The sequence below is a fragment of the Rhizobium acaciae genome (genome assembly GCF_025941625.1).
GTDB classification, from domain to species: Bacteria; Pseudomonadota; Alphaproteobacteria; order Rhizobiales; family Rhizobiaceae; genus Rhizobium; species Rhizobium acaciae.
The window spans coordinates 57,672-114,849 of sequence record NZ_JAPCZO010000010.1 but is presented as its reverse complement, the minus strand read 5'-3'; the positions used below and the strand labels follow the sequence as shown (position 1 = coordinate 114,849).

Genomic DNA, 57,178 nt, shown 5'->3' with positions numbered 1-57,178 from the left:
TCGTCGAGATCGTAGAAGCCGCCCTTTGGGTTGACCGAATTGTGCTGGAAGAAATCGAAGAGACCGTTCGCCTGGGTCAGCAGCCAGCCGCGGTGATAGGCGCGGGTCGTCCAGTTTCCAAGCACGGCGTTGCCGGTTGCGGGTGCCATGATGCTCCTCCGATTTCGTGCACAAAGCGTTGTAAACGCCTATATAGGCGTCGTGCGAGTCTGTCATCCGGCGAGATTTGCAAAGCACGAAATCGACAGGCATATATTGACATAAAGATATCTTTATGTGATTTGGAAGTCTGGTCTTACGACGTCAAGGAGCCCTCCCGTGTTTGACAATCTCTTTGGTCCGGAAACGGGCAAGCGTGACGGCAGTGAAGTTTTCGCAGCTTTGAAACAAGCCGCGAGCGAACGCATCCTTGTTCTGGACGGCGCCATGGGCACGCAGATCCAGGGGCTCGGCTATGATGAAGACCAGTTCCGCGGGACGCGCTTCATCGGCTGCGCCTGTCACCAGAAGGGCAATAACGACCTTCTGATCCTGACCCAGCCGGACGCAATCGAAGAGATCCATTACAGATACGCCAAGGCCGGCGCCGACATTCTCGAGACCAACACCTTCTCGTCGACCCGCATCGCGCAGGCCGATTACGAGATGGAAGGTGCGGTCTACGACCTCAACAAGGAAGGCGCCGAAATCGTGCGCCGGGCGGCGCAGCGCGCCGAGCGCGAGGATGGCCGCCGCCGCTTCGTCGCCGGCGCCATCGGGCCGACCAACCGCACCGCCTCGATCTCGCCCGACGTCAACAATCCCGGCTTCCGCGCCGTGACCTTCGACGATCTGCGCACCGCCTACGGCGAGCAGATCGACGGGCTGATCGACGGTGGCGCCGACATCATCCTCATCGAGACGATCTTCGACACACTGAACGCCAAGGCTGCGATCTTCGCCTGCGAGGAGCGCTTCGAGGCCAAGGGCGTGCGCCTGCCGGTGATGATCTCGGGCACGATCACCGATCTTTCCGGCCGCACGCTGTCCGGCCAGACGCCGTCGGCCTTCTGGAACTCGGTGCGCCATGCCAATCCCTTCACGATCGGGCTCAACTGTGCGCTCGGCGCCAATGCGATGCGCCCGCATCTGCAGGAGCTTTCGGGTGTTGCCGACACCTTCATCTGCGCCTATCCGAATGCCGGCCTGCCGAACGAGTTCGGCCAGTATGACGAAACGCCGGAGCTGATGGCGGCGCAGATCGACGGCTTTGCTCGCGAGGGCCTCGTCAACATCGTCGGCGGCTGCTGCGGCTCGACGCCGGAGCATATCAAGGCGATCGCCGAGACCGTTGCCAAATACAAGCCGCGGCCGATTCCCGAGCATCGCCCCTTCATGTCGCTGTCGGGCCTCGAACCCTTCGAACTGACCAAGGACATTCCCTTCGTCAACGTCGGCGAGCGCACCAACGTCACCGGCTCGGCCCGCTTCCGCAAACTGATCACCAATGCCGATTTCACCGCAGCGCTCGATGTCGCCCGCGACCAGGTCGAGAACGGCGCGCAGGTGATCGACATCAACATGGACGAAGGCCTGATCGATTCCGAAAAGGCGATGGTCGAGTTCCTCAACCTGATCGCCGCTGAGCCTGACATCGCCCGTGTGCCTGTCATGATCGACTCGTCGAAGTTCTCGATCATCGAATCCGGCCTGAAGCGCGTCCAGGGCAAGCCGATCGTCAACTCGATCTCGCTGAAGGAAGGCGAAGAGAATTTCCTCGCCCAGGCGCGGCTGCTGCACAATTACGGTGCGGCCGTCGTCGTCATGGCCTTCGACGAGACGGGGCAGGCGGACAGCTATGAGCGCAAGGTGGAAATCTGCACGCGCGCCTACAAGCTGCTGACCGAGAAGATCGGCTACCCGCCCGAGGACATCATTTTCGACCCGAACATCTTCGCGGTCGCGACCGGCATCGAAGAGCACAATAATTACGGCGTCGATTTCATCGAGGCGACGCGGACGATCCGCGAGCGCATGCCGCTGGTGCATATTTCGGGCGGCGTCTCCAACCTGTCCTTCTCGTTCCGCGGCAACGAGCCGGTGCGCGAGGCAATGCATGCCGTGTTCCTCTACCACGCCATCCAGGCGGGCATGGACATGGGCATCGTCAATGCCGGCCAGCTTGCCGTCTACGACAATATCGATCCCGAGCTGCGCGAGGCCTGCGAGGACGTGGTGCTGAACCGTCGCCCTGATGGTACCGAGCGGCTGCTCGAAGTGGCAGAGAAATTCCGTGGCGGCGCCGCACGCGAAGGCCGCGTCCAGGATCTTTCCTGGCGCGAATGGAGAGTCGAGAAGCGTCTCGAGCATGCGCTGGTCAATGGCATCACCGAATATATCGAGGCCGATACCGAGGAGGCGCGCCTGCAGGCGGCCCGGCCGCTGCACGTCATCGAAGGGCCGCTGATGGCCGGCATGAACGTCGTCGGCGATCTGTTCGGCTCGGGCAAGATGTTCCTGCCGCAGGTGGTCAAGTCGGCGCGCGTGATGAAGCAGGCGGTCGCCGTGCTGCTGCCCTACATGGAAGAGGAAAAGCGCCTCAATGGCGGCGAGGAACGCCGGTCGGCCGGCAAGATCCTGATGGCGACGGTCAAGGGCGACGTGCACGATATCGGCAAGAACATCGTCGGCGTCGTGCTTGCCTGCAACAATTACGAGATCGTCGACCTCGGCGTCATGGTGCCGGCGACGAAGATCCTCGAAACGGCGATTGCCGAAAAGGTCGATGTCATTGGCCTTTCCGGCCTGATCACGCCGTCGCTCGATGAGATGGTGCATGTCGCGGCCGAAATGGAGCGGCAGGGCTTCGAGATCCCGCTGCTGATCGGTGGGGCAACGACCAGCCGCGTGCATACGGCCGTGAAGATCCATCCCGGCTACAACAAGGGGCAGACGATCTACGTGACCGATGCGAGCCGCGCCGTCGGCGTCGTCTCGGCTCTGCTGTCACCGGAGAGCCGCCAGGGCTATGTCGACGACATTCGCGCCGAATATGCCAAGGTGGCGGCTGCCCATGCGCGCAGCGAGGCCGAGAAGGTGCGCCTGCCGTTGCCCCGGGCTCGCGAGAATGCCCACAAGATCGACTGGTCTGCCCATCAGCCCGTGAAGCCGCAATTCTTCGGCACACGGGTGTTCGAGGATTACGATCTGGCCGAGCTTGCCAAATATATCGACTGGACGCCGTTCTTCCAGACCTGGGAGCTGCGCGGCCGGTACCCCGCCATTCTGGACGACGAGAAGCAGGGAGAGGCGGCGCGTGCGCTCTGGGCCGATGCGCAGGCGATGCTGAAGAAGATCATCGACGAGAAGTGGTTCCGCCCGCGCGCCGTCATCGGCTTCTGGCCGGCCGGTGCCGTCGGCGACGATATCCGGCTGTTTACGGACGAGAGCCGGAAGCACGAGCTTGAGACCTTCTATACGCTGCGCCAGCAGCTTTCGAAGCGGGACGGGCGGCCGAACGTGGCGCTCTCCGATTTCGTGGCGCCGGTTTCGAGCGGTGTCGAGGACTATGTCGGCGGCTTCGTGGTGACGGCGGGTATCGAGGAAATCGCCATCGCCGAACGTTTCGAACGGGCGAACGACGATTATTCTTCGATCCTCGTCAAGGCGCTGGCCGACCGCTTCGCCGAAGCTTTTGCCGAGCGCATGCACGAGCAGGTTCGACGCGAATACTGGGGCTATGCCAAGGACGAGACGCTCAGCAAAGAGGACCTCATCACCGAAGCCTATGCCGGCATTCGCCCGGCGCCCGGTTATCCCGCCCAGCCCGACCACACCGAAAAGGCAACACTCTTCAAGCTGCTCGATGCTGAAAAAGCGGCCGGTGTGAAGCTGACGGAAAGCTATGCGATGTGGCCCGGCTCCTCGGTCTCCGGCCTCTATATCGGCCATCCCGACTCCTATTATTTCGGTGTCGCCAAGGTGGAGCGCGATCAGGTGGAAGACTATGCGGCCCGCAAGGGCATGCAGGTTTCCGAAGTCGAGCGCTGGCTCGGACCGGTGCTGAACTACGTGCCGCGCAAGACGAACGAGCAGATCGAAGACGCGGCCTGATTGCCGAGTCTTCACGGTCGCTTAGGGCGGCGTCCTCAGAGATTGATTCAATAAATGAAAAGCCGGAAGGGATTCACCTTCCGGCTTTATGATTTTGATGCGGCTCCAATAATTACCCGCATTCAGGCTGGTTGAATTTGATAGCGGAATTGACGATGAGGCGGTATACTTAGTCAAGTTAGCTAATGAGGGCGACGATGCAAGTTACCATCCATGCCGCAAAGACCAATCTGTCGAAATTGATCGACGCCGCCCTTTCCGGTGAGGAAGTGGTGATCGCCAAGGGGCGCAAGCCTGTCGTGAAGATCATTCCGATTGTGCAGTCTTCCTTCAAGATCGGGCTGCTCAAGGGGCAAGTTGTTGGAAATGGACCCGACTTTTTTGAGCCCATAGATCAGGGCGAACTTGCGGCTTGGGAAGGGGGCGAGTGAACTCGCTCTTGCTCGACACCCATGCCTGGGCATGGTCGCTGACCGGCGACGAGCGGCTCTCGGCCAAGGCGATCGCTCTGATCGAAAAGGCGGAGACGATTTTCGTCAGCCCAATATCCCTATTCGAAATCGGGCAGAAGGTTCGTCTCGGCAAATGGCCGGAGATGGAGCCTTTCATCGGCCGGCTGCCGGAACTGCTGCACGAGCAGGGTGGCATTGCCGCTGCATTGACACCGGAAATCTGTCTGACCGCAGCCATGATGGACTGGACACATCGCGATCCGTTCGACCGGTTTCTTGCTGCGACCGCCATGCAGAATGGGATACCGCTTATCTCCGCCGATGCGATCTTCGATGATCTTGTCGGAAATCAGCTTTGGATCGCCCGCTTCTGGTAGGGCTTACGTCACCGCGATCGTCAGCTCCGCGACAAAGTCATAGGCGTCGCCGCGATAGAGCGAGCGGGTGAATTCCACGGCGCGGCCGGAGCCCAGATAGGAGATACGCTCGATCGACAGGCCGGCCGCACCCGCGGAGACGCCAAGAAGCTGGGCGTCGGCTTCCTTCATATTGGTTGCCGAGATGCGCTGCACAGCGCGCACGGGTCGGACCTGAAGGCGTTCGAGCTCGGCATAGAGCGAATTGGTGACGGCTGAGGGATCGGGCAGGAATTCGCCGGAGACGCTGGCATTCTCGATCGCCAGCGGCTGGTCGTCGGCAATGCGCAGGCGGGAAAGGCGCGAAACCTTAACGTCGGTACCGAGGCCAAGGATCATCATCTCGTCGGGCGAGGGGGTGTGGACGCCTTTGTGCAGCCATTCGGAGCGGGAAGACATGCCGCGGCGCGCCATGTCCTCGGTGAAGGAAGTGAGCTGCGACAGGCGCTGCTCGACCTTGGAGACCGGCTTGGCGACGAAGGTGCCGGAACCGTGACGACGCACCAACAGGCCGTCGGCGACGAGTTCATCGATCGCCTTGCGCACAGTGACGCGGCTGACGGCGGCGAATTCGGCGATGTCGCGTTCCGGCGGCAGCGCATCGCCGTGCCCGAGCGTGCCGGTGCGCACGGCTCCTTCGAGCGTGCGGCGCAGCTTGACGTAGAGCGGACCTGTGCCGGCTGCCTGCAGGCGCTCCAGGGAAAGGAGGGTGGCGAGGTCGTCGGTCATGCCGCACCTCTCTGCCTGTTGTTGAGCAGCTTGACCGCAAGTTCCACCGCGCCCTGCAGGGCATCGCCCTTCGGTCTGGCAAGCAGGGACTTGTAGCGCTCGGAAAGCCACGGCTCATAAGCCTCGGCAAGACCGCCGAGCAGGCAGATCGACGGGCATTCGGGCCAGAGCAGTGCTTCGAGACTTTCGCCGATCGCCGTTGCCGCATCCGTGACGATGCCGACCGCCACGGCATCGCCCTTAGCCGCATGTTCGAAGACGGTGGGGGCGTAACGGGCAAAATCCTTCGGTCTTGCCGAATGGGCGAATTCGACGATGCGCTCGGGATCGTTGCCGTATTCGGTCATGACCGCGTCGGTGATCGGCGATGCCGGGCGCACCCCATCATGGGCAAGCAGCGATCGTTCCAGGAGGTCGCGGCCGAGGCGGGCACCGCTTGCCTGGTCGCCGACGACGAAACCCCAGCCGCCAATGCCGTTCAGCCGGCCGTCCTTGCGGGCATTATAGACCGAGCCGGTGCCGAAGGCGCCGACGATGCCGTCGGCATCGCCGAGCGCACCCTGCAGGGCGATCAGCGCATCGGTGACGACGCGGCCTTCGGCAAAGGGCAGGGCCTTTTCGATTCGCCTGCCGTAATCGCCGACATTGGCGCCGGCGACACCGACGACGGCTGCGACGGAGGAAAGGGTTTCAGCGGCAAGCCCGGCATCACCTAGCGCCTGCCGGGCGGATTCGACAATGTTGAGAAGAGAGTTTTCCAGATCCGACAGGATGTTGGCAGGGCCCGATTTGCCGCGGCCGATAACATTGCCGTTCCTGTCCGCGACCGCGGCCCGGCAGCTCGTTCCGCCGCCGTCTATGCCGATTGCAAGCTCCGTCATCGGGCCTCCGAATATGCCGTTCCCTATGTTTTTTAGTACAATACCAAAAAAATACCATTTACCAAGTGGGAATGACGTGGAAAATCAATCTTTTTATCTTATTGATTTTGCTTGATTAAATTTTTTAATGAGTTTTATCCGGCCGAAAAGTTAATTTCGGCTGGACAATTGGTATTTTTTTGGCATTAATTTGGCAAAAGGGAACAGCACTTCGAAGCCCACGAAAACCGGCAGTTAAGGCAAGCCGGAGCCGCTACGAAGGTGATCGAGATGACGACCCGCCGGCCTATCGGGCTTGTGGCGAGGTTCAGGAATCCATCGGCTTTCCCCATCATTTCGCCGCCCTCGGTGTCACCACCGGGAAGGCGCGCAGTCCGGCCGCAGGCGATCCGCCTTCGTGTCCGTCGAGCTTTCGGGGCCGGCATTGCTGGCGGTCCTCCAAGGGGCGTTGGGTGTTGCCTCAGACACACCAATTGCTTGTTTCAGATCGAAAACAGCGCCTCGCGGCGCTTAAAACAGGAGAGGGAAATGAAAAACACTGCTCTGAAAAGCCTGCTGCTTGCCTCCAGTCTGCTGACTTCAGCGGGTCTCGTCCACGCCGCCGACGTCACGCTGACGGTCGAAAGCTGGCGTAACGACGACCTGCAAATCTGGCAGGAAAAGATCATCCCGGCTTTCGAAGCCAAGAACCCGGGCATCAAGATCGTCTTCTCGCCGACCGCGCCGACCGAATACAACGCCTCGCTGAATGCCAAGCTCGATGCCGGCTCCGCAGGCGATATCATCACCTGCCGTCCGTTCGACGCTTCGCTCGAACTCTTCAACAAGAAGCAGCTCGTCGACATCACCAGCCTGCCTGGTATGGAGAACTTCTCGCCGGTCGCCAAGGCCGCCTGGAGCACCGACGACGGCAAGTCGACCTTCTGCGTGCCGATGGCTTCTGTCATCCACGGCTTCATCTACAACAAGGATGCCTTCGACAAGCTCGGCATCTCTGTGCCGAAGACCCAGGATGAGTTCTACGCAGCGCTCGACAAGATCAAGGCCGACGGCACCTACATTCCGCTCGCCATGGGCACGAAGGACCTCTGGGAAGCCGCTACCATGGGCTACCAGAATATCGGCCCGAACTACTGGAAGGGTGAGGATGGCCGCGCCGCCCTGATCGCCGGCAAGCAGAAGCTGACGGATGCCGACTGGGTCAAGCCCTATGAAGAGCTTGCCAAGTGGAAGCCCTATCTCGGCGACGGCTTCGAAGCCCAGACCTACTCCGACAGCCAGAACCTGTTCACGCTCGGCCGTGCAGCGATCTATCCGGCCGGTTCGTGGGAAATCGCGCTGTTCAACAGCCAGGCCCAGTTCAAGATGGGCGCCTTCCCGCCGCCGGTTCCGAAGGCAGGCGACACGGGCTACATCTCCGACCATCCGGATATCGGCGTCGCGCTGAACGCGAAGAGCACGCATGCCGAGGAAGCCAAGAAGTTCCTCAGCTGGGTCGCTTCGCCGGAGTTCGCCGATATCTACGCCAACTCGTTGCCGGGCTTCTTCAGCCTGAACTCCACCCCGGTCAAGATGTCCGATCCGCTCGCTCAGGAATTCGTTTCCTGGCGCGGCCCGTACAAGTCGACTGTGCGCTCGACCTACCAGATCCTGTCACGTGGCACGCCGAACCTCGAAAACGAGACCTGGGTCGAATCGGCCAACGTGATCAACGGCACGGATACGCCTGCGGTCGCCGCCAAGAAGCTGCAGGACGGCCTCGACAGCTGGTACAAGCCGGCCAAGTGATGTGATCAGGGGCGGCGCTTGCAGCCCCTCATCCGGCTTGCCGGCCACCTTCTCCCCGCGCGCGGGGAGAAGGAGACTCGCAGCGACCTCCCAGCCCGATATCGCATCTCAGCAGGGCGTGTTCCCTCTCTTCCCAGTTGGCAGAGAGTTGGGGTGAGGCGCAACGTTTTCCACCTGTGCTGCCCTTGCAGCCAGTCGACAAGAACAGGCAAAAGCCATGAGCGAAACCGACAACACGGTCGATATCGTCCCGATCAGGCGCCCGGTGCGCTGGCACATCTTCGTCTTCATGCTGCCGGCCCTGATCGTCTATTCCGCCGTAATGGTGCTGCCGCTCATTGAAACGCTTCGGTTGTCGCTCTACAATACGGTCGACGGACAGCCGGTCTTCGTCGGACTGGCGAATTTCAAGGTGCTGTTCGGCGATGCGCGCTGGGCGCGCGATTTCTGGAATGCGCTGGTCAACAACCTGATCTTCTTTGCCATCCACATGTGCGTGCAGAACCCGATCGGCGTGGCGCTTGCCGCCCTGCTTTCGGTGCCGAAGCTGCGCGGCGTCGCCTTCTACCGCACGGCGATGTTCCTGCCGACGCTGCTGTCCTTCGTCATCGTCGGCTTCATCTGGAAGCTCATCCTTTCGCCGATCTGGGGCGTGGCGCCCTGGATGCTCGATCTCATCGGCTTGAAATTCCTGTTCGCGCCCTGGCTCGGCAAGTCCGGTTCGGCGCTGATTGCGGTATCGCTGATCTCGAACTGGCAATATATCGGCATTCCGATGATGCTGATCTATGCCGCACTGCTCAGCATCCCCGAAGAGGTGATCGAGGCGGCAGAATGCGACGGCATTACCGGTTGGGCCCAGTTCTGGAAAATCAAGCTGCCGCTCATTCTGCCGGCGATCGGCATCATCTCGATCCTGACCTTCGTCGGCAATTTCAACGCCTTCGACCTGATCTATACCGTGCAGGGGGCGCTCGCCGGGCCTGACATGTCGACCGACATTCTCGGCACGCTGCTTTACCGCACCTTCTTCGGTTTCCAGCTTCAGCTCGGCGATCGCTCGATGGGCGCGACGATCGCCACGGTGATGTTCCTCATCATCCTCGCCGGCGTCTCGCTTTATCTCTTCGTCATCCAGCGGCGCATGCGTCGCTACCAATTCTGAGGAGCGCGCATGTCCAAGGCACGCACATCTCCCATCCGCACCGGCCTCGTGCATCTGGCGCTGAGCGCCTATACGCTGGTCGCGCTGTTTCCGGTGTTTTTGACCATCGTCAACTCGTTCAAGGATCGCGCCTCGATCTTCCGCGAGCCGCTGATGATCCCGACGCCGTCGACCTTCAGCCTCGTCGGCTATCTGACGGTGCTCGGGCAGGGCGATTTCGCCACCTATTTCCAGAACAGCTTCATCGTCACGATCGTTTCGATCCTGCTGGTGCTGCTCTTCGGCGCCATGGCGGCCTTCGCGCTCTCGGAGTATCGCTTCCGCGGCAATATGCTGCTTGGTCTCTACATGGCGATCGGTATCATGATCCCGATCCGTCTCGGCACGGTGGCGATCCTGCAGGGCATGGTGGCAGCCGGCCTCGTCAATACGCTGACGGCGTTGATCCTCGTCTATACCGCGCAGGGCATACCGCTGGCGATCTTCATCCTGTCGGAATTCATGCGGACGGTTTCGGACGATCTGAAGAATGCCGGGCGCATCGACGGGCTTTCCGAATATGCGATCTTCTTCCGCCTGGTGCTGCCGCTGGTGCGCCCGGCCATGGCGACGGTCGCGGTCTTCACCATGATCCCGATCTGGAACGATCTCTGGTTCCCGCTGATCCTGGCGCCCTCCGAGGCCACCAAGACGGTGACGCTCGGCTCGCAGATCTTCATCGGCCAGTTCGTCACCAACTGGAATGCGGTGCTGGCGGCCCTGTCGCTGGCGATCCTGCCGATCCTCGTCCTCTACGTCATCTTCTCGCGGCAGCTGATCCGCGGCATCACGTCAGGAGCCGTCAAGTGAACGAAAAACCGATCCGCGTGCTCGTTGCCGGCCTCGGCAATATGGGCCGCAGCCATGCGCTCGCCTATCACAATAATCCCGGCTTCGAGATCGTCGGTCTCGTCAACCGCTCGACGCCGGAGCTGGCGGCCGAGCTGCAGGGCTATACGATCCACCCCGACTTCACGACGGCGCTTGCCGAGCTGAAGCCGGACCTCTGCTCGATCAACACCTATTCCGACAGCCATGCCGATTATGCGGTCGCCGCCTTTGAGGCCGGCTGCGATGTCTTCGTGGAAAAGCCGCTGGCGACAACGGTCGCAGACGCCGAGCGCGTCGTCGCGGCAGCTGGGAAGGCGGGGCGCAAGCTGGTGATCGGCTATATCCTTCGCCATCATCCTTCCTGGATGAAGCTGATCGAAGAGGCGCGCAAGCTCGGCCCGCCTTATGTCTTCCGCATGAACCTTAACCAGCAGTCCAGCGGTCCGACCTGGGCGACGCACAAGTCGCTGATGCGCACGACCTCGCCGATCGTCGATTGCGGCGTGCATTATGTCGACGTCATGTGCCAGATCACCGACGCGAGAGCCGTCGAGGTGCGCGGCATGGGGCTGCGCATGTCCGACGAGATCGCTGCCGACATGTATAATTACGGTCACCTGCAGGTGCTGTTCGAGGACGGTTCCGTCGGCTGGTACGAGGCCGGCTGGGGACCGATGATCTCGGAAACTGCCTTCTTCGTGAAGGACGTGATGTCGCCGAAGGGTGCGGTGTCGATCGTCATGGATCCGAACGCCAAGTCCGACGATATCGACACGCACACCAAGACCTCGGTGATCCGTCTGCACACGGCCGAGACCGGCCCGGACGGCAAGTTTATCCGGCCCGACCAGGACATGACGATGGAAGGAGAGCCCGGTCATCAGGCGCTCTGCGACCTGGAACAGGCCTTCATGCTGAGGGCGATCCGCGAGGATCTGGACCTCGACCGCCATATGGCGGATGCGGTGGCATCGCTGCGCATCTGCCTTGCCGCCGACGAGAGCGTGCGCACCGGCCAGCCGGTCAGATTATAAGGAAAGACCCGTGGGATCGCTTCAACTCAAATCCATCCGCAAGACCTATGGCACGCATGAGGTGCTGAAAGGCATCGATCTCGAGGTCAAGGACGGCGAATTCGTCATCTTCGTCGGACCGTCGGGCTGCGGGAAATCGACGCTGCTGCGCAGCATTGCGGGCCTCGAAGACGTCACGTCAGGCGCCGTCGTCATCAATGGCCGCGATGAGACGTTGACGCCGCCGGCCAAGCGCGGCATCGCCATGGTGTTTCAGTCCTACGCGCTCTATCCGCATCTGACGGTCAAGGACAATATGGGGCTCGGCCTCAAGCAGGCCGGCACCGCCAAGGACGAGATCGACAAGCGTGTCGGCAAGGCATCCGGCATGCTTTCACTGGAACCCTATCTGGCGCGGCGGCCGGCCGAGCTCTCCGGCGGCCAGCGCCAGCGCGTCGCCATCGGCCGCGCCATCGTGCGCGAACCGGAACTCTTCCTGTTCGATGAGCCGCTGTCGAACCTCGATGCGGCGCTGCGCGTCCAGACCCGCCTCGAAATCGCCCGGCTGCACCGCAGCCTGAAGGCGACGATGATCTATGTCACCCACGACCAGGTCGAGGCGATGACGCTCGCCGACAAGATCGTGGTGCTGAATGCCGGCGCGATCGAGCAGATCGGTTCTCCGATGGAACTCTACAAACGACCGGCCAATGTCTTCGTTGCCGGCTTCATCGGCTCGCCGCAGATGAATTTCATCGCGGCCGAGAAGGTCGGCGACCACAGCGCCAAGACGATCGGCGTGCGTCCCGAACATTTGACGTTGTCGCGCGAGCAGGGCACTTGGGCTGCGAAGGTCGTGCATGTCGAGCATCTCGGCGCCGACACGATCATCTATCTGGAATCCGACCAGTGCGGCCTGCTGACGGCACGTCTCTTCGGCGAGCATCAGTACGAGCCGGACGAGATCGTCTATGCAACGCCGGACCAGGCGCACGTGCATCGTTTCGATGTCGACGACCAGGCGATCCGCTAAGCGCATGACTGAACGAAAAAGTCCCGCCAGCCAGCTGGCGGGGTTTCTCATTTCCCGTCGTGCGCGGTTCGATCAGCCGAGCAGGGGCCGCATGAAGCCGCGTTCATAGCTGACGATACTGCGGTTATGTTTGTCGAGTTCGAAAGCCGCCTGACATTCCGGATCGCTTGCCATGCGTGTGCGATAGTCCTCGTAGGCGGCAAGGCTCGGGAAGGAAAACAGCGCAACGGCAATATTGTTGGCGCCTTCGGATGGTAGGAAATAACCGTGATGGGTGCCGCCCATCCTGTTGACGATCGGAATCCAGAGCCTGGCATACTCTTCGAATTCGGCAAGCTTGTACGGATCGATCACATAGCGCAGGTGGCAGGTAATCATTGAAATATCCCATTTCTTAAAGTGCCAGGCGGAGGCTACTCCGGCTCATTTGGTTTGTTCAACTTCTGGCGCCGACCTCGAGGAGTTCAAGTGCCTTGTGGTGATGGCTGCATCACGATTGCTGACGGGTCGGACGAGCAGAAATGAAAAAGGCGCCGTTTCGCGGCGCCTTTTGCCTCAGCAGTATTGGCGAAATCAGTCGCGGATGATCAGCAGGTCGGCTGCCATGAAGCGCAGGGTTACTGTTTCGCCGGCCTGCGGCGGGGTGATGCCCGGGCTGTTGAACATGTCGAAGGAGATGACGTTACCTCCGACATTCATGCGGGTGCGGATGACCGACCCCAGGAAGTGGGCCGAAACGACCTGGCCGGTCAGCGCCGTGTCGCTCTTGACGCTGTCGGAGAGCGAGCCTGCTTCCGGACGCAGCGCCAGCGAGATGGTTTCGCCAGTCTTGTGAGCGGCGACCGACTGCTTCAGCGTGATGCCCTGATCGCCGATCTGGATGCGGTTGCTGTCGGGATCGACGACCGTGGCTTCGATCAGGTTCAGCGTGCCGACGAAGGAGGCGACGAAGCGCGTCGCAGGCGTGTTGTAGATCTCGAAGGGCGAACCGATCTGGTCGGCCTTGCCGGCATTCATGACGACGATGCGGTCGGAGATCGACAGGGCTTCTTCCTGATCATGGGTGACGAACACCGTGGTGATGCCGAGCTGCTGCTGGATCTGGCGGATTTCCTCGCGCAGCGACACGCGGATCTTGGCGTCGAGCGCGGAGAGCGGCTCGTCGAGCAACAGCACCTGCGGCTTGACGGCAAGCGCGCGGGCAAGGGCGACACGCTGCTGTTGGCCGCCCGATAGTTGATAGGGGAAGCGGTCGGCCAGGTGATCGAGCTTGATCAGGCCGAGCATTTCCTTGACGCGGGCGTCGATCTCAGGTTTCGGCGCGCCGGCGACCTTGAGGCCGAAGGCGACATTGTCGTGCACGGTCATGTTGGGGAACAATGCATAAGCCTGGAAGACCATGCCGATATTGCGCTGGTTCGGCTTCAGCGAGCTCTGATCCTTGCCATTGATGGTCAGCGTGCCGCCGGTCGGCGTTTCGAAGCCGGCGATCATGCGCAGGACGGTCGTCTTGCCGCACCCTGACGGGCCGAGAAAGGAGATGAACTCACCCTTTTCGATCGTCATGTTGAAGTTCTTGACGACCTGCACCGGGCCGAAGGATTTCTGAATGTTGGTCAGTGTGAGAAAGGACATGAACCAGATACCTTAAGCCTTTGCCGGACGGGCTTTGCCGACGCGGGAAACGAGGTTGAGCAGGCCCATGCTGAGCCAGGTGATCGAGAAGGCGATGACGGCGAGCGCCGAAGGCTCATAGGCCTTGTTGGCGCCGACGAGCTGCAGGTAGGGACCGAAGGCCGGACGGTTGAGCAGTGCGGCGAAGGTGAATTCACCCATGACGATCGCGAGCGTGATGAAGGCACCTGAGAGCACGCCGCTCATGACGTTGGGGAAAATGCACTTGAACATGATGGTCGTCCAACTGGCGCCGAGACTTTCGGCTGCCTCCGTCAGGGTGCGGACGTCGATGGCGCGCATGGCGGTATCGACGGCGCGGTACATGTAGGGCAGCGACAGGGTGATATAGGAGAAGACCAGTAGGATGTTGGTGCCAGTCGTTGAGCCCGTCAGCGGCAGGTAGGACGACGAATTGTACATCCTGAGGTAGCCGAAGACGATGACGATTGCGGGAATCACAAGCGGTAGCAGCGTGATGAATTCGACGACGGGGCGCATCTGCGGCAGGCGCAGCCGCACCCAATAGGCCGTTGGCACGACAAGCAGCATGCCGAAGACGATGGTGAGTAACGCCATCAGCATGGAATAGCCGAAGGTCTCGCGGAACTGAGCGTCCGAAAAGACCGATTGATAGGCGTCGAGGCTGTATTCGCCGCGGCGCATGCGCAGCGAAAACTCGATTGTGCCGATCAGCGGGATGATAAAGTAGGACGCGCCGAGAATGATGGCGATCCAGGCTCCGAGACGTTGAGCTTTCATTTCTGCCACCGTTCGGCGCGCATGCGCAGCAGGAGGTAAAGGACGTTGGAGACGCCGGTTATCACGATCATGCCGAGCGCGATGGCGTAACCGAGGTTGGCATTGTGCAGAACGTCGCCGCGGATCTGCGCATAAAGCAGGATCGGCACGATGTTCAACGAGCTGCCGGTCAGCGCAAAGGCTGTGGCGATGGCGCCGAAGGCATTGGCGAAGAGCAGCAGCGTCGTACCGAGCAGGCTCGGCCAGAGGATCGGCAGCGCGACCATCGTCCAGTATTGGCGGTTGGTGGCGCCGAGAATCTGCGATGCTTCGCGCCATTCCTTCTTCATGCCGTCGAGGGCCGGCGTCAGGATCAGTACCATCAGCGGAATCTGGAAATACATATAGGTGATGGTGAGGCCGAAGAAGGACAGCAGGTTGAAACCGGTGCCGTAGAGATTGAAGCCGAACCATTCGCGCAGGAAGATCGTCACAAGGCCGGTGCGGCCGAGCGTTGCGAGAAAGGCGAAGGCGAGCGGCACGCCGGCGAAATTCGAGGCGACGCCGGAGAAGGTCAGTAGTGTCGAGCGCACGGAGGCGGGCAGGCCGCCGAGCACGACGGCCCAGGCAAGGAAAAAGCCGATCAACGCGCCGCCGAGGGCGGAGGCGACCGAGACGCGGATACTGATCCAGTAAGCGCTCATGATCGATGGCGTAAAAAGATCGCCGATATTCTTCAGCGTGAAATCGCCCTCGGGCGTCAGGAACGCGCCCACAACGAGATAAAGCGTGGGGATGATCAGGAATAACAGGGAGAAAATAATGAAGGGTGAGATGCCCAGCCAGTCGATCACGCGGTCTTTGTTGATCAAGGGGGCACTGCTCGCCATCGGCGTTGAAACGGTGCTCATGGAAAAGCTCATCCTGGGGCGTCGGAGTGAGAAAACCTCCCCGCCTTGCGGCGGGGAGGCCGGATCAAAGTTTACTGAACGTTGGCGCCGACGACGGAATCCCAGTTCTTGGTGATGGTTTCCTTGCCGGCGGCCTGCTCTTCCAGCGTCGGGAAGACAGCCTTTTCATAGGCTGCTGCCGGCGGCAGCTTGTCGAGCAGTTCCTTCGGGATCTTGTTGTTCTTGGCAAGATCGTTGAAGCGGATCGGGTGGCAATAGCCCTTCAGCCAGCCGAGCTGACCTTCGTCGGAATAGAGGTATTCCATCCAGAGCTTGGCAGCGTTCGGGTGCGGAGCGAAGGCTGAGATAGCCTGGACGTAGACCCCGGCAACGACGCCGGTCTTCGGAACGACGACCTCGAAGGGAGGATTGCCCTTCAGGCCTTCGCCCCACGAGAGAGCGTTGTAGTCCCAGGCGATGACGATTGGCGTGGAGCCCTGCGCGAAGGGAGCAGCCTTGCCGACGACCGGCACGAAATTGCCGCTCTTGTTCAGCTCGGCGAAGAACTTCAGGCCTTCTTCGCCTGCCTTGGCCGCGTCGCCGCCGGATGCGGAAAGACCAGCGGCATAGACGCCCTGGACAGCCTGGTTGGCGCTGCGCGGATCGCCTGCGAGGGCGACGCTGTTTGCATAGTCGCTCTTCTTCAGGTCGGCCCAGTCAGTCGGCGATTCCTTGACGAGATCCTTGTTCACCAGGAGCGCGAGAACGCCATAATAGTCGCCATACCAGTAGCCTTCAGCATCCTTGGCGCTGTCAGGAATGGAATCCCAGGTGGAGACCTTATAAGGCTGGATCAGGCCGTCTTTCTTGGCGGACGGGCCGAAAGAGAGGCCGACGTCGATGACGTCGGGAGCCTGCGGGCCGGTGTTGCCCTTATTGGCCTTGATGGCTTCGATTTCGTCGCCCGAACTTGCATCCGGGTTCAGTTCGTTGACCTCGAGGCCGTACTTGGCCTTGAAGCCGGCAATGACGTCGCCATAGCCGCACCAGCTGTGCGGCAGAGCGATCGTCGTCAGGCTGCCTTCCTTTTTGGCGGCGGCGATAAGTTCAGCGCTCGGCTCGGCGGCGGCAATCGCGGTCGAAGCCACGATCATCGCAGTAGAAAGCGACAGAAGTCGAGAAATGTTAGAGATCACTGTTGTTCTCCTTCGGGTTTTCAGTGTCTGGCGATGCTGTTAATGAGATTACATGAAGCTTGTGTGACAGTTCGATGACGTTAATTCTGCTGTGAATAGCGGGGGTTGCGACAAATGTTTTATTTGCGACAACACCGTCTGTTTCCGCGAAAAATCCGCCATTGTTTTTCTTCTGTTTTAGTCTTGTCCTCCTAACCCGGTTTACGGAAAAGCTTGGTCTGCTCGAACAGGCCTTCCAGTGTCTTCATGCGCTCCTTCGTCTCATCCCAGGTCGAATTCTGAACGGCCTCGATCAGCGCTTCGACGATGAAAAGGGTGACGACGGAGGAATCCCAGGCCGACGGCGCCTCGATCCGAACGCGGAAGGCATGCCTGGCGAGCTTGGCGGCCGGCGAGCCCCACTGGTCGGTGAAGACGATGATTTCGGCGCCGCGTTTCCGAGCGGCAGTCGCAAGGCTCACCATCTCCTGCTCATAGCGGCGGATGTCGAAGATGATCAGGATGTCGCCGGCATTCATGTTGAGGACATATTGCGGCCAGCTGCTGGAATTCGACGATAGCAGCGTCGTTGCCGGCCGGATCACCTGCATATGGGTGAAGAAATATTCGGCAAGCGCGCCGGTGATGCGGCCGCCGACGAAATAAAGGCCGCGCTTGCGGTCGGAGAGCGACGCGGCGACGCTGTCGAACGTCGCGGTGTCGAGATCGGTCAGCGTCTGGCGCAGATTGCCCATGATGGCATCGGCGAAACGGTTGAGAATATGGGTGCCTGGTGCGTTCTGCGCCCAGCGATCGTGCTTGGCGATCGGGTTCGAGATCGTCGCCTCGACTTCCTGATGCAGATGCGCCTGAAAGTCCGGATAGCCCTTGAAGCCAAGCTTCTGCACCATGCGCACGACGGTCGGAGTCGAGACGCCGGCATTCTCGGCAATCGTGGTGATGCTGCCGAGGCCGGAAACCGGATAATTGTCGAGTAGGCTTTCGGCCAACTGCTTCTCGGCACGCGTCAACACCCCCAAATGCGAGTGTATGACGTCCGAAACCGTCTTCGACGCAACTGTCACGTAACTATGCTCCCCGGGATGGTCTGGCGCCACTTTCCCACTCAAAGTTAACAACGCTGTCATAATCCATGTCAACCACTGTCATGAAAAGAAATTTTCAGTGGATGCTTGACACCGGTTGAAACCTGAAGAATTCTTTTCTTCATCAAGATTTTGTTAAGGGATAAGGAGTGGCGCCTTTGGTGCTGGCCCGGCCGAAAATCCTCAGTGAAGCGGACGGTGACTGCGTCGGGATCGAACGTATCCACGGCCGGAGCCCGGTGCTTCTGGTCTGCGAGCACGCTTCGAATGCGCTTCCAGCCCTTTTCGGCGATCTCGGCCTGCCCAGCGAAGCGCTCTCCAGTCACATCGCCTGGGACCCGGGCGCGCTTGCGGTCGCCCGCAACATATCGGAAGCGCTCGACGCGACGCTCGTTTACCAGCGGTTCTCCCGGCTGATCTACGACTGCAATCGGCCGCCCGGTTCACCCGGCGCCATGCCGGAGACCAGTGAAATCTACGACATTCCCGGCAATAAGGATTTGAGCCCCGAAGAACGGCTTGCGCGCACCGACGCACTCTACGTGCCTTTCCACGACGCCATTCGCGGGCTGATCCGCGATCGCCGGGCGAGGGGGCAAGACTGCATCATCGTGACGATGCACAGCTTTACGCCGGTCTATCACGGCCGCGAACGCGCCGTCGAACTCGGTATATTGCACGATGAGGACAGCCGGTTCGCCGACCGGATGCTGGAGGCAGCGGCCGCGGCGCCGCTTTACAGAACGGAACGCAACGAACCTTACGGGCCTGAGGACGGCGTGACCCACACGTTGATCCTGCACGGGCTTTCGAACGGCTTGCGCAATGTGATGATCGAGGTCCGCAACGACCTCATCACAGACGATATCGGCCAAGGGGTCATGGCCGATTATTTGAAAGGGCTGCTCCAGCAAATTCTGGAGGGCTGAATAAAAAGAAGACCCGAGGGAGCAGTTTAGCTGCGAACGTCCGCACGGCGCAAATGTCGCGGGCAATTGGCACTGAATCGGCCCGCAATTCCGCGGCCGATCGTGAACAGGGGGAAGTCATGTCGGACTATACCGAACTGGACAAGAAGCAGGATGTGCACATCCTGCATTCCATGGGCTATGCCCAGGAACTCGAACGGCGAATGAGCTCGTTCTCGAACTTCGCCGTTTCATTCTCCATCATCTGCATCCTTTCCGGCGGCATCAATTCGCTGGCGCAGGCAACCTCCGGTGCCGGCGGAGCTGCTATCGGCATCGGCTGGCCGGTCGGCTGCTTCATCTCGCTGGTCTTCGCCGTCGCCATGGCGCAGATCAGTTCCGCCTATCCGACGGCGGGCGGCCTCTATCACTGGGGCTCGATCCTCGGCAACCGCTTCACCGGCTGGCTGACCGCCTGGTTCAACTTGCTTGGTCTCGTCACCGTTCTCGGCGCCATTAATGTCGGCACCTATTATTTCTTCATGGGGTCCTTCGGCACGGGCTACCTCGGTCTGGCGGACACCATCACGGTGCGGATCGTCTTCCTCGTCATCATCACCGGCGCGCAGGCGCTCGTGAACCATATGGGCATCGGGCTGACCGCAAAGCTGACGGACTTCTCGGGTTACCTGATTTTCGCAACCGCCATCGCGCTTGCGGCGGTGTGCCTGTTGTCGGCCCCATCTTATGAATTCAGCCGGCTCTTCGCCTTCGCCAACTATTCCGGCGAAGCGGGCGGCAATGTCTGGCCGACGACGTCGGGCAGCTGGGTTTTCCTGCTCGGCCTGCTGCTGCCGATATATACCATCACCGGCTACGACGCTTCGGCCCATACGTCGGAAGAAACCGTCAAGGCGGCGCACTCCGTTCCGCGCGGCATGGTTTCCTCCGTGCTCTGGTCGGCACTCTTCGGCTACATCATGCTGTGCTCCTTCGTGCTCATGCTGCCAAACATGGACGATGCTGCAAAGCAGGGTTGGAACGTGTTCTTCTGGGCGATGGACACACAGGTCAACGCGACCGTGAAGGACATCCTCTACCTCGCGATCCTCGTCAGCCAGTGGCTGTGCGGCCTTGCGACCGTCACCTCGGTTTCCCGCATGATCTTCGCTTTCTCGCGTGACGGTGGCCTTCCGGCCTCCAAGGCGCTTTCGAAGGTCAGCCCGCAATACCGTACTCCAGTGGCCGCGATCTGGGCGGGTTCCATTCTGTCGGTGCTGTTCGTTTGGTTCACTTCACTCGACTTCATGAAAATCGGCGACACGCCGGTTTACACGATCGTCGTCTCGTGCACGGTCATCTTCCTGTTCTTCTCCTTTGCGATACCGATCACGCTCGGCCTCTTCGCCTGGGGTACGTCCAAGTGGGACAAGATGGGTCCGTGGAACCTCGGCGAAGGCCTCTTCAAGCTCTTTGCCGTGCTCTCGATCATCGCGATGGTCCTGATCTTCGTTCTCGGAATCCAACCGCCGAACGGTGCTGCGCTTTACGTTACAGTCGGCTTCCTCCTGCTGACGGCGATCGTCTGGTTCGGCTTCGAGAGCCGGCGCTTCAAGGGGCCGCCGATCGGCGCCGAAGTGGCGAAGCGCCAGGCCGAAATCGCTGCGGCCGAAGCAGCTGTTGGCGAAAGCGCCGAAAACTAAGCATCGAGGCTTCCCTCTCAAATGGCGGGGCCGCATCCTGCGGCCCCATCACCGGTTCAACGAAAAGGCATCAGGCCGCAAAGTCCGGCCGAGCGCATGCGATTTCGTTGCCCCGATTTTCTCAATTCAATTCAGGCGGATCAATCATGAGCAGCTACACAATCGACGATCTCAGGAAGGATGTTGCCGAAGGGCGCATCGACACGGTTCTGGCCTGCCAGGTGGATATGCAGGGCCGGCTGATGGGCAAGCGGTTCCAGGCAGAATATTTCGTCGAGAGCGCCTGGAAGGAAACGCATAGCTGCAACTACCTGATCGCCACCGACATGGAGATGGAGACCGTTTCCGGCTACAAGGCGACGAGCTGGGAGAAGGGTTACGGCGACTATACGATGAAGCCGGATCTTGCGACGCTGCGTCGCATTCCCTGGCTCGAAGGCACGGCGCTGGTGCTGTGCGACATGCTCGACCACCATACGCATGAAGAGGTCGCCCATTCTCCACGCGCGATCCTGAAGAAGCAGGTGAAGCGCCTGGAAGACATGGGTATGAAGGCCTACATGGCCTCCGAGCTCGAATTCTTCCTATTCGACCAGACCTACGAGTCGGCGCAGGCCTCGGGCTACCGCAACCTGAAGCTCGCCAGCGCCTATAATGAGGACTACCACATCTTCCAGACCACCAAGGAGGAAGAGGTGATGCGGGCGATCCGCACCGGGCTGCAGGGCGCCGGCATCCCGGTCGAGAACTCCAAGGGCGAGGCTTCGGCCGGCCAGGAGGAGATCAACGTGCGCTACGCCGATGCGCTCGCCATGGCCGACCGGCACGCGATTATCAAGAACGGCTGCAAGGAGATCGCCTGGTCGAAGGGCAAGGCCATCACATTCCTCGCCAAGTGGAATTACAATGCCGCGGGCAGTTCCTCGCATATCCACCAGTCGCTCTGGAGCCTGGAGGAAAAGCCGCTGTTCTTCGACCATACCGGCAAATACGGCATGTCGCCGCTGATGCACAACTACGTCGCCGGGCTTCTCGCCCATGCGAGCGAGATCACCTATTTCCTGGCGCCTTATATCAATTCCTACAAACGCTTCATGGCCGGCACATTTGCACCGACCAAGGCGATCTGGAGCAAGGACAACCGCACCGCCGGCTACCGGCTCTGCGGCGAGGAGACCAAGGGGATCCGCATCGAGTGCCGCGTCGGCGGTTCCGATCTCAACCCCTATCTCGCCTTCGCCGCGCTGCTCGCCGCCGGCATTGACGGCATCGAAAACAAGCTCGAACTCGAAGCGCCCTTCGTCGGCGACGCCTATGGCGGCAAGGGCGTTCGCGAGATACCGCGCACGCTGCGCGCGGCGACGGCGGCGATGACGGAATCGGCGATGCTGCGCAAGGCCTTCGGCGACGAAGTGATCGACCACTATACGCGCGCCGGCGAATGGGAGCAGGAAGAATACGACCGCCGCATCACCGATTGGGAAGTGGCGCGTGGTTTCGAAAGAGCTTAATAGGCATTTGCGGGCGGCTTGCCCGTCACCCTAGCCCTCTCCCCGTTTGAACGGGAAAGGGGACGTGCCCCGCGCGGGGTTTGCGGTCGAAGAAAACGGTGCTGCATATTCCCTTCTCCCCGCAAGCGGGGAGAAGTGCAGGCAGGCGGATGAGGGGCCACGGCCTCACTCAAATTTTGAAGAATACGAGGACAGGAACAGATCATGGCAATGATCCAATGCATTTCACCGGTTGACGGTTCGGTCTATGCCGAGCGCGCAGCCCTTTCTCTCGATGCGGCCAAGGATGTCGTGGCGCGTGCCCGCAAGGCGCAGAAGGGCTGGGCGAGGCGGCCGCTCGAAGAGCGTGTGCAACTGGTGCTGAAGGGTGCCGCGCGGCTGAACGAGATGTCCGATGTCGTCGTACCGGAGCTTGCCTGGCAGATGGGCCGGCCGGTCAAGTATGGCGGCGAATACAAGGGTTTCAACGAGCGCTCCAACTATGTGGCCTCGATCGCGGCGGATGCGCTGGCGCCTGTTATCGTCGAGGAGAGCGAGCGTTTCGAGCGCCGCATCGAGCGCGAGGCCCATGGCGTCGTCTTCGTCATCGCACCGTGGAACTATCCCTATATGACGGCGATCAATACGATTGCGCCGGCGCTGATGGCCGGCAATACCGTGGTGCTGAAACACGCCTCGCAGACGCTGCTGGTCGGTGAGCGGCTGGTGCAGGCCTTTATCGAGGCCGGCGTTCCCGAAGACGTGTTCCAGAACGTCTTCCTCGATCATGAAACGACGTCGGCGCTGATTGCCGCCGGCAGCTTCAATTTCGTCAACTTCACCGGATCGGTCGAAGGCGGTCGGTCGATGGAGCGGGCGGCTGCCGGCACCTTCACCGGCCTCGGCCTCGAACTTGGCGGCAAGGATCCGGGTTATGTCATGGAGGACGCCGATCTCGAGGCGGCCGTCGACACGCTGATGGATGGCGCGACCTATAATTCCGGCCAGTGCTGCTGCGGCATCGAGCGCATCTATGTGCATGAATCGCTCTATGACGCCTTCGTCGAGAAATCGGTTGCCTGGGTATCGAACTACAAGCTCGGCAATCCGCTCGATCCGGAAACTTCGCTCGGGCCGATGGCGCATAAGCGCTTCGCCAAGGTGGTGCGCGAGCAGATCGCCGATGCGGTTTCCAAAGGGGCCAAAGCGCTTGTCGATCCCAAGCTTTTCCCCCAGGATGACGGCGGCGCCTATCTCGCGCCGCAGGTCCTCGTCGATGTCGACCACTCGATGGCCTTCATGCGCGAAGAGACTTTCGGTCCGGCGGTCGGTATCATGAAGGTGAAGAGCGACGAGGAGGCGCTCGCTTTGATGAACGACAGCCAGTACGGGCTGACGGCCTCGCTCTGGACCAGGGATGCCGAGCGGGCAGGGCGGCTCGGCCGCGAGATCGAAACCGGCACCGTATTCATGAACCGCGCAGACTATCTCGACCCGGCGCTTTGCTGGACCGGCGTCAAGGAGACCGGCCGTGGTGGCTCGCTGTCGATCATCGGCTTCCACAATCTGACGCGCCCGAAATCCTTCCATCTGAAGAAAGTCACAGCATGAGCAGCAATATCACCGCAAACTGGAGCTATCCGACATCGGTCAAGCTCGGCCGGGGCCGCATCGCGGAACTGGCCGACGCCTGCAAGAGCCTCGGCATCAAGAAGCCGCTGCTCGTCACCGACCGCGGCCTTGCCTCGATGGCAATCACCAAGACTGCGCTCGATATCCTCGAAGATGCCGGTCTCGGCCGGGCGATCTTTGCCGATGTCGATCCGAACCCGAACGAGAAGAACCTCGAAGCCGGCGTCAGGGCTTTCAAGGACGGCGGCCATGACGGCGTCGTCGCCTTCGGCGGCGGCTCCGGCCTCGATCTCGGCAAGTGCGTCGCCTTCATGGCCGGCCAGACGCGTCCGGTCTGGGACTTCGAAGATATCGGCGACTGGTGGACGCGTGCGAGCCTCGAGGGCATCGCCCCGATCGTCGCGGTGCCGACGACGGCAGGCACCGGTTCGGAAGTCGGGCGTGCCAGTGTCATCACCAATTCCGAAACGCATGTGAAGAAGATCATTTTCCATCCGAAGTTCCTGCCCGGTGTCGTCATTTCAGACCCGGAACTGACGGTCGGCATGCCGAAGATCATCACGGCCGGCACAGGCATGGATGCCTTCGCCCATTGCCTGGAGGCCTATTCCTCTCCGTTCTATCACCCGATGTCAGCCGGCATCGCGCTCGAAGGCATGCGGCTCGTCAAGGAATTTCTGCCGCGCGCCTATAGGGAAGGCACGGATCTGGAAGCTCGCGCCAACATGATGGCCGCCGCCGCCATGGGGGCGGTCGCCTTCCAGAAGGGGCTCGGCGCGATTCACGCGCTGTCGCACCCGATCGGCGCCGTCTACAACACCCATCACGGCATGACCAACGCGGTGGTGATGCCGGCGGTGCTGCGCTTTAACCGCAAGGCGATCGAGGAGAAGATCGGCCGCGCCGCCGCCTATCTCGGCATTTCGGGCGGTTTCGACGGGTTCTACGATTATGTGCTGAAGCTCCGCTCCGAACTCGGAGTGCCGGAGACGCTGTCGGCAATGGGAATCGCGGCTGACCGCATCGACGAATTGTCGGCCATGGCGATCGAAGATCCGAGCGCGGGCGGCAACCCGGTTGCAATGACGCTCGAAAATACCAAGGCCCTTTTCAGGGATTGCTTCTGACAACATAAGAGCGGACCTTTCTGACTGGCCTGGAGAACCTCGGTTTTCCGGGCTTTTTTCGTTGTCGCGACATCCCTAGTTTTAGGGATGTGAAAAATACCGGCTGCAATTTCGCCGCGCGTGTTTCCAATTTGTTAACCATGATTAGAAAGGATGGATTAACCGCACGATGCTCCGACGGTGCGTAAGAGAGCGATATCGGCTCGCACCATTTCCTTCCGAGGACCGAACATGCCTGTCATCACATTCGCAAATACCAAGGGCGGCGCCGGCAAGACGACCGCTGTTCTCTTGCTCGCGACCGAGCTTGCCCGCAAAGGTTATCGCGTCACCATTCTCGACGCCGACCCGCAGCACTGGATTTCTCGCTGGCACGAAATATCAGGCCATGTGCCCAATGTTTCGGTGATCGATTTCGTGACGACTGCGTCGCTGCCGCTGCATATCAGCGAGAACAAGCACAATACCGACTATTTCATCGTCGACCTGCCGGGTGCGCGCAATCCGCTGCTCGCCACCGCCGTCGGGCTTTCCGACCATGTGCTGATCCCGATCCAGGGCTGTGCGATGGATGCACGCGGCGGCGCGCAGGTGCTCGAACTGCTGCAGTATCTGGATGAGAAGGCGGGCATCAAGATCGGACATTCGGTGGTGCTCACCCGCGTCAACTCGATGGTGACGACGCGGGCGCTGCAAGTCGTCAAGTCGCTGCTCAGCGAGCGGCATGTGCCGGTGCTCGATACCGCTATCATCGAACGCTCCGCCTTCCGCGACATCTTCGACTGTGGCGGCACGTTGCACACGATCGATCCGACACGCGTCAGCAATCTCGACAAGGCCCGGGAAAACGCTGCCTGTTTTGCCGAAGAAATAATTCGCAAGCTGCCGGCGAGGCTGACGGCATCCGCCCGCGTGACGAGCCCGATGGACCGCTCCGCCGCCTGAATATATCCCCACCTGAAACGACAAGGCCGCCGGAGCGTTCCGGCGGCCTTGTCGTTGTTATCGTGAGAATGATTTCAGTCGACGAATTCGACCGTCACTCCCGGCTTGACCATCTTGGCAAGCTCGGTGGCATCCCAGTTGGTCAGCCGGATACAACCGTGGCTCTGAGTGCGGCCGATCTTCGAGGGCTCGGGCGTGCCATGGATGCCGTAGGTCGGCTTGGAGAGAGCCATCCACACGGTGCCGACGGGACCGTTGGGGCCGGGCGGGATGTTGAGAATCTTGTCATTGGCGCCCTGCTGGAAATTGATCTTCGGATTGTAGGTGTAGCCGGGATTGAGGGCGACGCGCTCGACGTTGACCGTGCCTGACGGAGAGGGGGTATCGGTGGAGCCGATCGACGCCGGATAGGCAGCGAGGAGATTGCCGGCGCCGTCATAAGCGAAGACCTGCTTACGGCCCTTGTCGGCGATGATGCGGGCGACCGCGCCGCTCTTCGGCTCGCCCGGATTGACGACCTTGATGACGGTGCCGGGAACGGTGAAGTCGGCGCCGGGGTTCATCTCCTTGAGGAAAGCCTCATCCATGTGGAAACGCTCGGCCAGCATCTCGGTGGTCGAGGTGTAAGCCAGCGACGGCAGCAGCGCCTTATGCGAATAGTCTTCCGGAATCTCGGCGACGAAGGGGCCGGCCGCATCGGCAGGCGTGATTGTATAGCTGACGACGGGCAGCCCGCCGGTCATGCGCAGCTCTTCCAGAATGGCGTCTGTGTTGTTCGGGTCGAGCTTCGAGCCGGTCATCTGATCGTAGGCTAAGATCGCCTTGGTGACGTTCGAACCCATATGGCCGTCGATGACGCCGGGGGAGGCGCCGGCGCGGTCGAGGAAGACCTGCAAAGCGACGATCTCCGGCTTCGATTTGTTGTTCAGCGTGATGACAGGTTCATCGGGTGCGGCCTTCGGCTGATCGGCGGGCGGGATCTGCTGGTCGGGATCGATCGAGGCATAATCGTCGCCGGGCTGCGGATTGCCGATGCTGTTATCCTCGGGATAGAGCTGGTCACCGAGCGGCCGGCGCTCGATCGCGGCATCTCGCGGTATGCCGCCGGTGACAGCGCCGCGCTCGGAATAACGCGTATCGCCATAGGGATTGTTGTCGGAATAATAGGGGTCGTTGCCGTACTGGTCGTTATAGACCTCGCGCGGGCCGGGCCGCGGCGGATAGTAGCCGCGGGCGCGCATCTCGGTGGCGACGACGTTGCCATAGTCGTCGATCAAGACGCGATTGCCGCTACGGTCGCGGGCGTAGATATAGCCGGCTGGAACATAGTCGAGGATTTCACCGCTCGGCGTCACAAGCACGATATCGCTCTGGCGGCGATCGCGGAACTGCTGCGCGCTTGCCTGCGGCGCTGTAGCCGCAAGAGCAGCCAGGACGGCCGCGAGACAAAATGCCGACTTCAAAAAGCGATCCACGTATCATACCTCGATCAGTGACTGGCAGACACACACCTGCGAATTTTGACGCTAGTGTGGAATTTATGAAAGCGTGCTGAACAAAATATGAAAATCACTAAGATTTCCTTTTACTCATAAACGTTTGCGTCCTTGTGTCAGTTCCGCAAAATTCACGGTTGCTGCAAAAACGCAAGATACGGGCGACGCCGATTGACGAATGGCGGCCCGAAACCTAACGCTAGCGCATCATGTTTTCCGAAAATCGATTCCGTTTTTCGCAAAGCATGGTGCGTCGATTCAAAGTGTTAGAGCGTCCTTTGTACGTCCGAAAGGACGCTCGGCGCTCTAAGGGGCCGCCGACAATTCCCCAAGGAGACCGTGATGATCGAATTTGCCGCCGCAAGCGGGCCGCGCCTGATGCTGGACGAAACATCGGTGCTGGATATCGGCGGATGCATCGTCGAAGGCGCCGACATCGCGCCGAAACGCGCCATTCCCGACGACGGAGATCCGCGAATCGATCACTCGCTCGAAGGCTTCCTGTTCACCTGCGGGCCGGACCATATCCGCCACCGCCAACCGATTCCCGGCCGGGACGACGGCAAGGTCTATCCGCTGCACGGATCGGCCTCCGGTCATGCGGCGAAGGTGCTGTGGACGAAGTTCGAGAACGGCAATGCCGAATGCCGGGCCGATATCGACATCACCACCGTCGAGGGACTGCCGCAGCGCATCGAGCGGGTGTGGCGGATCGATGGGGCAACCGGCGAAGTGCGGCTCGAGGACCGGGTCGTCAATACGAGCGATCGGACGGTGCCGACCTTCCTGATGTACCACATGAACACCGGCGGCAAATGGCTGGACGAGGGCACGCGGCTCGAAGGCCGGATGCTGGAAAAGGGCGGTTTCCCCTGGACGTTCGGCGAGGAGCCCGGCGGCATCTTCTGCGTCGCGGCGCCGGCGACAGAGGAGGGATTCGCGGAGATCCGCCTCGGACCGATCGCCGCAATCGGCGGCAGGACGCTGCGGGTGCGTTTCCGCGCCGACACACTGCCCCACCTGCAGGTCTGGCGGAACCAGACGGCGCCGGCCCATATCATCGGCATCGAGCCGGTTTCGCATCGGTGGATATCGCGCGACGAGCTAGAGGCAGCCGGTGAGTTCAACATGCTGGCGCCCGGCGAGAGCCGCAGCTATGCGCTGACCTTTGCCTTCCTGTGAGCGAAGTGTTGTTGACGCTGGCAAACCTCCGTCGTAGACCTTCAGCCCACGATTTTTGAGGAGACAAGACGATGGATATTCGCCAGATCGACGATGAATATTCGGTTTCGGGCCAGATCACGCTTGAGGAGCTCGACGAGATCAAGGCGCTGGGGTTCAAATCGATCGTCTGCCACCGCCCCGACCATGAAAGTCCCGACCAGACGTCGTTCTCGGTTATCGAGGCGCGCGCCAAGGAGCTCGGCCTGAATATCGCCCATGTGCCGGTTGGGCCGATGGGCGTGACCGAGGAAGCCGTGCAGGGCATGGTCGACGCGCTCGACGAATTCCCGCGGCCGATGCTTGGCTATTGCCGTTCCGGCGCACGCTCGACGGCGATCTACCAGAAGACCCACCATATCCGCAATTGAGGCCCGTTCAGGGTACTCATTTTCCGGCGTTGAACCTCAGCGCCGCCACCTTCCATTCACTCAGGAGACTATGATGAGCATCAAGCGTATCGACGTCGGCTCGCGCATGAGCGGCGCCGTCATTCACGGCAATACAGTCTATCTCGCAGGCCAGGTCGGCGAGGGCGAAAGCGTCACCGATCAGTGCAAGTCCTCGCTTGCCGAAGTCGACCGCCTGCTGGCTGCGTCGGGCAGCAGCAAGTCGAAGATCCTGCAGACGATCATCTACCTCGCCGACATCGCCGATTTCGCCGAGATGAACGCCGTCTGGGAAGGCTGGATCGATCCGGCCAATCCGCCGGCCCGCGCCACCAGCGAAGCCAAGCTCGCTGCGCCGAAATACAAGGTCGAGTTCATCATCACGGCCGCACTCGACTAACGTTGAGGCAGCGCTATTCGTCAAAGCCGGTGGGGAAACTCACCGGCTTTTTGTTTGCGCGATTTCCGAGAGCGTGCGCGTCGGCGTAATCGCCTCTGGATCGAGTTTGATTTCGATGATTGCGGGCTTGCCGCTGGTGCGTGCCCGCTCGAAGGCCGGGGCGAATTCCGCCGTGGTTTCCACCGTCTCGCCGTGGCCGCCAAAGGCGCGGGCAAGGGCCGCGAAGTCGGGATTGGTCAGATCCGTGCTGCTGACACGGCCAGGATACTCGCGCTCCTGATGCATGCGGATCGTGCCGTAGATGCCATTGTTGACGACGATTGCGATGATCGGCAGGCCGTAGCGGATGGCGGTGGCGAATTCCTGGCCGTGCATCAGGAAGCAGCCGTCGCCGGCAAAGCAGATGACCTCGCGCTCGGGAAAAAGCCGCTTGGCGGCGACGGCGGCCGGCAGGCCGTAACCCATCGAGCCGGAGGTGGGGGCGGCTTGGGTGTTGAAGCGGCGAAAACGATGGAAGCGGTGCACCCAGGTGGCGTAGTTGCCCGCACCATTGGTGAAGATCGCGTCCTGCCCGGTATTGGCCTCCAGCCATTCCATGATCGGCCCCATATGGACGGCGCCCGGTCCGCTCAAGGGCGGCTTCGACCAGGCGAGATAGGCCTGGTGCAGGCGCGCGGTGCGCTCGGCCCAGAGCGGTTCGGCCGGCGCTTCCAGATCGGCGAGGGCGGCCACGAAATCGGCAGGTGCTGCGCAGATGGCAAGATCCGGACGGTAGATGCGGCCGAGCTCGGAAGCGTCGGGATAGATATGCACCAGCGATTGCTGGGGGTAGGGGATATCGATCAGCGTATAGGACGAGGACGGCATTTCCGACATGCGGCTGCCGAGCAGGATCAGCAGGTCGCTCTCCTTGATCTCTTTTGCCAGCACCGGATTGATGCCGATACCGACATCGCCAGCATAGCAGGGATGGAGATGATCGAACAGCATCTGCCGGCGGAAGGAGCAGCCGACGGGCAACTGGAAACGCTCGGCGAAGCTCTGAATATCGGCGACGGCATCAGCATCCCAGCGCGTGCCGCCAAGGATTACCATCGGCCGCTCGGCTTTCAGCAGGCGGAGATAAAAATCGTCGATCTGCCGGCGGCCGGGATGGGCCTCGACACTGGCATAGTGTCTGGCGCGGGGTGCCTCGACCTCGTCGCGCAGCATGTCCTCCGGCAGCGTCAGCACGACCGGGCCGGGCCGGCCGGAGGTTGCGACCGCAAAGGCGCGGGTGACGAACTCTGGAATGCGGGCCGCATCGTCGATCTCGCCCACCCATTTGGCGAATTCGGTGAAGGCGCGGCGGAACTCGACCTCTTGGAAGGCCTCGCGCTCACGCGCTTCGCGCTGCACCTGGCCGATGAACAGGATCATCGGGATCGAGTCCTGCTTGGCGATATGCAGGCCGGCGGAGGCGTTGGTGGCGCCGGGGCCACGGGTCACCATGCAGATGCCGGGTTCGCCGGTCAGCCGGCCCCAGCAATCCGCCATCATCGCAGCTCCGCCCTCCTGGCGGCAGACGAGGACGTCGATATCGCTGTCGCGCAACGCGTCGAGCACGGCGAGGAAGCTCTCGCCGGGCACGCATGAGAGGCGCTTGACGCCGTTCGCCTTCAGCGCCTCAACGATCAGTTCTCCGCCGGTTTTTTTCATGACGATGCCTTCTTCATGACGATGCCTTCCTCTCGCGCTCGGCGAGTTCCGCCAGAATTTCTGCCTGGTGTTCGCCGAGACGCGGGCTCGGCCTGATATAACGCAGCGGCGTCTCCGACAGCACCACAGGCGTCCTGACACCGGGGATCACCGTTCCGGCGGCATCCGCAAGGTCGATGCGCAGGCCGCGGGCCTGCACCTGCGGATGGGCGAACATTTCCTCGATCGTGTTGATTGCGCCTGATGGAACCGCGTTCTCTTCACAGGCCTTCAGCAGATCCGCCTTCTGCCATTTCAGCGTTTCGGTGGAGACGAGGCGGCGCACTTCGCCGCGATTACCGACGCGGGCCTTGTTGGTGGCGAAACGCTCGTCGCTGGCGATGGTCTCCAGGCCGAGGATGGCGCAGAGGCGGCGGAACTGGCCGTCGTTTCCGACCGCGAGAATGAGGTAACCATCCGCCGTCGGCACGACCTCATAGGGCGAAATATTGGGATGGGCATTGCCGAGGCGGGTCGGCGCCTCGCCGGAGACCAGGTAATTCATGTTCTGATTGGCGAGCACGGCCGATTGCACATCGAGCAGGGCCATGTCGACCAACTGGCCTTCACCGGTCTTCAGGGCATGGATCAGAGCGGCTTCGATCGCCGAGACGGCATAAATGCCGGTGAAGATATCGGCGATGGCGACGCCTGCCTTCATCGGCTGGCCGCCCGGCTCCCCGGTAATCGACATGAAGCCGGACATGCCCTGGACGATGTAATCGTAGCCGGCGAGGCTGGCATAAGGGCCGTTCTGGCCGAAGCCGGTGATCGAGCAATAGACGAGCTTCGGGTTCACCTTGCGCAGGCTGTCATAATCGAGCCCGTATTTGACGAGGCCGCCGAGCTTGAAATTCTCGATGACCACATCGGCGGTGGAGACGAGGCTACGGACGAGATCCTGACCTTCGGCGCTCTTCAGGTCGGCCGTGACGGAGCGCTTGCCGCGATTGGCGGCGTGGTAATAGGCGGCCGAGAGATTCTCGCCGTCGGCGCCCTCGACGAAGGGTGGCCCCCACTGGCGCGTATCGTCGCCGCCGTCGGGATTTTCGACCTTGATGACGTCGGCGCCGAGATCGGCGAGCATCTGTCCCGCCCAAGGGCCGGCGAGCACACGGGCAAGCTCGATCACCCGGATGCCGGCAAGCGGCGGTTTTTTCGTCACGGTCTCCGTCATGTTCCTCCCGGCTCTCGTTCTTAGATTTAGGGCGCCAGCGTCGCCTCTGATGTATCGGATACCGGTTTCGATGCAAAGCGGCGCTCGCGCCAGACAATGTAGAAGCCCGACGCCATGATAATCATGATGCCGAGCCATTTGACCGCATCCGGGAAGTCGCCAAAGACCAGCCAGGCGAAGATCGTCGCCGAGACGATCTCGAAATATTGCAGCGGTGCGAGCGTCGAGGCTGGTGCTGCGCGATAGGCATAGACGCCGAGGATGCCCGATATCGCGGCCATGGCGCCGACGCCAGCGACATAGAACCAGGCGCGGCCATCCGGCATGACCGGATCGAAGAGATCGGAGCCGGTTCCCTGGCCCAGGAAAAGCAGGATGGTGCAGAAGAGCAGGCCCCAGATGCTCATCTGGAACTGCATCGCCCAAGGGTCTTCCCTATGGGAGAGGACGCGGGTCATCAGCACGAAGATGGCTATGCAGAGCGCGCTGACGACAGGCAGAAGCGCGACGTAGCCGACTTCTTCGAAACTCGGCTGAATGATCAGCAACGCCCCGAAGAAGCCGACGCCGCAGGCGCTATAGCGCCGCCAGCCGATCGTCTCCTTCAGGAAGATACCGCCGAGGATCGTCAGCATGATCGGCTCGACGAAGAAGATCGCAATCGCGTCGGCGACCGCCATGTATTTCAGCGTGGTGACGAAGGAGATCATCGAGATCGTGATGATCGCGCCGCGGATGGCATGGAACAGGTTCTGGCGCCAGGAAAAATCGGCAAAGCTGCGCCGCCATATCACAATCGGCAACATGCAGAGCGCCTGTACGGCGAAGCGGCCGGCGGTGATCTCCGCGGACGGGACTGTGATGATGGCAAGCTTGGCGAAAATATCGATGAGCGGCGAGAACATCACCGAGACAAACATCAGCACAAGCGCCATCGTCACGTCGGAGGCGGACGAAACGGAGCGGGCGGAAGTGCTGTTCATGATGAAATCTCTGTACTCAGGATATTGGTCACTCAGGATATTGATCGCTCAGGATCTCGCGACTGCCCGTCGCACCAGTCCGCGAAGGTCGCGATCGCCGCATCCGCGCCGATCTCATTCAGCGTCTCGTGCCGCATGTCCTGATATATCTGAGTGCTGATACGGGAGAAACCTTGGCCTTTCAAATGGTTTGACAGCCAGAGCACGGCTTTTCCACGTTCCGTCGCCGGGTCTTCTCCGCCGCCGACGAGATGGATCGGCATGTCCCGCGGCAGCCGGTCGAGGTGGATTTTCTGCGGCGCGCGGAAGGTCAGTTCGAAGAGATCGAGCCAGAGAGAGACCGAGGCGTCAAAGCCGCAGAGCGGATCGGCGACATATTTGTCGACTTCATCAGGTCTGCGCGACAGCCAGTCGAACTCGGTGCGGCGGCCGGGAATGGATTTGCCCCAGGTGCTGAAGGTGAGCTTCGGCAGCAAGCCGCTCGGCACGTCGGAGCCCTTCAGCATGCGCTCGGCAAGCAGGATCGCCTGGGCGGCTCGGCCGGCAAGGCCGACGGCGAAATTCGAATTCCAGACGGCGACGGCATCGAAGTCGGCCGGAGCCGTGACGGCTGCATTGAGGGCGATGAGGCCGCCCATCGAATGGCCGAAAAGGATCACCGGCAGGCCGGGATGGCGGGAGGCCGCATGGCCACGCATGGCGATGACGTCGCCGATCACCCTTTCGACGCCGCTGCGCCGGGCAAAGCGGCCGATCGGCGCATCGGGTGCCGTCGTCTCCCCGTGGCCTCGATGATCATGGGCATAGACATGATAACCGCGCGCGGCCATCGCCTCGGCAAAGACGCGGTATCGTTTCGAATGTTCGGCCAAGCCATGCGATATCAACAGGATGCCGCGTGGAGGGGTGATGGCCTCGGCATGGTGATAGGCCAGCGACGCCCCTGGCACGGCGAGCCTTTGCGTTTCAGAAAACATGTGCGTCCTCCCGGCGGCAACAGACCAGATCGCCGGGTAATTGCAACATGGGCATTTGATTATCTGAAAACAATTTGCGGCCTTGTTGCGATTCAGGGTTGCGGCCTTTTGATTTTGATGCTTATTTGTTCCTGTATTGTTCTTTTTTTGGGGGTTGAAATGAGCAGCATGCAGTTGCGTACCTTGTCGTTCGCCGTGTCGATGATTGTTGCCGGCGCCGCCGTGGCGCAGGAGGCTGGCGGGCGCACCCGTTTCATTCTGGCGGCGAGCTGGCAGCCGGCCTTTTGCCAGTCGAATCAGAAGAAAGCCGAGTGTGCGAGCCAGACCGGCGAGCGCCCCGACGCGACGAACTTTTCGTTGCACGGACTTTGGCCGATGCGGCAGGATTATTGCGGCGTGAGCGCCGAGCAGAAGGCTGCCGACAAGGATGGCGACTGGAACAAACTGCCGGAGGTCACGCTTGCGGCCGAGACGAAGACGGCGCTCGCAAAGGCGATGCCCGGCACGCAATCCGGTCTGGAACGGCATGAATGGGTGAAGCATGGCACCTGCACGAAGATGAGCGCCGACGACTATTTCGGCGTCGGCGTGCATCTCGTAAGCGCGCTCAACGCGTCGGCGGTGCGCGATCTTTTCGCTGCCAATATCGGCAAGCCGGTCAAGGCCGACGCGATCAAAGCGGCTTTCGACAAGAGCTTCGGGCCGGGTGCCGGCGACCGCGTCAAGATGAGTTGCCGGCGGGCCGGCAATGTCAGGATGATCAGCGAGCTGACGATCGGGCTTTCGGAAGCCGCCGGGGCGGCATCGGCGAAAACTACCGGCCTCGCCGACCTGATCCAGGGCGCTGGAAAAACGTCGTTCGGCTGTGACGAGGGCGTCGTCGACGCTGCGGGCTTTTGAGCGGAAATCCTGAGTAAACCGGGTTTGGCGTTGCCCGCAGGCGCTGTTTCGCCTACATAGCGGCACAATCGAAGTTTCCCGCCCGGAGCAGCGCAGCATGGCACGTCAGTTCATCTATCATATGTCCGGCCTCAACAAGGCCTATGGCAACAAGAAGATCCTGGAGAATATCCACCTTTCGTTCTACCCGGATGCCAAGATCGGTATCCTTGGTCCGAACGGCGCGGGTAAATCCACCGTGCTGCGCATCATCGCAGGTCAGGACAAGGAGTACACCGGCGAAGCCTGGCTCGCCGAAGGTGCGACGGTCGGCTATCTGGAGCAGGAGCCGCATCTCGATCCCAACAAGACGGTGTTCGAGAATGTCATGGAAGGCGTTGCCTCGAAGACGGCTGTCCTGGATCGCTATAATGAATTGATGATGAACTATTCCGACGAGACGGCGGAAGAGGGCGCCAAGCTTCAGGACGTCATCGACAGCCAGAACCTCTGGGATCTGGAAAGCCAGGTCGAGATGGCGATGGAAGCCCTGCGCTGCCCGCCGCGCGACGCCGAAGTCACCAGCCTTTCCGGTGGTGAGCGTCGCCGTGTCGCGCTCTGCCGCCTGCTGCTTTCGCAGCCGGATCTGCTGCTGCTCGACGAACCGACCAACCACCTGGACGCCGAAACCATCGCCTGGCTCGAAAAACATCTGCGCGACTATCCGGGCGCCGTGATGATGATTACCCACGATCGCTACTTCCTGGACAACGTCACCGGATGGATCCTCGAACTCGACCGCGGCCGTGGCATCCCCTACGAAGGCAACTACTCTGCATACCTGCAGGCGAAAGCCAAGCGCATGCTGCAGGAAAGCCGCGAAGACGCATCGCGCCAGAAGGCGATCAGCCGCGAACAGGAATGGATCGCGTCCAGCCCGAAGGCCCGTCAGGCCAAATCCAAGGCGCGTATCAAGTCCTACGAGCAGTTGGTGGATGCCGCCGAGAAGCAGCGTCCCGGCGACGCGCAGATCATCATCCCGGTCAGCGAGCGCCTCGGCCAGGTGGTCATCGAGATGGACGGCATCACCAAGGGCTTCGAGGGCCGCACGCTGATCAACGATCTGTCGATCAAGCTGCCGCCAGGCGGCATCGTCGGCATCATCGGCCCGAACGGCGCCGGTAAGACGACGCTATTCAGGATGATCACCGGCCAGGAAACGCCGGATGGCGGTTCGATCCGCATCGGCGAGACCGTGCATCTCGGTTATGTCGACCAGAGCCGTGACACCCTTGCGGCCGACAAGACGGTCTGGGAGGAAATCTCCGGCGGCGCCGAAATCATCAAGCTCGGCAAGTTCGACATGAACTCCCGTGCCTATTGCGGCGCCTTCAACTTCAAGGGCGGCGATCAGCAGCAGAAGGTCGGCAATCTCTCGGGTGGTCAGCGCAACCGTGTTCACCTTGCCAAGATGCTGAAGGCCGGCGGCAACGTTCTGCTGCTCGACGAACCGACCAACGACCTCGATACGGAAACGCTGGGTGCCTTGGAAAATGCGCTGGAGAACTTTGCTGGCTGCGCCATCATCATCAGCCACGATCGCATGTTCCTCGACCGTCTGGCGACGCATATCCTCGCTTTCGAAGGCGACGGCCATGTCGAATGGTTCGAAGGCAACTTCGAGGATTATGAACAGGACAAGGTGCGCCGCCTCGGCCCCGATGCCCTTAACCCGGGCAGCCAGGCCCACAAGCGCCTGACGCGCTGATTTATTCCACCTGTTTTCGCTTGCGTGAGCCCCGGTTTGACCGGGGCTTTTTCATGTCTGCCTCTGTCGCAATCTGAGCAGCCAATTTCGCGGAGAGTGCGAATTGTCGCTTGCCACCGCTTTTCAAATCACATAAAGATATCTTTATATCTTGATTGGATCGAAGATGAGCGAACCCTTGAAGCTTGGACTGGATGCGCTGGTGGACGTCTTGAAGGCGGCCGGCGAGCCCACGCGCCTGCGTCTTCTGGCGCTTCTGGACGGCGGCGATCTGACGGTGACCGATCTTACCGAAATTCTCGGCCAATCCCAGCCCCGCATCTCCCGCCACCTGAAGCTGCTCGGCGAGGCCGAACTGATTGAACGCTACCAGGAGGGCGCCTGGGCCTATTTCCGCCTCAAGCAGGACGGTAAGGCCGCCATGCTGGTGCGGGCGTTGCTGAAGCATGTTTCCGAGAACGATCCGACCATCCTTCGCGACGGCGAGCGGCTTTCGCAGGTCAAGCGCCAGCGCGCAGAGCGGGCACAGGCCTATTTCAGCCGCAACGCGGCCGAATGGGACGAGCTTCGCCGCCTGCATGCCGCCGATGAGGAGGTCGACGCTGCCGTCATCCGGCTGCTCGGCAGCCAGCCGATCGATTCGCTGCTCGATCTCGGCACCGGCACCGGCCGCATCCTCGAACTCCTGTCCGGGCTCTACCGCCGGGCGACCGGCGTCGATGCCAGCCGCGACATGCTGAGTGTGGCGCGCGCCAATCTCGACAAGTCACGCATCACCAAGGCCACCGTGCGCCACGCCGATATCCTGAACCTGCCTTTCGAGGGACAGGATTTCGATCTGGTGACGATCCATCAGGTGCTGCATTTCTTCGATCAGCCGGAGATTGCGATCGCTGAAGCGGCGCGCATGCTCCGGCCGGGCGGCCGGCTCGTGGTCATCGACCTTGCGCCGCACACGCTCGAATATCTCCGCGACGAGCATGCGCATGTCCGTCTCGGCTTTTCGCACCAGGCGATGTCCGACTGGTTGCGCAAGACCGGGCTCGACGTCGAACAGGTCGTCGATCTTCATCCGGGTCAGCAAGGCGGGCAGGGGTTGACGGTCACCGTCTGGCTCGCGCGCGATCCGAGGCGCCTCATGGCTTCGCAGACGAGCGAAGGCGCCGAACCTACATTTGCCGGGAGGGTATGACATGGTTTTGAAAAACGAAGCGCGCGGCCGCAGCATCAGGGTCTCCTTCGAATTCTTCCCGCCGAAATCGGAGGAGATGGAAGGGCAGCTCTGGCATACCGTCAGCGAACTGCAGGATTGGGACCCGGATTTCGTGTCGGTAACCTATGGCGCCGGCGGCACCACCAGAGCGCCGACGCTGACCACGGTCACGCGGTTCCTGTCGCAGACGCCGCTTGCCACCGCCTCGCATCTCACCTGCGTCGGCGCGACGAAGGAAGAGACGCATCAGGTGGTCGACACGTTCCGCAAAGCCGGCGTGACGCATTTTGTGGCGCTGCGCGGCGATGCGCCCGGCGGTGCCGGCGCGCCCTACCAGCCGCATCCCGGCGGTTATGCCAATGCGGCGGAGCTGGTGGCCGGCCTGAAGGAAATCGGCGATTTCGAGATTTCGGTTTCCGCCTATCCGGAAAAACACCCGGAAAGCCGCGACACGGCGGCCGATATCGACATGCTGAAGCGCAAGGCCGACAATGGCGCCGACCGGGCATTGACGCAGTTCTTCTTCGACAACGACAATTTCGAGCGTTACCTGGAGCGAGTGCGCGGCGCCGGCATCTCGATCCCTGTCGTGCCCGGCATCATGCCGATCCAGAACCTGACGCAGCTGAAGCGTTTCGCCGGGGCCTGCGGCACTATCATCCCCGCCTTTCTCGACGAGCGCTTTGCAGGCTTCGACGACAAGCCCGAGGAGCGGGCGAAGGTCGCCGCCGAAGTCGCTGCCGAACAGATCGAAGATCTCGTCCGGCGCGGCATCCACGACTTCCATCTCTATACGATGAACCGTGCGCCGCTGGTTTCCGCCGTGCTCGACAATCTCGGCCTCTCACGCCGGCAAACAAAAAGTGCTGGCGCAGCCGCCTGATCCTTTCGGGACGTCCAAAAATGAAAAGCGCATGTCGGGCGGGACATGCGCTTTTTCGTTGGCGGATTGATCAGCTATTCAGGAGTTTAGGCACTATCAGTCATTACACTTTCGTCGGCCAGCTCAGATGAAGAGCATGGACAAGACGAAAGCAAACGCTGCACTGACCAACAGAACATTCAAGGATTGCGTGAGTCCCATGTCTGTCTCCTCGCGTTAACCGGCCGATAATATGTCTGAAATATGTCGGTTGGAAAGCGGATCTTATGCTGCGCTGCAGAAGGGTTCGGTGGATAAGTCGAATAGTGTTTCGGCAAGCGTTTGAAATTATTTGTTAATTTCCAACAAATTTTTGTTCACAGATTTTAACATGCCGTTAAATCGGGCGATTGCGCATTTACCTATGCGCCCAAAACATGGCGGGATCGCAACCGGTTGAAAACATGCGGAATTCGCAACCGGTTTCAGGCGGCCTTGGCCAGCAGGCGATAGGCGCGGCCGTCGAGTATGACGAGGCCGAAACCGATCAGCGCCATGCCGGCAAACTCGCTCAGTGCGAGCCTTTCGCCGAGGAAGAGCACGCCGAGAAGGATGGCGCTCGGCGGCACCAGCAGGGTGACGAGCGAGGCATTGGTGGCGCCGGCCGCCGCCATGATCCGGAAATAGAGGATGTAGCCGAAGGCAGTCGACAGCAGCGCCAATGCCAGGACTGCGAGGAGGGCATCGAGCGGCGGTGCGGCAAGCGCCCATGGGCGATCGGCCAGCAGCGACAGCGGCAGCGCAATCAGCGAAGAGGCGGTCAACTGGCCGGCTGCGGTGACAGGGGCGGGAACATTCTTGAAGCGTTTTCCGTAAGTGGCGGCGAAACCATAGGAGATCGCGGCAAGCACGGGAAGAAGCAGCGCCCAGAGCGGGGCTTCGCCACCAGCCGACATGCCGGGGCCGATCAGCACGATCGTTCCGGCCAGCCCGACCAGGCAGCCGGCGATCTTTGCCGGCGACAGCTTCTCGTCTGAGGTGAAGTAGTTGGCGATCAGCACGGTCCAGATTGGCGTCGTCGCATTCAGGATCGCTGCAAGACCGGCCCCGATCCGGGTCTGGCCGAAGAAGATCAGCGCATGCGGCAGGGCATTGTTGATGAGCCCGAGGATCAGGAATTCACGCCAGCGGGCCTTGAGGATCGCATAGAATTCAAAACGGCCGGCGATATAGATATGCAGCGCCAGCGCCGCGAGCAGCAGCCTGAAGAAGACGAGAGTCAGCGGCGGCACGTGCTGGACAGCGATGCGAGCAAAGAAGAACGAACCGCCCCAGATCAGGCCGAGCAGAACCAGCAGACCCCAGGTCCAGGCATTCATTCTGCTGTCCATGCCGATTCCTCCATCGCAAGCCGCTCGCTTGATGCTTTAGCGCAGGCGGCGAACGGCGCCACCCGTTTCTTGCGAAGCGGGCGGCGGCAGGGCGTCAGCTGAGATCAGAGGGCGTTGAGAAGGGCAGGCGTCGCCCAGCCGTCGGCCGGCATGCCGAGGCGCTGCTGTTCCTTCTGGATCGCGACACGCGTGCCGGAGCCGAGGATGCCATCAATCTCACCGACATCATGGCCGAGCGACTGCAGCTTGGTCTGCAGCGCCTTCATCTGGTCGCTGGCAAGCCCCTGTTCCGGCACGCCCTTGAGATAGGGTTCGGCGCCCGAAAGGCGTGTCCCGAAATAGGCGGCCGAGGTCGTGTAGATGAACGACTTGTTCCATTCGAGATAGATCTTGAAATTGGGATAGGCGATGAAAGCCGGTCCCATGCGGCCCTGCGGCAGCACGAGGTCGCCTTCGAGATCGCCGAAAGCTGTATTGCCGTCGCGCGGCTTGACGCCGAGTGCGAACCATTCGGCGGCCTTCATCGTGCCGCCAAGACCGGATTTCTCGAAGGGCAAGTTATCGGGCACGGTCACTTCCTGCAGCCAGGGCTGGCCGCGCTCGAAGCCGAGGTGCTGGATGAATTTCGCCGCCGTCAGGATGGCGTCCGGGCTGCTCTGTTTCAGGCGGACATGGCCGTCACCGTCGCCGTCCATGCCATAGGCAATGATGTCGCGCGGCAGCATCTGCACCTGGCCGATCTCGCCGGCCCAGGCGCCGGTATTGGTGGCGGGGTCGAGGTCGCCATGCTGGACCATCTCGATAAGGGCGATCAGCTGCGGACGGAAAAGTTCCGGGCGGCGGCAATCATGCGACAGCGTTACCAGGGCGTTGCGGGTGTTGAAATCGCCTTGGACGGCGCCGAAATCGGTTTCCATCGCCCAGAAGGCGGTGATGACGCCGGGGGGGACACCAAATTCCTGCTCAGCGCGGGCAAAGACGTCGGCATATTGCTTCATCTTCTGGCGGCCAATGTCGAGGCGGGCCTGGCTGACGGTGCGCTGGGAGAATTCCAGGAAGGTCTGCTTGAAGACGCCTTGGGCGCGATCCCGGCTCAGGACCTTGGGATCGATATCGGCGCCGGCGAAGGCCTCGTCGGCGGCTGCGGCACTGGCGCCGGCTGCGACGGCATCTTTCTTCAGGCCTTCGAGGAAGGCGGACAGATCGCCGCCGCAGGGTGCTGCCGGGGCTGCGTCCGGCGCCTGCTGGGCGGCCGCGCCGCCTACGAGGGCGAGGGCAAACAGAAGGGCGAGTGCAGAGCGGCTTGCGAGCGAGCGGTGCATGGATGCGGTCCTTATATCAAACAGATTGCCGTCGCTTTCACAGACGAATGTGACGGAAGCAAGAAACATCGCAAGACGTTACTAAGAATTTCTATCCTTGGAAACGGTGGCGACCCAATTGTTCCAGTTCTTTGCGCTGCCGGCAAAAACATTGATATCGGTCGCCCCACTGATGCCGGGAATAACCCCGGTCGAGGTGTATTGCCAGAAGGCCCAGCGGCGGTCGGAATAGGTCACCTCGGGGTGTTTTGCCACCGAACGGACCCAGAAATGATAATCCTGGAAGTAGCCGGCGAGATTTTCGCGGTGGAAATCGACCGAGGTATAGATGATCGGGCGCTTGCCGTAATAGGCTTCCAGCCGGTCCATGAAACGCTGCATTTCGGCGCGCACCGTTTCAGCGTCGGGACGGTAGCGGCAGGTCTTCGATTCGGCGTTCCATTCGACGTCGAGCACCGGTGGCAGGCGCATGGCCTCCTTCGGCACGTTGCGGATGAACCAGTCGGCTTGCTGATCGGCGGAGGAGCAGAAATAGTAGAAATGATAGGGAGCGTGCGGGATGCCGGCGGCGCGGGCCTCTCGCCAGTATTCGTCGAAGCGCGGGTCGACCCTGTCCTTGCCTTCGGTGGCCTTGATGAAGGCGAAGGCGACGCCGGAATTCTTCACCGAGCCCCAGTCGATATCGCCCTGCCATTTGGAAATATCGATACCGTGCACCTGGTTCTGCTGCGGATGCTTTGCTCCGAAATCCTGGGGATCGGTGTCCTTGAAGCGCGTCTTCGGCTTGATCGAGGCCGTTTCGAGGTAGTCATAACCGGAGGAACTGCAGCCGGCCAAAAGGACGGCCAAGGGCAAAACGCAAAACAAAAGCCGGCGCATGGGCGTCCCGTCGTAGCTCGAATGATCTCTTTGCCCCACAACCTGACCTTCGAAAAAGACGAGTCAGCAGAGGATAACCCTCTTTTCACCATATCAACGTAAAAAATCGGTTAGTTTCAAGCGAATTATGAGCGCTTGCTGATAATAGCTGCCCGCCAGGCATAACCGCCGCCGACGGTATCGAACAACAATGTCGCGTTGTTTTCATGGGCTTGCGCTTCCAGGACCTCGCGCAGATCGGGGCGCGGGGTGACGTGGAATTTCGCAAGCCAGGACTGCAGCATGCGCCGGAACCAGCCCGGCAAGCCTTCCTGCTGGCCGAAATCGACGATGTGTAGCTGGCCGCCGGGATTGAGGGCGGCGATCGATGCATCGACGGCGCGCTCCCAGTCCGGGATCATCGACAGGGCATAGGAAATCAGGATGCGGTCGAAGCCGCTGACGCCGAATTCGCGTGGTGTGAACGCCGTGGCGTCGGCGACGCGGAAATCCGGGATCGTCGCCTTGGTGGCGAAGGTCTTGCGCGCCGAAATCAGCATTTCCTGGGAAATGTCGAGGCCGAACAGCTTGGCGGTCGGGAAATGCCGATGGGCGAAAGCCATGTTGCGCCCCGTGCCGCAGCCGACTTCAAGCAGCGTGCCGCCTTCGGGCACGTCGAGATTGCGGATCGTGCTGTCGCGGCCGAGAAGATAATATTTACGGGTCAGGTCGTAGATATGGCGCTGGTAGCGGTACATGCCATCCATGAGGCTGGCATGTTCATCGCTCTGTCCTGCCGTCTCGGTGCCGACCTTGCTCACGCTTTCTTCCCGTAAATGTGGAAGCCGCCGTAGATTGCCGAGCGATCGAGCGCAGTCAGTTCACGCGACTTCTCTTCGAAGTAATTCCATTGGTCGCGGATCGCCGGAGCCAGGCGGCCTTCGATGATGCTTTTTTCGGCGGCGGTGCGGAAGATCACGCGGGCGCCTTCGCGCGCCGTGCGGGTGATTTCCGTCCAGACGTCGTTCAACTGCTCGTCCGTCATCCAGTCCTGTGCGTCGAGCAGGATGTAGCGGTCGCGTGAGGCGGCCGGCTCGCGGGCCAGAAGCTCGGTGAAGCTTGCGTGGTGAACGTTGACGCGGTCGACATTGGCGCGGATCACCTGATAGTGCTCCGACTTCAGATAGGTCGGCAGCGGGCCTTCCGCTTCGGTGCCGTAGCGGCGGCCGAAGGCCTGCCAGGCGAAATAGTTGTCGCTCATCGGGAAATGACAGGCGAGCTTTTCCAGGCGGTGCTTCAGCACCGGCGCGATCGAATGATCGGCGGCAAGGCTTGCGAGTTCATCATATTGCTGCGGCGGAATGCCGAGGCCGAAGAGCGAGCTCTTCCGACCGGTGATCCAGCGCACGACCGGCTTTTCGAAGAGCGGCGCGATCTGTTCGTCGAAGAACTGGCGCTGCTCGCGGATCGAGCGGGTCTTGGTCATCTCGCGCAGCTTGACGCCATGCAGGCGGGCAAGAAGGTGAGCGGCGCCGATGAAGCGGCCGAGCAGGCCCGTTTCGTAAATGTTGCGGTCGAAGACTGTGACGCGGCGACGGCCGAACTTACGGCCGTTCCAGTAGCTGCGGGTCGCCTCGTCGAGACGGGCGGCGAGATGCTGGTCGTAGGCGCGGCTGTTCGACTTCTCGTTCGGCATTGCCAGGAAGCGGACGAGATCGGCATGGCCGGGAAGGTGCTTGAAGGCGGCAAGCTTCAGGCGGTTCAGCGCGATGTGGTGCGGGTTGAGATCGACGACGTCGATCGAGGCCGGCGCTTTGGAGAGATAGGCGAGCATGTTGCAGCCGCCGGAGCCGATGGTGACGATGCGATGGTTTGGCTTCAGCTCCATCGCCTGCATGTCGAGATCCGGATCCTCCCAGATCTGCGGATAGACGAGGCCGGAGAAGAGAAGGCCGAAGAGACGCTCGGAAAAGCCATCCTTCGAAAAAGCCTTATGGCGAAGAAGGGCGTCCTTGAGTTTCCGGTTCTTGCGGAAGCCGGCATCCGGTGCAAATTCTGACATGAGTCTGTCACCTTTTTAGCGTTCAGGGCGTGTAGCGCGCCTCTGCTACAGTTTGATGACGCGGGCTGTGGGCGCGCCGTTCCTGGGGCTTCGACCTTCTCGGGAAAACGACCGGGATGGCTCTCCTGGGAAAGTGATCGGCAGGATCGCTCTTCTTCGCTTCGACCCCTTTCCGGCGCGTGCGATTCCTGCTTCTCTCCCGGCATGGAGGAATTTCATGCGATTTGTCCTGCGTATCATGAAGGCGCTTGCTCTCCTTCTCGTTCTCCTCGTCATCACTGCCGCCGGCTGGCTGTTCATCCGGCCGCCGGAGCTGCTGCGCGTCGGCGACGGCTATGCCGCCAAGATCGTCTGCTCCAATGTCTTCATCGCTGGTCGGGAGGCGGAGGATGTGCTCCATGACGATGTCCAGGCGCCTGGACATCCGCTGCTGCGGCTGTTGCGCGTCAGCGTCGACCGCGACAACGACCGTGTGACGGCGCGCTTCATGGGGCTGTTTGCGCCGAGTTATGCGCTCTATCGCGGTGCTTTCGGCTGTACGAGCGTGCCGGACGGCAATTTCGAGGCGGCCGCGAAGGCTGCGCCCTTCGATCCGCCGGCCAAGATGCAGGCGAACGACGCCTTGTGGCCGGAGGGCGAGGGGACCGGCAATCCGGCGGACGGGAAGATCGCCGCGCTGCTTTCCGATGCCGGAGTTGTCGGCCCGGCAATGCGGGCGATCGTGGTGGTGCGCAATGGCCGCATCGTCACTGAGGCCTATGGCCCCGGCTTCTCGGCGAAGACGCCGCTGATCGGCTGGTCGATGACGAAGACAGTGAATGCGGCGATCCTCGGCCGGCTGATGCTCGGCGGCAAGATCTCTTTCGACGACGATAACCTGCTGGCGCAGTGGAAGAACGATGCGCGTGCCAAGATCAAGGTTTCCGATCTGCTCGGCATGGAGAGCGGCCTTGCCTTCAACGAGAACTATGGCGACGTCGCCGATGTGGCGCGCATGCTCTATCTCGATCCCGACATGGTATCGCTGCCGGCCAATGCGCCGATGGAGGCAGCACCCGGCCAACGCTTCCGCTATTCGAGCGGCACGGCCGTGCTGCTCTCGCGCATCTGGATGGACAGGGTCGGCAATGCTCAGGCGGCTTTTTCCTATCCGCACGACGCGTTGTTTTCGCCGCTCGGCATGACGAGCGCCGTGTTCGAACTCGATGCCCGCGGCACGTTCGCCGGAAGCTCCTATCTTTATGCGACGGCTCATGACTGGGCCCGCTTCGGGCAGTTCCTGCTGCAGGATGGCGTGTGGAACGGCCAGCGACTGTTGCCGGAGGGTTTCGTCGGCGCCATGCGTACCCCGACGGCGGCTTCGAACGGGCGGTATTCGCAGGGCCAGGCCTGGCTGGCGCCCGGCCGCGGCTCGAGTGCTGGGGCCGGGTTGCCTGAGGATACATTCTGGCTGACGGGGCACGACGGGCAGAGCGTAGCGATCGTGCCTTCCGCCAATCTGGTGGTCGTCAGGCTTGGCCTGACACCGAGCCGGCTCGGCTACCAGCCGCAGACGCTGCTGAAGGCGATCCTGGCGGCCCTGCCGCAATCGGGGGCGCAGCAGCAGGCCGGATCGCAACGACAAGCCCAGCCGCAGCCATAGGCCGCCGTTTCAGCCGTCATCCCTGTTTCAGAAATTAACCGGTTTCAGTAGTTGCCTTGGGCGATGTCGGTCATGCCCTTGCGCTTGGCGTCGTAATAATAACCGCGCGCGTAGAGGCGAACGGCGTCGTCTTCCTTACTGTCGGAGACGAGCCAGGCGCCGCGCAGATATTTCGCGGCATATTTGATGTTGGTCTCGGCATCGAAGAGGCCGCCCGGGGCACCGCCGTAGCCCATGGACTTGGCGGTGTTGTACTTGATCTGCATGAGGCCGAAATAGCCGCGCTTGTTGTAGGCCTTGGCATTATAGCGGCTCTCGCGATGGACGACGCGATGGAGCAGGGTCTCGGGAATTTCGTAGATTTTCGAATATTTCTGGATGAGCTTGGTGACAAAGCTCTTCTCGACGGTCGGCGCATCGTCTTTGTCGTCGTCGCTGAACATCGGGGGTGCGGTCGGCGGATCGATCGGCCCGGATTCGTCGAAACCGTAATCCATGCTGGCGCGCGGCGTGGTGTCGACTGCGGCAAGTGCTGCAAGCGCGCTGTTTTGCGGTGTCGCGGCAAAGGCAAGCTGCGTCGTCGGCTGTGCCGGCGTTCCCGGACGCGGCGTCGGCACGACGGACTGGATCGCCGTCATCTCGGGCGTCAGCGGGATCTGAGCATAGGCTGCCGGCTGCATACCTGCCTGCATGGTAAGATCGCCAGGCTGGGAGGCTGTCACGGCCGGCATCGCCGTTGCTGTCAGGGAGGGGGATGATGCCTGGGGAATGGTGGCGCCTGCAACAGCCTGACCGGCCGCGCCTTCGGCTGTTGGGATCGCGGCGAGTGTTGCATCTTCGCCGGGTTTCGGCATGGGCACGACGGTCTGGGCGGCCGTCAGTTCGGCCTGGGACGTGTATTCGACGCTCGTACATCCCGTCATCACGCCGCAGAGTATCGTCGAGACGACAAGACTGCGTTTCAGGCCGGATAATCCGATCGCTACCATTCCGCCACTTTCGTGAAATCGCGCCGCCCCGGCAGCGTATAAAAGTTACCAAAAGCCTTAAGCCCTGGTGACCCCATTAACCTATTCGTGGCATTCCGGCAACCACGGAATATTTCGGAATATTTCTAAGCTGCAATACGGCGATACCCCGCCGTTACGGCCCCTGCAGCGATCAGCAGAGTGCCTCCGGTTCGGTTTACGGTGCGCTGGATGCTCGCCTTGCGAATCAGTCCGCGCGCGCTATGGGCGAGAAAGGCGTAAGTGGAAGCGTTGAGGATCGCCAGCACGAGGAAGGTCGCTTCCATGATCGCCATCTGCCCGACGAAGGGCAGGGCCGGATTGAGGAACTGCGGCACGAAGGCGACGAAGAAGATGATGCTCTTCGGATTGAGGGCGGTGACGACATAGGCGTGGAGGAAGATCTTGAGCGACTTCTCCTCCGGAAGGTTGTCGTTGTCGGCAACCGGTTCGCCGATGATGGGAGCCCGCCAGAGCTTGATTCCCAGCCAGATCAGATAGGCGCCGCCGATCCACTTCAAGACGGTGAAGAAGGTCGCGGAGGCGGCCAGGACGGCGCCGAGACCGAAGAGAGAAGCCGTCATCGCCGTGAAGTCACCAAGCGCCACGCCGCCCACCGTCGCGAACGCCGTCCGGCGCCCATGACCGAGCGCATAGGAAACGACGAGCAGTATCGTCGGCCCCGGTATGGCCAGCATGATGGCGGATGCGGCCGCAAAAGCGAGCCAAGCTTCAAGTGACATGGTGTCTCCTCCTATTCCTCAGGAACAAGCAAAGACATCATATTAACCATCCGTCAATCACGCTTCTTTGTATTTCTGGCCTATATTGTCCATGACTTCGGCAAACCATGCCGTCGAAAGGTCAAAAGCCTTGCCGCCCTTGATGCGCGGGAATTCTATAGTGCGCAATTTACCGTTCTGGCCTTCATCATGGCCGGTGACGCCGGAGACTTTATTGAGCGCGCTTTCGACGGCGAGATCGACCATGCTCTGGATCAGCCTGAGGTCATCGCCGTTGGCGGGTGCCGAGCGGGCGAAATAACCTGATTTCTGCACCAGGGAACGCTCGGCGTCGAGCAGATTGGCGAACTGTTTCTGGAACCAGGCGCCGACATTGATCGTGTCGATTTTCACATGGCCGAAGGCATCGCGCTTGACGGTTTCGCCGGCGGCTTCGCGCTCGGCGACGATGGCATCGAGGCAGGCGCCTTCCGAGACGAAGACCGTGGCGTGGCCGTTGCGGTCCATGCTTTCCTTCAGCCGGGCGGCCTCGGCGTCGAGGTCGAAGGCCATCTCAGGCAGGTAGACGGCGTCGATACTCTTCAGGTGCGCGTCCATCATCAGGCCGTCGACATACTGGTTGCGGCTGGTGCGCTGCAGATAGGCGCGGGCGGTGGCGGCCGTCAGCCAGCCGCAATGGCGGCCCATGACTTCATGGATGACGAGGGTGCGGGGGGCGGCCGTCTGCTCGTTGCCGACATTGTCGAAGAAATGCGCGCCGACTTCGGCGGCCGTCCAGGCGCCAAGCGACTGGCGGATCGGCACGACGTCATTGTCGACAGTCTTCGGCAGGCCGACGACGGTGAGATCGTAGCCGTTGGCGGCGAGGTAGGCGGCAAGGTCGGCGGCTGTGGTGTTGGTGTCGTCGCCGCCGATCGTGTGGAGAATGGTGATGCCGTCATTGGCGAGGCGTTCGGCGGCGACCCGCAGCGGATTCTCGCCTTCCTTGACCAGGCCGCGCTTGACGCAGTCGGCGGCATTGGTGAGCTTGACGCGGCTGTTGCCGATCGGCGAGCCGCCGTAGCGGTGCAGCAGCGGCGCCTTTTCGCGCATCGCGCGGGTGATCTCGATGCTGTCGCCGAGGAGCACACCCTGGTAGCCCGACTTGTAGGCGACGATTTCGAGCTCGGGCGCGACGTCGCTATAGCGTTCGATAAGGCCGCCGACGGCGGACGAAAGACAGGGCGCCAGGCCTCCGGCGGTCAGCATTGCGACTTTCTGTTTGGCCATGATCCCTCCTACGGTGTTTCGGTGCGGCAGCGTTAGCTAGCGCATGGATGCGGCAGGGAAAGGGCCCTGTAAAGTAAAGAATTTACGAAAAATGCGCGTTTCTGCCGTGTTGGACCGCAAAGGCGACGCGAAGTGCTGATATAATCGTTTCAACCCGGTCTGCTTGTCGGGAAATGTCCGTAGAAATTTCCGCCGCGCGTTCCGGAATCCACGTGCCCGGGCAATGCCGGCGAGCGCCGTCCATGCCCTCACGCGAGATGAAAGCGAGCGTGATGAATCGTTTGCTGCGGTGCGACAATTACCAAATCGTGAAAACTGTGTTCGGCCCTACGACGAATAGTCGCCTTGCAAAGGCTACGATTCTTTGGTCAAGCTGTTTCTCTATAAGTTGACAAGTGTGTGAGATTTTCGATGTCCTTCTGGGAAAAACTGTTGAATGCCATTGGCAATACCGCAGGCAATGCGCTGTCTGCGGTGGTCGAGGCTATCCGCACGGTTTTTGAAGGCGATCCCGAGACCCGGCGTAAGGTAGCTTTCTCGGTGGCGATCATCGCGCTGTCGGCCAAGATGGCCAAGGCCGACGGCATCGTCAGCGAGAAGGAGGTCGAAGCCTTTCGCGAAATCTTCGAGTTTCCGCAGGATCAGGCGAAGAATGTCGCCAGGCTTTACAACCTCGCGCGGCAGGACGTCGCCGGCTACGAAGCCTATGCCGAACGGCTCTCGACGCTCTGCGTTACGTGTGCGGCCAATTGCCCGGTGCTGGAAGACGTGCTCGACGGCCTCTTCCACATCGCCAAGGCCGACGGGCTGATCCACGAGAAGGAACTGAATTTCCTGGGCCATATCGGCGAGATCTTCCAGATGAGCGAGACCCGCTTCGAGCAGATCGCGGCCCGCCACGTCTCGTCCGGCGGCGATCCCTACAAGGTGCTCGGCGTCTCGCCTTCGGATGATTTCCCGACTATCCGCCGCCGCTACCACGGCCTTGTCAGCGAACATCATCCCGACCGGCTGATCTCGCGCGGAGTGCCGAAGGAATTCCATGTGATCGCCAATGAGCGCATGGCGGCGCTGAACGCGGCCTATGAGGCGATCGAGAAGGAACGCCGCGCCGCATGACCTCTTTCGAGGCCGATTGCAGAAGCGCCCGCGTACAGCCTTCGCCGAACCATGGCGAACGGGCGGACGGGCGCCGTCCGGATATGATCCTGCTGCACTATACCGGCATGCCGACAGCAGATGGTGCGCTCGACTGGCTCTGTCGCGTTGAAAGCCAGGTTTCCAGCCATTATTTCGTGCATGAGAATGGCGAGGTCGTGCAACTCGTGCCGGAAATGCGGCGTGCCTGGCATGCGGGGAAAAGCAGCTGGCACGGCGAGACCGATATCAATTCGCTGTCGATCGGCATCGAGATCGCCAATGCCGGCCATCCCGGCGGGCTTCCTGATTATCCGAAAGAGCAGATCGCCGCGGTGATCGAATTGTGTCGCGACTGTGTCAAACGTTGGTCGATCACGCCGGAGCGGGTCCTCGGTCATTCCGATGTTGCCCCGATCCGCAAGGTCGATCCGGGCGAAAAATTCCCCTGGGCCGCGCTCCACCAGGCGGGCATCGGGCACTGGGTCGAGCCGGCAACGATCACCGGCGGGCGCTTCTTCCAGCGCGGCGATACCGGCCAACCTGTGGAAGCGCTGCAGTCCATGCTGTCGCTCTATGGTTACAGCACTGAAATCACAGGTGAATTCTCCGAAAAAACGGCGGGCGACGTCGAAGCTTTCCAGCGGCATTTTCGGCCCGAACGGATAGATGGCATCGCCGATTTCTCGACGATCGACACGTTGCACCGGCTGCTGTCGGCTTTGCCGCGTTATTCCTGATTCCTCGACAATTACTGAAACGCCGAATTTCGCACTGCAGCGCGAAATTCGGCCTGCCACATCATTTCCCTATTATCTCCTCATTGCGATGGTCTAAGAACGTCCGCCAAGCGGTACTCGGAGTTGTTTTCGAGTTAAACCACGGGCGCTATGTGAAATGATAAGAATTACCGTGAATCCCGATCGGTTCTCGATCTGGTATTCATTATGACAGCGAGGCGCGCCGTCCGGAAATTCTTTGGGTCGGAGTGTTCAAGACTACATGAGAAAACTGATTGTTGTTGCTGCAACGTGCGTTGGCATGGTGCTGGCGGGAAATAGCTTTGCCTTTGCGAATGATTGGGGCGTGCGAGCCGATGCGCCGGTGAAGAAAGTCGAGCGTCCTTCGAAGAAGACGGAGCGTCCGTTGAAGAAAGCGGAGCGTTCGGTCAAGCCGGTGAAGCGTCCGCTCAAGACGGCGGAACGCCCGCTGAAGACGGTCGAGCGCCAGAGCGGTTATCCCGTCGCCGATGTTTCCGGTAATTCCTATTCCGCACTGATCAGCAAATATGCGAACCAATATGATGTACCGGTTGCGCTTGCGACCGCGGTCATCCGCATCGAAAGCAATTTCAATCCGAATGCGCGCGGCAGCCACGGTGAAATCGGCCTGATGCAGATAAAGCCTGCAACTGCCCGCATGATGGGCTATTCCGGCAGCGCCAAGGGCCTGTTCGATCCGGAAACCAACATCAAGTACGGCATGAAATATCTGGCTGCCGCCCATGATCTCGGTGGTGGCCAGACCTGCAACACCATCCTTAAATACAATGCCGGCCATGGCGCCACGCGCATGAACCCGGTGTCCAAGTCCTATTGCGGCAAGGTTCTGGCAATGCTCTGAGCCTGAAGCGCTTATCCCTGACAAGAGCTGGATGATTCAAGACGATTGCCATGGTATCGCTGGAATTTAGCGAGGTGGGATATGGCAGTCGATTTCAGGTTCATCATCATCGGACGCGGCATGATGGGTGCCGCTGCCGCACGGCATCTCTCCTCGATGGCCGACGGCATCGCACTGATCGGCTCGCGTGAGCCGGAGGAGCGCAAGGCCCATCACGGCGTCTTCGCCAGCCATTACGACGAAGCGCGCATCACCCGCACCTTCGACGGCAATCTTGCCTGGGGAACCTTCGCCGCCCGCGCGCTCGACCGCTACCGTGAGATCGAGGCAAAGAGCGGCATCTCCTTCTATTCGGAGGTCGGCTGCCTCTTTGCCGGCCCAACGCCGAAGAGCGAGCAGGATTATATCGAAAGGGCGCTGACCGTCAGCCGGAGGCTCGGCGGCGATATCGAGACCATCGCACCGTCGGAACTCGGCGGACGCTTTCCCTATCTTGCCGTTGCCGCCGATTTTACAGGATATTTCGAGCGCAAGCGCGCCGGCCACATCAACCCACGGGCGCTGGTGCGCGCGCAGGCCAAGCTTGCCGAACAGGGCGGCGTCTCGCTGGTCGAGGCGACCGCAACATCGGTGCGCGATGCGGGCTCCCATGTCGAGGTGACGGCTGGCGACAAAATCTATAGTGCCGAGCGCGTGCTGGTCGCCGCTGGCGGTTTCGGTAATTTCCATGCCCTGCTGCCGTGTCCCGTCGATATCAGGGTCATGGCGCGAACGGTCGCCTTCTATGAGATCGGCGAACGCGAGATGGCGATCTTCGGCGATATGCCGTCGACGATCGTGCTCGGTGACCGAGAGGAGGATCATATCTATATCCTGCCGCCGGTGCGTTATCCCGACGGCAAGACCTATCTGAAACTCGGTGGCGACACCGAGGCGCTGTCCTTCGACAGGCTGGAGGATGCCGGGGCGTGGTTCCGTTCCGACGGCAGTGCCGCCGAGCGCGATCATCTCTCGAGTGTCGCCCTGCAGCTGATGCCGGGGCTTGCCGGCTGCCCGGTGACCTCGGCGCCCTGCATGGCGAATTTCACGCCGACCGGTTATCCCTATGCCGGATTTACGCAGTCGCCGCGCATCGCGGTGCTGACCGGCGGCAATTTCGTTGCGGCCAAATCTTCCGACGAACTCGGCCGCTTAGGGGCGGTGCTTCTGGCGGAAGGGCAGCTTGGCGAAGCGGATTTCGGCGGTGTACTGACGCCGGTTTTCGCTGCTGCATGATTCCCTAAGTCGAATGCAGCAATTCAAAGTGTTACTGCGTCCTTTGCGCGTCTGAAAAGACGCGTGGCGCTGTTGAGAGGAGACAGCATGGCAGTCGATTTCAAATATATCGTCGTCGGCCGCGGGCTGATGGGGGCAGCGGCGGCGCGGCATCTGGCGCGCCAAGCGGACGATGTCGCGGTGATTGGCCCCGACGAGCCTGATGACCGCAAGACGCATCAGGGCGTCTTCGCCAGCCATTATGACGAGGGGCGCATCACTCGCACCATCGATCCCGACCGCAATTGGGCGCTGCTCGCCAACCGCTCGATCGACCGCTATGGCGAGATCGCTCGCGACAGCGGCGTCGATTTCTATCGCGAGGTCGGCTGCGTTGTCGTCGCGCCGACCGGGGGCGATTATCTCGAGAAAACCCGACAGGCCGCCGTTTCGCTCGCCGTCGAGACCAGCCTGCTCGACGAGCAGGGGCTGAAGGCTGCCTTTCCCTTCTTCGCCTTTCCCGATGGGGGCATGGGCGTCTTCGAGGCGAGGGGCGCCGGCCACATCAGCCCGCGCAAGCTTGTGAAAGCCCAATCGCTGCTGGCGGAAAAGGCAGGCGCCACGGTCATCCGCGATCACGTCGTTTCGATCCGCAGCGAAGGTGGGTCGGCTGTGGTCGAGACATCAGGTGGCCTGACCCATCGTGCTGAAAAGGTGCTGCTGGCAGCAGGCGGATTTTCCATTGCGGAGAATCTGTTGCCGCGGCCCGTTGCCATGACGGTTTATGCCCGGACCGTGACGCTTTTCGAGGTAAGCGAGGCCGATGCGGCGCGCCTGGCCGCGATGCCGTCGCTCATTCTCCGGGCGCCCGGCATCGATATCTACCTGCTGCCGCCGATCCGGTATCCCGACGGCAAATTCTACCTGAAGATCGGCGGCGATCCTGACGATCTGGCGCTCAGCAACGACACCGAAATGCGCGCCTGGTTCAAGACCGAGGGGCGCGATACGGTGCGCGCGCATCTCAAACGCATCGTTGCAGGTCTTGTGCCCGATATGGTGCCGCTTTCGATTTCGACGGCCGCCTGCGTCGTGTCGCATACCGAAAGTGGCTATCCGATGATCGGCTATAGCTCATCGCCCGAGATCGCGGTGCTGACGGGCTGCGCCGGCACCTCGGCCAAGAGTTCGGACGAAATCGGCCGGCTTGGGGCCGAGCTGCTTTTGTCAGGCGGAATCAGCGAACAGGGCTACTCGACGGATTTCACACCGCAATTTCGCTAGAGCATTTCCGTTTTTCTCCGAATCACGGAGGTGCTCCCTGTTTTTGTTCTTACGCAATTCCGGACGCAAAGCCGCTGCGCAGTTTTGCTGGAATTGCTCTGAGCGATATCATTTATTTCGATAGCAATTGCGATCTCTCTCGTTTATGGGAGCCCTGCCAGTTGGCTGGGCAGCCGCGCTTTACCAATGCCGAAAGGCGGTAGGGTGAGGAAAGTCCGGGCTCCACGGAAACACGGTGCCGGATAACGTCCGGCGAGGGCGACCTCAGGGAAAGTGCCACAGAAAGCAAACCGCCTGTCATGACAGGTAAGGGTGAAAGGGTGGGGTAAGAGCCCACCGCATCTCCGGCAACGGAAATGGCACGGTAAACCCCACCGGGAGCAAAACCGAATAGGGATGACGCGGTAGGCCGAAAGGCCTTCCGGCTGGTTTCCAGGCCAGTCATCCGGGTGGGTTGCGTGAGGCAGCGTGCGAACGCTGTCCCAGAGGAATGGCTGCCACGTTCCGGTTCACGCCGGAGCCATACAGAACCCGGCTTACAGGCCAACTGGCGATTATCATCTTGACGGCGCGGCAGCCGGATTTTCAGCGTAAGTCGCTGAAACCGGCTGTTTTCAAGCAGATGTTTATGCATCCACTGGATGGATTTTTCCTGCATGGGTACCAATGCGTGTCATATGTAGGATGGCGCCGCTAACCCTTTGTTAAACTTAACGGCTTATAAATTTTTGATCATGCGTCTATTGCAAAATAGGCGTATCCCATTGACGCCCATATGGTCCCATGCTATCCCAAATGCGCACTGCACCAGGGCAATCACCTGCCCATTCATCGCAAAGCAAAGGCGTCTTCCTCTCCGGAAGCGTCGGAGGGGTTTTTGCTCATCCGGCTTGCGAAGCTGTGCCTGATATCGGGAGTTTCGGGCGTCTTTTGGTCCGGATCCCTGCGGGAACGGATGTTTCGTGTCATGAGCCGCTTCCTTTCGAATGCGACCAACAGGATCGACGCCAAGGGCAGGGTTTCCGTGCCGTCGGCTTTCCGTTCCGTGCTGGCGCAGCGCAATGTCCAGGAGCTCTACTGCTTCCAGGACTTTGTGTTTCCGGCGATCAGCATCGGCGGTTCGGATCTTCTCGAAAGATTCGAGCGGCAGATTGCTGCGGAGGATCCGTTTTCGCCGGATGCGAACGAGATGTCGCTTCTCATTCATGGAGGCGGGGTCTTCATGAAGCTCGACGCCGAGGGGCGGCTGATGGTCACGGATTTCATTCGGGGCTTTACCGGCATCTCGGACGAAGTGACCTTCGTCGGTCGGGCGGATCATTTTCAGCTCTGGCAGCCGCAGGCTTTTGTGGCCGCACAGGCGCAGGCACGAGGGGAGCGCAAGCTGGCGGGCAAGCGTTCCTGAAAGAACGAGGGAACGGAATGGTGGCGAATCCTGGCGGAGGTTCAACTGATGCCGGTGGCGGACCGGTTCGTCACATTCCTGTTCTTCTCGACGAAGTCCTTGCGGCATTGGCGCCCGCGCCCGGCAAGCTCATCCTCGACGGTACGTTCGGTGCGGGCGGTTACAGCTCGGCCATCCTTGCTGCCGGCGCCGAGGTGATCGCGCTCGATCGCGACCCGACGGCGATTGCATCAGGGCAGGCGATGGTCGCCGCCCATGGCGGTCGGCTCAGGCTCGTTCATTCGCAATTCTCGCATCTTGCCGATCATGCGCCGCAAGGCGGGCTCGACGGCGTCGTGCTCGATATCGGCGTCTCCTCCATGCAGATCGACGAGGCCGAACGTGGCTTCTCCTTCCAGAAAAACGGTCCGCTCGACATGCGCATGTCGGCCGAAGGCGTTTCGGCCGCGGATGTCGTCAACCGCGCCAAGGTCGCCAATCTCATCCGCATCTTCCATTTTCTCGGCGAGGAAAGCCAGGCGCCGCGCATCGCCCATGCGATCGAGAAGCGCCGCGCCGAAAAGCCATTTGAAACGACACGCGATCTCGCCGGTCTCATCGAGTTCGTCACACCGCGCAAGATGAAGGACAAGATCCATCCGGCAACGCGGGTCTTCCAGGCATTGCGCATCTTCGTCAACGACGAACTCGGCGAACTGGCGCAGGCGCTGTTTGCGGCGGAAGCGGCGCTGAAACCCGGCGGGCGGCTCGTCGTCGTCACCTTTCATTCGCTCGAAGACCGCATCGTCAAGAAATTCTTCTCCGACCGCGCCGGCAAGGCGTCGGGTTCGCGGCATCTGCCGGTCGCGCATGAGCGGGCGGCAACCTTTGCGGCGATTGGCAAGCCGATAGTTTCGGCAAGCGAGGCGGAGGCCGAGATCAATCCGCGCGCCCGCTCCGCCAAGCTGCGCGCCGGGCTGAGGACGGACGCGGCCACCGAAGCCGCGGATATGTCGCTCTTCGGGTTTCCCAATCTTGCCAGTCTCGGAAAGCTTGGAGGTTGATATGCTGAAAACGTTCGATCTCGTGCTCATCGGCGTCATGACGGCCACCGCCGCCGTGACCTACACGATCAAGCACCGCGCCGAATTGAAGCTCGAGGAGGTTCATCGCCTCGAAGCCGAGATCAAGCTCGAGAAGGACACGATCGACCTTCTCAAGGCCGACTGGGCGCTGCAATCGCAGCCGAACCGGCTGGAGCGGCTGGTCA

General features: G+C 61.2%; 52 protein-coding genes and 1 other RNA gene (2 of these 53 only partly in view). 31 read left to right on the top strand and 22 right to left on the bottom strand.

Going from position 1 to position 57,178, the window contains the following annotated elements:
- Positions 1-149, bottom strand: partial view of an AGE family epimerase/isomerase gene (locus OLZ32_RS17305; RefSeq protein WP_264399087.1) — the beginning only. It extends 1,111 nt beyond the left edge of the window; 149 of the gene's 1,260 nt are visible here — the first part of the coding sequence; it begins with the start codon at positions 147-149; the stop codon falls past the left edge of the window.
- A gap of 169 nt (positions 150-318) precedes the next feature.
- On the opposite strand from OLZ32_RS17305, the gene metH reads away from it, so the two are divergent.
- The 3 genes from metH to OLZ32_RS17290 all read left to right on the top strand — a co-directional run bounded on the left by metH (position 319) and on the right by OLZ32_RS17290 (position 4,921).
- Entirely contained in the window at positions 319-4,092 is a 3,774-nt protein-coding gene (gene metH / locus OLZ32_RS17300) for a methionine synthase (protein ID WP_264399088.1), read from the top strand.
- A gap of 197 nt (positions 4,093-4,289) precedes the next feature.
- The gene (locus OLZ32_RS17295; protein WP_003541516.1) at positions 4,290-4,523 is read left to right on the top strand and encodes a type II toxin-antitoxin system Phd/YefM family antitoxin; all 234 of its coding nucleotides are present in this window, start codon (positions 4,290-4,292) and stop codon (positions 4,521-4,523) included.
- Positions 4,520-4,921, top strand: coding sequence for a type II toxin-antitoxin system VapC family toxin (locus OLZ32_RS17290; protein ID WP_003541510.1), 402 nt, complete (start codon positions 4,520-4,522; stop codon positions 4,919-4,921). The genes OLZ32_RS17295 and OLZ32_RS17290 overlap by 4 nt, the downstream gene beginning before the upstream one ends.
- A 3-nt stretch (positions 4,922-4,924) precedes the next feature.
- On the opposite strand, the gene OLZ32_RS17285 is transcribed toward OLZ32_RS17290, so the two are convergent.
- Both OLZ32_RS17285 and OLZ32_RS17280 read right to left on the bottom strand, forming a co-directional pair.
- Positions 4,925-5,689 carry a GntR family transcriptional regulator gene (locus OLZ32_RS17285; RefSeq protein WP_020050885.1) on the bottom strand — a complete coding sequence of 255 codons (765 nt, stop codon included), beginning with the start codon at positions 5,687-5,689 and terminating at the stop codon, positions 4,925-4,927.
- Entirely contained in the window at positions 5,686-6,570 is an 885-nt protein-coding gene (locus OLZ32_RS17280; RefSeq protein ID WP_264399089.1) for an N-acetylglucosamine kinase, read from the bottom strand. Before OLZ32_RS17280 ends, OLZ32_RS17285 begins: the two co-directional genes overlap by 4 nt.
- Positions 6,571-7,098: 528 nt before the next feature.
- On the opposite strand from OLZ32_RS17280, the gene OLZ32_RS17275 reads away from it, so the two are divergent.
- From OLZ32_RS17275 to OLZ32_RS17255, 5 genes are all read left to right on the top strand, one after another.
- Complete coding sequence (locus OLZ32_RS17275; protein WP_003541505.1) at positions 7,099-8,358, top strand: ABC transporter substrate-binding protein; 1,260 nt, start codon at positions 7,099-7,101, stop codon at positions 8,356-8,358.
- 217 nt (positions 8,359-8,575) lie between these two features.
- A complete protein-coding gene (locus OLZ32_RS17270; RefSeq protein WP_003541504.1) occupies positions 8,576-9,523 on the top strand; it encodes a carbohydrate ABC transporter permease in 948 nt (315 codons plus the stop codon).
- A 9-nt stretch (positions 9,524-9,532) separates the two neighbouring features.
- Positions 9,533-10,372, top strand: coding sequence for a carbohydrate ABC transporter permease (locus OLZ32_RS17265; RefSeq protein WP_264399090.1), 840 nt, complete (start codon positions 9,533-9,535; stop codon positions 10,370-10,372).
- Positions 10,369-11,427 carry a Gfo/Idh/MocA family protein gene (locus OLZ32_RS17260; RefSeq protein WP_003541500.1) on the top strand — a complete coding sequence of 353 codons (1,059 nt, stop codon included), beginning with the start codon at positions 10,369-10,371 and terminating at the stop codon, positions 11,425-11,427. Before OLZ32_RS17265 ends, OLZ32_RS17260 begins: the two co-directional genes overlap by 4 nt.
- 10 nt (positions 11,428-11,437) lie before the next feature.
- Complete coding sequence (locus tag OLZ32_RS17255; RefSeq protein ID WP_017988986.1) at positions 11,438-12,439, top strand: ABC transporter ATP-binding protein; 1,002 nt, start codon at positions 11,438-11,440, stop codon at positions 12,437-12,439.
- 72 nt (positions 12,440-12,511) lie between these two features.
- Here OLZ32_RS17255 and OLZ32_RS17250 read toward each other — a convergent pair whose 3' ends face one another.
- The 6 genes from OLZ32_RS17250 to OLZ32_RS17225 form a co-directional block, all read right to left on the bottom strand.
- Positions 12,512-12,817 (bottom strand): NIPSNAP family protein, encoded by a 306-nt coding sequence (locus OLZ32_RS17250; protein WP_017988985.1) that lies wholly within the window; start codon positions 12,815-12,817, stop codon positions 12,512-12,514.
- Positions 12,818-13,012: 195 nt separating this feature from the next.
- Positions 13,013-14,074, bottom strand: a complete 1,062-nt coding sequence (locus OLZ32_RS17245) for an ABC transporter ATP-binding protein (protein WP_264399091.1) — start codon at positions 14,072-14,074, stop codon at positions 13,013-13,015.
- 12 nt (positions 14,075-14,086) lie between these two features.
- Positions 14,087-14,875, bottom strand: a complete 789-nt coding sequence (locus tag OLZ32_RS17240; protein ID WP_003541491.1) for an ABC transporter permease — start codon at positions 14,873-14,875, stop codon at positions 14,087-14,089.
- Positions 14,872-15,765, bottom strand: coding sequence for an ABC transporter permease (locus OLZ32_RS17235; RefSeq protein WP_003541488.1), 894 nt, complete (start codon positions 15,763-15,765; stop codon positions 14,872-14,874). The genes OLZ32_RS17240 and OLZ32_RS17235 overlap by 4 nt, the downstream gene beginning before the upstream one ends.
- 71 nt (positions 15,766-15,836) lie before the next feature.
- The gene (locus OLZ32_RS17230) at positions 15,837-16,940 is read right to left on the bottom strand and encodes an ABC transporter substrate-binding protein (RefSeq protein WP_011652839.1); all 1,104 of its coding nucleotides are present in this window, start codon (positions 16,938-16,940) and stop codon (positions 15,837-15,839) included.
- A 191-nt stretch (positions 16,941-17,131) separates the two neighbouring features.
- Positions 17,132-18,004 carry a MurR/RpiR family transcriptional regulator gene (locus tag OLZ32_RS17225; protein WP_264399092.1) on the bottom strand — a complete coding sequence of 291 codons (873 nt, stop codon included), beginning with the start codon at positions 18,002-18,004 and terminating at the stop codon, positions 17,132-17,134.
- 179 nt (positions 18,005-18,183) lie between these two features.
- On the opposite strand from OLZ32_RS17225, the gene OLZ32_RS17220 reads away from it, so the two are divergent.
- The 6 genes from OLZ32_RS17220 (at position 18,184) to OLZ32_RS17195 (ending at position 25,830) form a co-directional block, all read left to right on the top strand.
- Positions 18,184-18,954 carry an N-formylglutamate amidohydrolase gene (locus OLZ32_RS17220; RefSeq protein WP_264421919.1) on the top strand — a complete coding sequence of 257 codons (771 nt, stop codon included), beginning with the start codon at positions 18,184-18,186 and terminating at the stop codon, positions 18,952-18,954.
- Positions 18,955-19,073: 119 nt separating this feature from the next.
- Positions 19,074-20,636, top strand: coding sequence for an amino acid permease (locus tag OLZ32_RS17215; RefSeq protein WP_264399093.1), 1,563 nt, complete (start codon positions 19,074-19,076; stop codon positions 20,634-20,636).
- A gap of 146 nt (positions 20,637-20,782) precedes the next feature.
- Complete coding sequence (locus OLZ32_RS17210; RefSeq protein ID WP_264399094.1) at positions 20,783-22,147, top strand: glutamine synthetase family protein; 1,365 nt, start codon at positions 20,783-20,785, stop codon at positions 22,145-22,147.
- 204 nt (positions 22,148-22,351) lie between these two features.
- On the top strand, positions 22,352-23,737 hold the full coding sequence (locus OLZ32_RS17205) for an aldehyde dehydrogenase family protein (RefSeq protein WP_264399095.1): 1,386 nt from the start codon (positions 22,352-22,354) through the stop codon (positions 23,735-23,737).
- Complete coding sequence (locus OLZ32_RS17200; RefSeq protein WP_003541473.1) at positions 23,734-24,885, top strand: iron-containing alcohol dehydrogenase; 1,152 nt, start codon at positions 23,734-23,736, stop codon at positions 24,883-24,885. Before OLZ32_RS17205 ends, OLZ32_RS17200 begins: the two co-directional genes overlap by 4 nt.
- A 231-nt stretch (positions 24,886-25,116) precedes the next feature.
- Positions 25,117-25,830, top strand: coding sequence for a ParA family protein (locus OLZ32_RS17195; RefSeq protein ID WP_003541471.1), 714 nt, complete (start codon positions 25,117-25,119; stop codon positions 25,828-25,830).
- A gap of 74 nt (positions 25,831-25,904) precedes the next feature.
- Here the strand turns inward: OLZ32_RS17195 and OLZ32_RS17190 are convergent, their stop codons facing one another.
- Complete coding sequence (locus OLZ32_RS17190) at positions 25,905-27,305, bottom strand: L,D-transpeptidase family protein (RefSeq protein ID WP_264399096.1); 1,401 nt, start codon at positions 27,303-27,305, stop codon at positions 25,905-25,907.
- Between the two features lie 363 nt (positions 27,306-27,668).
- Between OLZ32_RS17190 and OLZ32_RS17185 the strand changes: the two genes are divergently transcribed.
- The 3 genes from OLZ32_RS17185 (at position 27,669) to OLZ32_RS17175 (ending at position 29,336) form a co-directional block, all read left to right on the top strand.
- Positions 27,669-28,508 (top strand): aldose 1-epimerase family protein, encoded by an 840-nt coding sequence (locus tag OLZ32_RS17185; protein WP_003541468.1) that lies wholly within the window; start codon positions 27,669-27,671, stop codon positions 28,506-28,508.
- Between the two features lie 71 nt (positions 28,509-28,579).
- Entirely contained in the window at positions 28,580-28,918 is a 339-nt protein-coding gene (locus tag OLZ32_RS17180) for a TIGR01244 family sulfur transferase (RefSeq protein ID WP_003541467.1), read from the top strand.
- Positions 28,919-28,991: 73 nt separating this feature from the next.
- Complete coding sequence (locus OLZ32_RS17175; RefSeq protein WP_003541466.1) at positions 28,992-29,336, top strand: RidA family protein; 345 nt, start codon at positions 28,992-28,994, stop codon at positions 29,334-29,336.
- Between the two features lie 39 nt (positions 29,337-29,375).
- Here OLZ32_RS17175 and OLZ32_RS17170 read toward each other — a convergent pair whose 3' ends face one another.
- The 4 genes from OLZ32_RS17170 to OLZ32_RS17155 are packed head-to-tail and all read right to left on the bottom strand — an operon-like array spanning position 29,376 to position 34,210.
- The gene (locus OLZ32_RS17170) at positions 29,376-31,034 is read right to left on the bottom strand and encodes a thiamine pyrophosphate-binding protein (RefSeq protein WP_264399098.1); all 1,659 of its coding nucleotides are present in this window, start codon (positions 31,032-31,034) and stop codon (positions 29,376-29,378) included.
- 13 nt (positions 31,035-31,047) lie between these two features.
- On the bottom strand, positions 31,048-32,250 hold the full coding sequence (locus OLZ32_RS17165; RefSeq protein WP_017988975.1) for a CaiB/BaiF CoA transferase family protein: 1,203 nt from the start codon (positions 32,248-32,250) through the stop codon (positions 31,048-31,050).
- Positions 32,251-32,276: 26 nt separating this feature from the next.
- On the bottom strand, positions 32,277-33,233 hold the full coding sequence (locus OLZ32_RS17160; protein ID WP_264421866.1) for a DMT family transporter: 957 nt from the start codon (positions 33,231-33,233) through the stop codon (positions 32,277-32,279).
- Positions 33,234-33,265: 32 nt separating this feature from the next.
- A complete protein-coding gene (locus OLZ32_RS17155; protein ID WP_264399100.1) occupies positions 33,266-34,210 on the bottom strand; it encodes an alpha/beta fold hydrolase in 945 nt (314 codons plus the stop codon).
- A gap of 159 nt (positions 34,211-34,369) precedes the next feature.
- Between OLZ32_RS17155 and OLZ32_RS17150 the strand changes: the two genes are divergently transcribed.
- From OLZ32_RS17150 to metF, 4 genes are all read left to right on the top strand, one after another.
- Positions 34,370-35,110 carry a ribonuclease T2 family protein gene (locus tag OLZ32_RS17150; protein ID WP_264399140.1) on the top strand — a complete coding sequence of 247 codons (741 nt, stop codon included), beginning with the start codon at positions 34,370-34,372 and terminating at the stop codon, positions 35,108-35,110.
- A 97-nt stretch (positions 35,111-35,207) separates the two neighbouring features.
- Positions 35,208-36,857, top strand: coding sequence for an energy-dependent translational throttle protein EttA (gene ettA / locus OLZ32_RS17145; RefSeq protein ID WP_011652822.1), 1,650 nt, complete (start codon positions 35,208-35,210; stop codon positions 36,855-36,857).
- A gap of 166 nt (positions 36,858-37,023) precedes the next feature.
- The gene (locus tag OLZ32_RS17140) at positions 37,024-38,049 is read left to right on the top strand and encodes an ArsR/SmtB family transcription factor (RefSeq protein ID WP_017988971.1); all 1,026 of its coding nucleotides are present in this window, start codon (positions 37,024-37,026) and stop codon (positions 38,047-38,049) included.
- A gap of 1 nt (position 38,050) precedes the next feature.
- Complete coding sequence (gene metF, locus OLZ32_RS17135) at positions 38,051-38,953, top strand: methylenetetrahydrofolate reductase [NAD(P)H] (RefSeq protein ID WP_264399101.1); 903 nt, start codon at positions 38,051-38,053, stop codon at positions 38,951-38,953.
- Positions 38,954-39,417: 464 nt separating this feature from the next.
- Here the strand turns inward: metF and OLZ32_RS17130 are convergent, their stop codons facing one another.
- From OLZ32_RS17130 to OLZ32_RS17110, 5 genes are all read right to left on the bottom strand, one after another.
- Entirely contained in the window at positions 39,418-40,323 is a 906-nt protein-coding gene (locus OLZ32_RS17130) for a DMT family transporter (protein ID WP_264399102.1), read from the bottom strand.
- A gap of 104 nt (positions 40,324-40,427) precedes the next feature.
- Positions 40,428-41,645, bottom strand: a complete 1,218-nt coding sequence (locus OLZ32_RS17125) for a lytic murein transglycosylase (protein WP_264399103.1) — start codon at positions 41,643-41,645, stop codon at positions 40,428-40,430.
- An 81-nt stretch (positions 41,646-41,726) separates the two neighbouring features.
- Positions 41,727-42,524, bottom strand: a complete 798-nt coding sequence (locus tag OLZ32_RS17120) for a glycoside hydrolase family 25 protein (protein WP_264399104.1) — start codon at positions 42,522-42,524, stop codon at positions 41,727-41,729.
- A 125-nt stretch (positions 42,525-42,649) separates the two neighbouring features.
- Entirely contained in the window at positions 42,650-43,324 is a 675-nt protein-coding gene (locus OLZ32_RS17115; RefSeq protein WP_017988966.1) for a class I SAM-dependent methyltransferase, read from the bottom strand.
- Positions 43,321-44,565 carry a DUF3419 family protein gene (locus tag OLZ32_RS17110; protein WP_003541445.1) on the bottom strand — a complete coding sequence of 415 codons (1,245 nt, stop codon included), beginning with the start codon at positions 44,563-44,565 and terminating at the stop codon, positions 43,321-43,323. The genes OLZ32_RS17115 and OLZ32_RS17110 overlap by 4 nt, the downstream gene beginning before the upstream one ends.
- 217 nt (positions 44,566-44,782) lie before the next feature.
- Here OLZ32_RS17110 and OLZ32_RS17105 point away from each other — a divergent pair, with 217 nt between their 5' ends.
- Positions 44,783-46,207, top strand: a complete 1,425-nt coding sequence (locus OLZ32_RS17105; RefSeq protein ID WP_264399105.1) for a serine hydrolase domain-containing protein — start codon at positions 44,783-44,785, stop codon at positions 46,205-46,207.
- 44 nt (positions 46,208-46,251) lie between these two features.
- On the opposite strand, the gene OLZ32_RS17100 is transcribed toward OLZ32_RS17105, so the two are convergent.
- From OLZ32_RS17100 to OLZ32_RS17090, 3 genes are all read right to left on the bottom strand, one after another.
- A complete protein-coding gene (locus OLZ32_RS17100) occupies positions 46,252-47,196 on the bottom strand; it encodes a transglycosylase SLT domain-containing protein (protein WP_264399106.1) in 945 nt (314 codons plus the stop codon).
- 125 nt (positions 47,197-47,321) lie between these two features.
- Complete coding sequence (locus tag OLZ32_RS17095; RefSeq protein ID WP_264399107.1) at positions 47,322-47,957, bottom strand: LysE family translocator; 636 nt, start codon at positions 47,955-47,957, stop codon at positions 47,322-47,324.
- Positions 47,958-48,014: 57 nt separating this feature from the next.
- Entirely contained in the window at positions 48,015-49,226 is a 1,212-nt protein-coding gene (locus OLZ32_RS17090; RefSeq protein WP_029873407.1) for a pyrophosphate--fructose-6-phosphate 1-phosphotransferase, read from the bottom strand.
- A gap of 411 nt (positions 49,227-49,637) precedes the next feature.
- Here OLZ32_RS17090 and OLZ32_RS17085 point away from each other — a divergent pair, with 411 nt between their 5' ends.
- The 9 genes from OLZ32_RS17085 to ftsL form a co-directional block, all read left to right on the top strand.
- Positions 49,638-50,345, top strand: a complete 708-nt coding sequence (locus tag OLZ32_RS17085) for a J domain-containing protein (protein WP_003541438.1) — start codon at positions 49,638-49,640, stop codon at positions 50,343-50,345.
- Complete coding sequence (locus tag OLZ32_RS17080; protein ID WP_264399108.1) at positions 50,342-51,103, top strand: N-acetylmuramoyl-L-alanine amidase; 762 nt, start codon at positions 50,342-50,344, stop codon at positions 51,101-51,103. The genes OLZ32_RS17085 and OLZ32_RS17080 overlap by 4 nt, the downstream gene beginning before the upstream one ends.
- Before the next feature lie 262 nt (positions 51,104-51,365).
- Entirely contained in the window at positions 51,366-51,986 is a 621-nt protein-coding gene (locus OLZ32_RS17075) for a lytic transglycosylase domain-containing protein (protein WP_264399109.1), read from the top strand.
- Between the two features lie 81 nt (positions 51,987-52,067).
- Positions 52,068-53,261: an NAD(P)/FAD-dependent oxidoreductase gene (locus OLZ32_RS17070; protein WP_264399110.1), complete on the top strand. Its 1,194-nt coding sequence runs from the start codon at positions 52,068-52,070 to the stop codon at positions 53,259-53,261.
- Between the two features lie 87 nt (positions 53,262-53,348).
- Entirely contained in the window at positions 53,349-54,524 is a 1,176-nt protein-coding gene (locus tag OLZ32_RS17065; protein ID WP_164046665.1) for an NAD(P)/FAD-dependent oxidoreductase, read from the top strand.
- 157 nt (positions 54,525-54,681) lie between these two features.
- An RNA gene (rnpB, locus tag OLZ32_RS17060) (RNase P RNA component class A) lies at positions 54,682-55,079 on the top strand.
- A 412-nt stretch (positions 55,080-55,491) separates the two neighbouring features.
- A complete protein-coding gene (mraZ, locus tag OLZ32_RS17055; protein ID WP_222261926.1) occupies positions 55,492-55,929 on the top strand; it encodes a division/cell wall cluster transcriptional repressor MraZ in 438 nt (145 codons plus the stop codon).
- A 17-nt stretch (positions 55,930-55,946) separates the two neighbouring features.
- Complete coding sequence (gene rsmH / locus OLZ32_RS17050; RefSeq protein ID WP_264421864.1) at positions 55,947-56,972, top strand: 16S rRNA (cytosine(1402)-N(4))-methyltransferase RsmH; 1,026 nt, start codon at positions 55,947-55,949, stop codon at positions 56,970-56,972.
- 1 nt (position 56,973) lies between these two features.
- Positions 56,974-57,178 carry the beginning of a cell division protein FtsL gene (ftsL, locus tag OLZ32_RS17045; protein ID WP_264399112.1) on the top strand. The gene runs 299 nt beyond the window's last position, so only the first 205 of its 504 coding nucleotides appear in the window; the start codon lies at positions 56,974-56,976; its stop codon lies beyond the right edge, outside the window.

What these genes read in the sequence shown, in the direction of transcription:
- OLZ32_RS17295 (WP_003541516.1), top strand. Translation starts at nt 4,290, where the DNA reads ATGCAAGTTACCATCCATGCCGCAAAGACCAATCTGTCGAAATTGATC.
- OLZ32_RS17285 (WP_020050885.1), bottom strand. Translation starts at nt 5,689, where the DNA reads ATGACCGACGACCTCGCCACCCTCCTTTCCCTGGAGCGCCTGCAGGCA.
- OLZ32_RS17280 (WP_264399089.1), bottom strand. Translation starts at nt 6,570, where the DNA reads ATGACGGAGCTTGCAATCGGCATAGACGGCGGCGGAACGAGCTGCCGG.
- OLZ32_RS17275 (WP_003541505.1), top strand. Translation starts at nt 7,099, where the DNA reads ATGAAAAACACTGCTCTGAAAAGCCTGCTGCTTGCCTCCAGTCTGCTG.
- OLZ32_RS17270 (WP_003541504.1), top strand. Translation starts at nt 8,576, where the DNA reads ATGAGCGAAACCGACAACACGGTCGATATCGTCCCGATCAGGCGCCCG.
- OLZ32_RS17265 (WP_264399090.1), top strand. Translation starts at nt 9,533, where the DNA reads ATGTCCAAGGCACGCACATCTCCCATCCGCACCGGCCTCGTGCATCTG.
- OLZ32_RS17250 (WP_017988985.1), bottom strand. Translation starts at nt 12,817, where the DNA reads ATGATTACCTGCCACCTGCGCTATGTGATCGATCCGTACAAGCTTGCC.
- OLZ32_RS17245 (WP_264399091.1), bottom strand. Translation starts at nt 14,074, where the DNA reads ATGTCCTTTCTCACACTGACCAACATTCAGAAATCCTTCGGCCCGGTG.
- OLZ32_RS17240 (WP_003541491.1), bottom strand. Translation starts at nt 14,875, where the DNA reads ATGAAAGCTCAACGTCTCGGAGCCTGGATCGCCATCATTCTCGGCGCG.
- OLZ32_RS17235 (WP_003541488.1), bottom strand. Translation starts at nt 15,765, where the DNA reads ATGAGCACCGTTTCAACGCCGATGGCGAGCAGTGCCCCCTTGATCAAC.
- OLZ32_RS17215 (WP_264399093.1), top strand. Translation starts at nt 19,074, where the DNA reads ATGTCGGACTATACCGAACTGGACAAGAAGCAGGATGTGCACATCCTG.
- OLZ32_RS17210 (WP_264399094.1), top strand. Translation starts at nt 20,783, where the DNA reads ATGAGCAGCTACACAATCGACGATCTCAGGAAGGATGTTGCCGAAGGG.
- OLZ32_RS17205 (WP_264399095.1), top strand. Translation starts at nt 22,352, where the DNA reads ATGGCAATGATCCAATGCATTTCACCGGTTGACGGTTCGGTCTATGCC.
- OLZ32_RS17200 (WP_003541473.1), top strand. Translation starts at nt 23,734, where the DNA reads ATGAGCAGCAATATCACCGCAAACTGGAGCTATCCGACATCGGTCAAG.
- OLZ32_RS17195 (WP_003541471.1), top strand. Translation starts at nt 25,117, where the DNA reads ATGCCTGTCATCACATTCGCAAATACCAAGGGCGGCGCCGGCAAGACG.
- OLZ32_RS17185 (WP_003541468.1), top strand. Translation starts at nt 27,669, where the DNA reads ATGATCGAATTTGCCGCCGCAAGCGGGCCGCGCCTGATGCTGGACGAA.
- OLZ32_RS17180 (WP_003541467.1), top strand. Translation starts at nt 28,580, where the DNA reads ATGGATATTCGCCAGATCGACGATGAATATTCGGTTTCGGGCCAGATC.
- OLZ32_RS17175 (WP_003541466.1), top strand. Translation starts at nt 28,992, where the DNA reads ATGAGCATCAAGCGTATCGACGTCGGCTCGCGCATGAGCGGCGCCGTC.
- OLZ32_RS17170 (WP_264399098.1), bottom strand. Translation starts at nt 31,034, where the DNA reads ATGAAAAAAACCGGCGGAGAACTGATCGTTGAGGCGCTGAAGGCGAAC.
- OLZ32_RS17165 (WP_017988975.1), bottom strand. Translation starts at nt 32,250, where the DNA reads ATGACGGAGACCGTGACGAAAAAACCGCCGCTTGCCGGCATCCGGGTG.
- OLZ32_RS17160 (WP_264421866.1), bottom strand. Translation starts at nt 33,233, where the DNA reads ATGAACAGCACTTCCGCCCGCTCCGTTTCGTCCGCCTCCGACGTGACG.
- OLZ32_RS17155 (WP_264399100.1), bottom strand. Translation starts at nt 34,210, where the DNA reads ATGTTTTCTGAAACGCAAAGGCTCGCCGTGCCAGGGGCGTCGCTGGCC.
- OLZ32_RS17150 (WP_264399140.1), top strand. Translation starts at nt 34,370, where the DNA reads ATGAGCAGCATGCAGTTGCGTACCTTGTCGTTCGCCGTGTCGATGATT.
- ettA (WP_011652822.1), top strand. Translation starts at nt 35,208, where the DNA reads ATGGCACGTCAGTTCATCTATCATATGTCCGGCCTCAACAAGGCCTAT.
- OLZ32_RS17140 (WP_017988971.1), top strand. Translation starts at nt 37,024, where the DNA reads ATGAGCGAACCCTTGAAGCTTGGACTGGATGCGCTGGTGGACGTCTTG.
- metF (WP_264399101.1), top strand. Translation starts at nt 38,051, where the DNA reads ATGGTTTTGAAAAACGAAGCGCGCGGCCGCAGCATCAGGGTCTCCTTC.
- OLZ32_RS17130 (WP_264399102.1), bottom strand. Translation starts at nt 40,323, where the DNA reads ATGGACAGCAGAATGAATGCCTGGACCTGGGGTCTGCTGGTTCTGCTC.
- OLZ32_RS17125 (WP_264399103.1), bottom strand. Translation starts at nt 41,645, where the DNA reads ATGCACCGCTCGCTCGCAAGCCGCTCTGCACTCGCCCTTCTGTTTGCC.
- OLZ32_RS17120 (WP_264399104.1), bottom strand. Translation starts at nt 42,524, where the DNA reads ATGCGCCGGCTTTTGTTTTGCGTTTTGCCCTTGGCCGTCCTTTTGGCC.
- OLZ32_RS17110 (WP_003541445.1), bottom strand. Translation starts at nt 44,565, where the DNA reads ATGTCAGAATTTGCACCGGATGCCGGCTTCCGCAAGAACCGGAAACTC.
- OLZ32_RS17105 (WP_264399105.1), top strand. Translation starts at nt 44,783, where the DNA reads ATGCGATTTGTCCTGCGTATCATGAAGGCGCTTGCTCTCCTTCTCGTT.
- OLZ32_RS17100 (WP_264399106.1), bottom strand. Translation starts at nt 47,196, where the DNA reads ATGGTAGCGATCGGATTATCCGGCCTGAAACGCAGTCTTGTCGTCTCG.
- OLZ32_RS17095 (WP_264399107.1), bottom strand. Translation starts at nt 47,957, where the DNA reads ATGTCACTTGAAGCTTGGCTCGCTTTTGCGGCCGCATCCGCCATCATG.
- OLZ32_RS17090 (WP_029873407.1), bottom strand. Translation starts at nt 49,226, where the DNA reads ATGGCCAAACAGAAAGTCGCAATGCTGACCGCCGGAGGCCTGGCGCCC.
- OLZ32_RS17085 (WP_003541438.1), top strand. Translation starts at nt 49,638, where the DNA reads ATGTCCTTCTGGGAAAAACTGTTGAATGCCATTGGCAATACCGCAGGC.
- OLZ32_RS17080 (WP_264399108.1), top strand. Translation starts at nt 50,342, where the DNA reads ATGACCTCTTTCGAGGCCGATTGCAGAAGCGCCCGCGTACAGCCTTCG.
- OLZ32_RS17075 (WP_264399109.1), top strand. Translation starts at nt 51,366, where the DNA reads ATGAGAAAACTGATTGTTGTTGCTGCAACGTGCGTTGGCATGGTGCTG.
- OLZ32_RS17070 (WP_264399110.1), top strand. Translation starts at nt 52,068, where the DNA reads ATGGCAGTCGATTTCAGGTTCATCATCATCGGACGCGGCATGATGGGT.
- OLZ32_RS17065 (WP_164046665.1), top strand. Translation starts at nt 53,349, where the DNA reads ATGGCAGTCGATTTCAAATATATCGTCGTCGGCCGCGGGCTGATGGGG.
- mraZ (WP_222261926.1), top strand. Translation starts at nt 55,492, where the DNA reads ATGAGCCGCTTCCTTTCGAATGCGACCAACAGGATCGACGCCAAGGGC.
- rsmH (WP_264421864.1), top strand. Translation starts at nt 55,947, where the DNA reads ATGGTGGCGAATCCTGGCGGAGGTTCAACTGATGCCGGTGGCGGACCG.